The sequence below is a fragment of the Streptosporangium sp. NPDC020072 genome (assembly GCF_040631445.1).
In the GTDB taxonomy this organism is placed as follows: Bacteria; Actinomycetota; Actinomycetes; order Streptosporangiales; family Streptosporangiaceae; genus Streptosporangium.
Map to the genome: position 1 here is coordinate 1 of NZ_JBEYAB010000007.1, position 54734 is coordinate 54734.

The following is a 54734-nucleotide window of genomic DNA, read 5'->3' on the forward strand; positions in this document are numbered from 1 at the left end:
GCGAACGCTTCCAGCCGCTGCCGGGTACGTGTGAGCTGTTCGGGGGTCACATCCGGAGCGAACCATCACACGGTGGCATTGACCAGTCACAACAGGCTGACCTAACAAAGCACTACTAGCGAATGTAGGCAGGAGTGGCGAGATAGCCGCCGACTCAGCGCCTAACCTGTCCGACAACGATGAGCTTCTGCCGGCCTGGAAGCCCCGTGCAGCGACGGACATCAGCGTCCGACGGGACCATCTTTTCATCGGCCGCGTTTCCGCCAAGCTGAACACGGTCTCCATCAAGGAAGCTCCCGACACCCTTGACGTCCACGCCGCGACGACCATCGACGACTATCGGTTCGGTGCCAGGCGGCCAGATGGGAATGTTGATGCCGTCGCCCGCCTGCAGAACCACACATTTGCTCGCTGCGTGGTAGGCGAGCCGACTCTCGATCCCCACCGCGCCAGTGTCTCCGCCGGTGTGCACCAGGATGACCGGATCACTGCCGATTGCCTGGATCCACCCGGAAGTGGCCGAACAGGCGGCGACCGCCGAGCAGAGCAGCAGGGCCACGCCCTTTTTCCAATATATGGAAACCATATTCGAGTCCAGATCATCAATATGGGAGAATGGCCCAGCGGCAAAGCTGGACCATTCAGATTACAGCTTTTTGGTCAGCAGGTGGGACACGTCCATACGTTCCAGGCGGTCCCAAGCCCGTCTGCATCATTGATGCGGTCAGTGGCGACGAACGTAGTCGTCCCTCCAGTTGCCGAGGTAATTCCCCAGGCGGTATTACCGTACCAAAGCGGTCCGCCGCTGTCACCGCCCTGAGCGACCGGGGGAGGGGACCCATCGAATATCACATCGATGCCGCCGAACCAGTCTCCGGGCATACCGGTCATGCGATAGGTGACATCCGAGTCAACGATAGTCCCGCAGTTGTATTCGCCGTCCGTGGTGTGACTCGTCCGGCCGAAGAAGCAAACGCGGGAACCTTCAACGGGACTCGTGCCGTTGGCGGTCACATATCGTGGCCGGTTGAGCGCGGCGTAAAAAGTTCGGGTGAACGTGAGATTCACCGATCCCGACTGGACCAGCCGAGAGAAGTCGTATTGTCGGCTTGCATTCTGAGTGAAGCCGAGAGTAGTTCGGTTTCCGGTATAGTTCGGATGATTGAAATAGAACCAGTACTGATCGCCGGAGAATTCCCAGCAATGCCGCGAGCTGGTGGTGGAGTGGTAGCCGTCGGAACGGATCAGGTTGAAGGCGCTGGTGCAGTTCCAGACCGTTCCGGTGGTGCCGCTCGCGAGAATTCCGCCACCGCGGAGGTAGGGGTCATCGGCTGCGGCACTGGCCTTCTGACCATCGGCTGCGGCACTGGCCTTCTGACCAACGGGCGTGGCGGGACGAAGGTTCAGGTCGTCGCTGACTTTGATCTCGATGCGCATCCGGGGGTTGACCGGAGGCTGGAGCTGCAGGGCGGAGAGCACAGCGCCGCGCTGCCCGGGATCCTTTAGACCCTTCTGTGGCTCGACCTCGAAGTGAATGACGCCGGTTTCGATGTCATATTTACCCACATAGGCAGCCACCTCGGCACGTTTGCCGAGTTCCTTGGAGCTTGACTCGAGCGTCTCTCGCAACTCCTTTTTGGAGAAACCCTTGTCACCTATCAGCTCGACTTCACCCGGCAGCGTCCTGGCTAGCTGGAGCGCCAGTTCTGGAATCTTCCCTTTGAACCCGATTCTCGCCGTACGACCGTCATTGAGAAGGTTGGTGCCGGATGCCTCGTCCGGGAAGGCGCTCTCCAATTTGTTGTGCACCGCCTGCAGAGCGGTCTGCCAGGCATATCTGTTGATGGCCTCGGCATGAGGGATGCCCTCGTCCTCGGCGACTTGGCCGAGATCGATGAGTTCCTCGATTCGAATACCGTCGATCTTGACCGGCGGATAATAGGCCGGGCCGTCCGGCTGGTCGGCTACCTCGGACGGGTTAGCTGCTGCGAGATCGCGCGCGTACTTCTCCAGGGCGGGCCTGAGGTCGGCGCCAGCGCTCTTTGCTTCCGCGACGAGGCGGTTGATAGTGGGTCGCTCGGGCTTCGGCTGGCTCTCACGCGTAAGGGTGACTCGATGGGTTCCGTCCGGGAGTTCAATCGCTTGAATTCCGCCGACCGATGGCACTGGCTCCGTATTTGCTACGGCTAGCTCAGGCGTGAGCGTTAACGCGAGGACGGAGATCATCGCTAGGGCTAATTGTGCTCTCAAGCATCTCTCCATATCGGGACGACATAATCGATTGACACCATAAATTACCGTGAGTCAGCATGATCGTATCATTGGCCTTAATTTCCTGCAATACCAAAATTTTTTCGAGTTGGGTGCAATTCCTGTCCAGCACCCGCGCCGCCAAGCCCAAGTGACTATCTAAACGACATTGGGGTGAACAGGGCCGACACCAAGGCGTCGATTCTGCTGGGGGCCATCGGTATCGCGGTCAGCGGTGTGGTCGGCGACATGGTGAACGGCGTCGTGAACGGGTCGTGGGGGGCCTCCTGGCCGTGGTTGCGCTGGACCGCGGCGGGGGCGGCCTTCCTGTCGGTCACGATGCTGTTGATGGCCCTGTATCCGAGGCGGATCGGGTTGCGCCGCCCGTTCGTCAACGCCTACTTCGGGGACGTGGTCGCGCACTCCGGCCCCGAGGCTCTGCGCGCCTCGCTCGAAGGGCCGTCCCCCGACGAGCTGGGACGGCTCACCGACCAGATCCACACGATCAGCCATATCGTCTCCACGAAGTACCGGTTGATCCAGCTCGCCCTGTGGTGCCTGGCCGTCTCGGTGCTGAGCGGCGTCCTGACCGTCGTCACGGCCACACTTTGAACCCCACACCCCGGGCCGGTAATGGTTAGGATCAGAGGGATATGCCCTGTGCTGGGGGAGACCCGAGGGGGGACGGTGACCGAGCACACGCCTCAGGAACACCGTCCACGTGGCTCCTTCGTGGCCGCCGCGGCGGCGCTGTCCCGGCTGGGGCGGCTGCGTGACCTGCCGGTCATCCTCACACTGGCGTGGGTCGGCTGGCTGGCCATCCCGTGGCCGTCCAGCGGCCTGACCCAGGCCAGGGGCCTGACCACCGGCGTCCAGGACATGGACGCCCCCGCCGCCCCCGCCGTACGGCCCGCGGCCGCGGGGACGGCGTGGACCCTCGCCGCCGCGCCCGCCGCGCCTCCGCCGACGCTGGTCAAACCACCGTCACCGGTCCCGCCCTGCGCCGAGGAACCCTGCGCCGGGGAGGCCGAGGAGCCGGGGGCCGGGAAGCCCGGGGCCGAGGGAGACCTGGCCCGGCTGATCGCCGGGGAGCGGGCACGCATCGCCGGAGAGGTGCACGACGCGGCGGGGCACGGCCTGGCGACCATCGCCATGCAGGCCGGGCTCGCCCTGCTGATGTTCGACGAACACCCCGACCAGGTCCGCGAGTCGCTTGAGGCCATCCGCGCGACCAGCACACGGGCACTCGGACAGCTCCGCTCCGCACTCGACCTCGTCGAGTCGGGGCCCTCCGACGACCTGTCGGAGTTGTTCGCCGGGGTGCGGGCCGCGGGGCTCGCCGTCACGGTCGAGCCCGCCAGGCCGTACGTCCCGCCGCAGCTTGAGGACGTGGTCTACCGGGTGGTGCGTGAGTCGCTGACCAACGTGCTGCGCCACGCCGGTCCCACCCAGGCCGCCGTCAGGATCGCGCACGGCCGGGACGGCCTGCGCGTCGAGGTCCTCGACCGGGGTTCCGGTACGGCGGGCACACCGGCCGGTACGGCGGACACGCCCGTCGAGGGGCGCGGGCTGACCGGGATGCGGGCCAGGGTGGTCCGGGCCGGTGGCTCGTTCGAGGCCGGCCCCCGGGAGGACGGCGGCTTCCACGTCACGGCCCACTTCCCGCAGGGGACGGACGCCACCAAGGCCGACTTCCCGGTGGAGGCGAACACCTCCAAAGCCGACTTCCCATCCGAAGCCGGTCTTCCATCTGGAGTCGGCCTTTCGCCCGAGGGCGATCTCCCGTCCGCGACCGGCCTCCCGCCCAGGGTCGTATGAACGAGCGCGTGGGCACGGCGCCGATCCGGGTGGCGCTCGCCGACGACCAGGCCGTCGTACGGATGGGGCTGCGGGCGCTCATCGAGCGCGAACCCGACCTGGAGTTCGCCGGGGAGGCCGCCGACGGCGCCGGGGCGCTGCGGCTGCTCGGTGAGACACGTCCCGACGTGCTCCTGCTGGACATCCGGATGCCGGGCATGGACGGCCTCGAAACGCTGCGGGCCATCGCCGCCGACCCCGGGCTGGCCGCGACCAGGGTGGTCGTCGTCACGACCTTCGAGGTCGACACCTACGTCTTCGCCGCGCTCCAGGCGGGTGCCAGCGGGTTCGTCCTCAAGGACAGCGCGCCCGAGGAGCTGACCCGCGCCATCAGGGTCGTCGCCTCGGGAGAGGCCCTGCTGTCCCCCTCGGTCACCAGGAAGGTCATCGGCCTGTTCGGCAGGCACGACGCCGCCCCGGTCGAGGGGATCGACACCCTCACCCCGAGGGAACGCGAGATGGTCGCCTGGGTCGCCACCGGCCGGTCGAACGACGAGATCGCCGCCGAACTGGTCATCAGCCCGGAGACCGTCCGCACCCACGTCAGCCGCGCCATGGTCAAGCTGCGCGCCAGGGACCGCGCGCAGCTCGTCGTCTTCGCGGTCAGGTCCGGACTGGCGTCCCCCTGAGGTCCTTGAGGAAGCCCCGGTAGGCGCGCTGTTCGAGCTGCGCCTCGATCTGTTTGACCGTCTCAAGGCCGACACCGACCATGATGAGCAGGGTCGTCCCGCCGAACGGGAAGTTCTGCTGGGTCCCCGGGTCGCGCAGCAGTACGAACGCGACGATCGGGATCAGCGACAGCACGGCCAGGTAGGCGGCGCCGGGCGCGGTCAGCCGTGACAGCACGAACGCCAGATAGTCCGCGGTCGGCCGTCCGGGACGGATGCCGGGCACGAACCCGGAGTAACGCTTCATGTTGTCGGCCACCTCGACCGGGTCGAAGGTGACCGAGACGTAGAAGTAGGTGAAGGCCACGGTCAGCAGCAGGTAGGCCGTCACGTAGACGGGGTGGTCGCCGGAGGTGAGATAGCGCTCGATCCAGGCCGCGACGGGCCCCGTGCCGCCGGTGAACTGCGCCACCAGCTGCGGCAGGAACAGCAGCGACGAGGTGAAGATGACGGGGGTGATCCCGGCCTGGTTGACCTTGAGCGGCAGGTAGGTCGAGGTCCCGCCGTACATCCTGCGGCCGACCGCCCGCTTGGCGTACTGGACCGGGACGCGCCGCTGCGCCTGCTCGACGAACACCACGGCGGCGACCAGGACGATCCCGGCGGCCAGCATCGTGACCAGCGCGAACGGGTTGAGCACGAAGATGTTCGACAGGTAGGACGGGAAGACGGCGACCACCTGCGTGAAGATCAGGATGGACATGCCGTTCCCGATCCCCCGTTCGGTGACCAGCTCACCCAGCCACATGATCATGGACGCCCCCGCGACCAGCGTGACCACGATCACCATCGTCGTCAGCATCCCCTGGTCCCGCAGGAGCTGCCGCCCGCAGGTGGGGAAGATCCGGCCCGTGCGGGCCAGTGAGACGACGGTCGAGGCGTCCAGTACGGCGAGCGCGATCGTCAGATACCGGGTGTACTGGGTGATCTTCGTCTGCCCCTGCTGCCCCTCCTTCTTGAGCGCCTGCAGCCGGGGAACCGTCACCGTGAGCAGCTGGATCACGATCGCGGCGACGATCGACGGCATGATTCCCAGCGCGAAGACCGACAGCTTCAGCATCGCCCCGCCGCTGAACAGCTGCACCGCGTCCAGGATCCCGCCCCGGGCACCGCTCAGGCAGGAGCGCACCGCGTCCACGTCCACCCCCGGCGCCGGGAGGATCTGCCCGAACCGGAACAGCGCGATGATCGCCAGCGTGAACAGGATCTTCTTCCTGAGTTCCGGCACACGGAAGGCTCGGATGAGGAGGGTCGGCATGCGCCGAGTCTTCCTCCGGGGCCGTCGGCCGGGCATCCGCCCACCGGAGGCTTCGCCGTACGCGAATCCGCGTATGCCGGACCGAGAGAGGTCTGAGTGCGGAAATCAGCGGTGGAGACGATCGGGGGAGGCCATCGCAAACAGTGGCCGGTCATCTGCGATGGCATCGGCCGCGACCGGGAGAACACCCGCCGCGCCCGCGAGACCTGACGGTCACAGCCGCACGAGGAACCCGTCCACGACGAGCGTGCGGGCCAACTCGATCTGCTTCGCCTCGGACAGCTCCGGCAGATCGCGCACCTCGAACGGCTCGGTGCTCCTCGACAGGAACAGCATCGCGGCCCGATGGTCCGTGTCGGCGCTCACCAGCGACTGCGCGAACTGTAGCGCGACGCCGTCCGCCATCATCAGTACACGTGAGTAGAGCGGCTGATACCTGACCAAACGGGTCCGTCCGTCGATCCGGGGAGCCTCGACGGCGTTGGGGACCAACTGCCCGACGGGCCGGCATCGGCCACGCCGAACCAGGGCGTCCCCCAGAGCCCCGAAACCTTCGGCCATGACGGCCGGGTCCTCGATGGCCCTGGCCACGTCGCGCAGGAGGTCGTCGAGGCTCGCACGGACGCCCACGTCGTCAACGTGCCGCGGTGGCAACTGGGCGAGGACGCGGTCGTCCCGGTAACTCAGCGCCTCAAGTGCCTCGGTGACGAGCTTCAGCACGGTCGGTGCGTGGATCCCGACGGTCAGGTGGATGGACGGCTCGGCGTTGGCTGTGGCGGCGTGGACGCGGCCGCGCGGGAGGTACAGCGCGTCCCCCGCGTTCAGCCGCAGGACGGCCGGCGCCGGGAGGTCGGACACGACGACCTTCTCCCGGCGTCGCATCTTGTGCGGCGGCACGTCGGCGTCGTCGTGGACGTGCCAGGTTTTGGATCCCTGGACCTGGAGGACCAGCACGTCGTGGTCGTCGTAATGAGGGAGGAAGCCTCGCGATCCGGGCGGCGTGATGTAGGCGTTGACCTGTGTCTCGAAGTTCAGCTCGACCTCAAGGCTGTGGGCCAGTGAGGCGACGGTGGGCACGTGACGCTCGACGCCGTTGATGACGATCGTGTGGCCGTCTGCGAAGTCGTTGCGGATCCGGACGAGGTCAATGGTGCCGTCGGCGAACCTGTAGGAGTCGGGGCTCCTGCGGTCGTTCTCCCGCACGACCGTCACAGTCGACGGTTCCGGCCGGACGATCTCCAGGACGTCCTCGACGGCTGCCGGGTCGAACAGGCTGCCGAAGTAGTCTTCGCGGTCGCGTTCGACGTGGTAGTGCGTGATGCCCCACACCTTCTGCAGGAAGGTCTCCACCGTGAGCGGCTGGAGCAACCGGGCCAGCGTGAATTCGACGGTCATGCGTTCCCAAACTTCGCCGTGATCAGTTCACCGGGATAGCCGTTGCGCACCAGCTCGTCGCACACGTACTGGTACATCACCTTGTAGGCGTCGCAGTACACCGACGGATTGTCGAACCCGTTCCGCTTCGAGAAGCGGTTCTCCAGGTCGCCACCGCGGCAGACATGACGCCACCGGCACCCGGCACATCCTTCGGGCAAGGTGTTGAAGGTCTCCTCGACCTCCAGGAAGACCGGTTCGGCGAGAAATTCGCGCAGGCTGGTTTCTGCGGTGGAGTACACCGGCGTCCCGGTGTACCAGCCCAGTGCCGGGATGAACGTGTCGTCGATCGCGACGGTGCCGTCGCTGCGCGCGATGACGACCTGGTTCTCCTTGCGCGGCCGACAGAACGCCTGGCCGGGGGCCACGTCCGGCCGGAAGTGGTCGAGCAACTGGTCGACGAAGCGGATGTGCACGTCCGTGTTGTCTTCGCTGAACCATTCGTGGAAGAGATCCGAGAGGCACGAACCGTACTGCTTCGCCGCACCCGAGGAGACGAACTCGACGTCATCGGCGTTCCTGTCGGGAAGCAGGAAGGTCATATTCCGCACGCCCAGTGCCCGCAGGTAGCGGTAGACCTCGCGGTAGTCGTTCCCGCTGTGTATGACGCTGACGGTCGACGGCAGCGGACTCCCGGGCCCATGGGCCTCGACGAGCCGCCGGATGGCGTCCTCCGTCCGGCTGAAGCTCGAACGACCATGCCGGTCAAGGCGGAAGCGGTCGTTGACCGTCCGCGGCCCGTCGATGCTGACGCCCACGGCGACGCCGTGCTCGGCGAAGGCCGCGATCCACTGGTCATCGAGCAGCGTGCCGTTCGTCTGGATGCTCAGCAGGACGGTCGCGACCGGTTCGATGACCTCCCGGAGGAGCCGGCACGCCTCAGCGAACCTTCTGACCCCGATGAGGGTCGGTTCGCCGCCGTGGAAGGCGATCTTCGCGCACGGAATGCGCAGCTCCTCACAGCCTTGGGCGATCCAGTGGGCCAGCGCCTCCGTGACGTCGGCGGAGGCGAGTGAAGGCCTGTCGAGCGCCGTCTCCTCGCCCATGTTGAAGTAGTAGCAGTACGTGCAGTTGATGTTGCACCGTTCGGCCACCTTGTAGACGACCTGGAGCGCCCCGATGGAGTCCGGCTCCGTCGGGTTCCATGTCGGCCGGACCACCCTGTCCACCACCGTGCGGGCCTACTTCTGCAGCGGGGCCTGGTCGTAATTCCCGCCGCCGCTCTGGCTGTAGTTGCCGCCGCCACGCTGCGAGTAATTACCGCCGTGCTGGTTGTAGTCGAGGGAGCCCGCGATTACCTCACCCGGTGCGATGATTCCGTTCAGGATGCTTTCTCCGAGGATTTTACGGCCCTCGACGGAAATCGTCGACCGGCCCTCCGATACTTTTTCTTCATTCGCATCCGGCATGACGCGATCTCCTTTCGTGTCAATCAGTGACCGGATCGGCCGTTCTCACGTTTCTTGCGATCAGGGGGCACACCGCACAGGCGCTTGGCCCGGCCTGCGTGAACCAGCGGCATGCCCTCCGGATCGAACAGGCCGGCAGGGGTTCGGCGGCGGTCCCGAGTTCCAGGGCGTCGTCGATCACGAAGCACCGCTCGCCGGTCCAGTTCCTGCAGCCGTCCTCGACGCAGGGCTGGGCGAATCGGAAACGCTCCTCGGGAACCCGCCCTTTGGCGGCGTCGGCCACGAATTCGTCATCGATCCTGAGAGCCGGACGTATGTATCCGAGTCGACCGGTGGCGTCGAAGACCCCCAGCAGGATCGCGTCCCTCTCGCACCGGGCGCTCGGGCAGAGGATCTCCGCCGCCTTCTCCCCGTGGACGCCCACCACGTCAGCTCCCGAAGTCCGGCTTCCTGAGCCCGGTGGCCGCGATCTGCTCGCCGGAGATCTCAACCGCCCAGATTCCCCGTGTCCTCCCGCCGTCGCCCCCTGCCCGCGCGGCCAGGATGGGGTTGTTGATCCATGCCCTTTCGCTGAGGTCGACGCTCGCGAGTTCGATGGCCACCGCTTTCTGCACGGCTTGGTCGATCCTGTCGATCACGCTCTCGTCGAGCTCGAAATCGAGCACCACACGAAATTCGTGTCGCGCCACGGCCGCCTCCTCCACAGTGTTCCCAGGCTTTTATCCCGCTGCGACCCCGGCCGTAATCATGGGAAAACCAAGACAATAACCTCTTTGCGCGATGGATGGCGTCGTCGGGTGTCTTTTTTATCCGGCTTTTCGAGCCGGTCGAGGAAACTGGTTTCAGTGGGGCTTCTCATCCCGCTTCACGGAGTCGGGTGTGCGGATCGCCCTGACGGGTTGACCTGCGCGAAGGACGCTCCAGGCGTTCAGCGGACCACATTTCTGCGACCATGTTCGCGTCCGCACCGAAATGTGGAAGGAACCGGTTCAGCCGAGGTCCCTGGCGCGCAGGCCGGCCTCGAAGCGGGAGTCGGCGCCGAGTGCCTTCATCAGGGCGGCCACCCGGCGACGGTAGGTGCGCAGCGACAGGCCCAGCTCACGCGCCGCGCTCTCGTCCTTGCGCCCGCTGCCGAGCATGGACAGCACCCGCAGGCTCTCCTGGTCGAGTACGGGCGGCGCCGAACGGCGGAACTCGGCCAGGTCGACGGCGGCGTTCCACGCGGTGAGGAACAGCGCGTTGACGTTCGCGACCACGTCGGGGGAGCGGACCACGGTGTAGGAACGCTCGCCGGGGCCGGGCGGCCCGGCCAGGACCGCGAGGAGCCCGTCGACGATGATCGTCTCGTACGGCAGGCCCGTCGTGGAGATCCGTACCAGGGCGCCCCTGCGGGCGGCCTCGTCGAGATGGCGCCGTCCCTCCTCGTCGGCGAGGAGCCGGGCGTCGAAGAGCTTGCGGACGGTCAGGGGACGGTCCTTCACGATCCGGGCGCGCATGCCGGGCATGCTCCAGGTTTCCAGGTCACCGGCCGCGCAGGAGAACTCCCGCCGCGCGCCGAGCAGCAGGTGCCCCACCCGCGCGGTCAGCTCCCGCTCTCCGCGCAGGGTCACGTTCCGATCCTGGTCCACGCCCCAAGTCTGCGGTGCCGCGCCGTACGGGACAAACCCATACAGGTCAGGGCGGGTGGCAGCTTGCTGCCATCGCCTCGCGTGGGGCGGGGCGGAGGCGGCAGGGTCGGAGACATGACGAAACACGTGACGCTCGGTGGTGACAGGCGGATCTCACGTCTCGGGTTCGGGGCGATGCGGTTGCCCGCACGCAGCTGGGACGGCCCCAGAGGCGACAGGGAGGCCGCGCTCGCGGTGCTGCGCCGGGCGGTCGAACTCGGCGTGGACCACATCGACACCGCCGCGTTCTACTCCTACGAGGACCTCTCGTCCAACGAGCTGATCAGGACGGCGCTGCGTCCCTACCCCGAGGACCTGGTGATCGCCACCAAGGTCGGTCCCCGGCGTGGTCCCGGCGGGTGGCTGCCCGAGGCCGGTCCCGGTGACCTGCGCGCCGCCGTCGAGGAGAACCTCACCGGGCTGGGGCGGGACCACCTCGACCTGGTGTATCTGCGGGTCGGCCTGATGGGGACGTCGGAGGAGCCGATCGGGGAGCGCTTCGCCGTACTGGCCGCGCTGCGGGAGGAGGGGCTCATCCGGCACCTCGGGCTCAGCAACGTGACGGCGAAGCAGTTCGCGGAGGCACGGGACATCGCGCCGGTCGTCGCGGTGCAGAACCACTTCCACCTGACGCGACAGGACGACCTTGACCTGCTCGCCGAGTGCGAGCGGGAGGGGATCGCGTACGTGCCGTTCTTCCCGCTCGGCGGGTTCGGGCTGCCGGACGACGGGCGGATCAGGCGGATCGCCGACCGGCACGGGGCCACGGTCGCGCAGGTCATGCTGGCCTGGCTGCTCGCCCGTTCCCCGGTGACGCTGGCCATCCCGGGGACCTCCTCGCTCGCGCACCTCGCCGAGAACATGGCCGCCGCCGACCTCGTGCTGGACGAGCGGGAGGTCACGGAGCTGAACACCCTCGGCCTTCAGCAAGGCTGACATTTTGTTGTGAGATTTGCTGGGGAAGCCTTCTGATCGTTCCCGTGGACGCGTAGGGTCGCGGCCATGACGGCACGGAGATCCATGTGATCGTGACGGAGCTGAACGTCTATCCGCTCAAGAGCTGCGCGGGCACCGCGCTGCGGGAGGCGGAGATCACGCCCAGGGGGATACGGCACGACCGCGAGCTGATGCTCGTCTCGCCGGACGGCACGCACCTGTCCCAGCGGGAGGTGCCGGGGATGGCGCTGTTGCGGCCGGTCTACGACGGCGACAAGCTCAGGGTCGAGCCCCCCGACCCGTCCGCGACGGCCCCGCTCACCCACGAGGTACGGCGTGACCTGCCCGCGCGGGACATCACCCTCTTCAACGCCCCGCACCGGGGCGTTGACCAGGGGGAGGAGGCGGCCGACTGGTTCTCCACGGTGCTCGGCGTCCCCTGCCGCCTGGTGTGTTTCCCCGACGACCACGTCCGCAGGATCAACCTGAAGCACGCCGTCGGGGAGCTCCGCTACGCCGACGCCCTCCCGCTGCTGGTCACCTCGGCCGAGTCGCTGGCCGAGCTGAACACGCGGCTGGCGGAGCCGGTGCCGATGAACCGCTTCCGCCCGAACATCGTCGTCTCCGGCTGGCGCGAGCCGTTCGAGGAGGACGGGGTGCGGCGGCTGCGGATCGGCGAGATCGAGGTCGAACTGGTCAAACCCTGCGGGCGCTGCGTGATCGTCAACGTGGACCAGGCGACGGGGGCCAGGGGCCGGGAGCCGCTGCGCACACTCGCCGGATACCGGACCGTCAGGACGGACAAGCCACGCGTCGTCTTCGGCAAGTCCGGCCTGCCCCACACCCCGGGCACGATCCGCGTCGGCGACCCGGTCGTCCTCCTGGAGTGACAATCTGTCATTGGATTGTCACTTTATCCTGACCGGCTGGCGATGGCCGTTCGAGTCCGGTCGTTCCTGTGGGGCTTGGTGCCGGTCCGGCCGACGCCCCCGCCCCGGTGAGGGGCGTCGGCCGGCGGCCGGTCACAGGTAGGCGCCGTCGAAGGGGACGCCGTCCCACAGGGCGCGCTCGTGCCCCCTGGGGTCGTCGGCCACCCTGGGGGAGAGGTCCCAGATCATCGTGGCGCGCCGCGGCACCCGGTAGGCGGGCCAGGCGGGACGCGGGACCGTACGGCGCGCGTCCGGGTCGCCCGTGCGGGCGAAGGAGGCCCAGGCGTCGACCATCTGGGCCGACAGGGTCGTCAGCCGCGCCCGGTCGGTCCGCAGGGCCTCGGGACCGCCCTGGACGCCGACGAAGCGCAGCGTGCCGAACATGAACGGCAGCTCGATCGTGTGCACCGCCCCGACGCCCTTCGGCGGCGCCCAGTCGAACTGGTACACGTAGGTCGGCCGCCAGCGGCTCTGCGCCTCGGCGAGCCTCAGGGCGGGCACCCGCATGCCCTGGTCGGTGAACATCGCCAGGGCCGCGGCCTGCTTCGTCCTGTCCCTGCGGTAGACCTCGGTCATCCGGGCGCGCCGGGCGGCCAGCTCCTTCGGGAAGAACGCGTCGTACTGCTCGGCGAGGGTTCCCAGCCCGTCCTTGGAGTACTGGCCGAAGAAGTTCATCTCGTCCCGGTCGGTGCCGATCAGCAGGTCGATCCCCCGGGCGTTGCCCGCCTTCACCCGTTTGGTCACCGTGTCGCGGACCAGCGTCCCGTCGATGTACGGGCCGAAGTAGAGCGCGTGCCCGGCCGCGCCGGGAAAGGCGGCCACGGCCTTCTCCTGGACCCTGAGAAGCTCGGCCACGGGCATCGTCCGCAGCGCGGCGAGGTCGCGCACCGGCAGGGTCGAGGCCAGCTTCCGTTCGAACGCCGCGGTGTGCACCAGGGCCCCGCTGCCGCTCTGCAGTACGGCCCTGCGGAACAACCGCTCGGGGTGGTCGGTGGCGAGCATCGCGCTGATCGAGAACGCGCCCGCGGACTCCCCGACCACGGTGACGTTGGCCGGGTCGCCGCCGAAGTCGGCCACGTGGTCGCGCACCCAGCCCAGCGCCGCGATCTGGTCGCGCAGCCCGTTGTTGCCCGAGCCCCGATAGGCAGGGTCGAGGCCGCCGAGTTCGGCCCAGCCGAGCAGCCCGAGCCGGTAGTTGAGCGAGACGACCACCGCGTCCCCCTTGGTGGCCAGGTTCGTCCCGTCGTAGCGGGGCTCGTTGCCGGTGCCGTACGCGGCGGCGCCGCCGTGGATGAAGACGATCACCGGTCGTTTCGAGCGGTCAGGCTTCGGCGTCCACACGTTCAGGTGGAGGCAGTCCTCGTCGGTGTAGACCTTCCTGTCGTCGGGATAGTCCTCCGACATCTGGTCGCGGCCCTGGGGGCAGACCCTGGTGCCGTCGACGGCCTTGAGCGTGCCCCGCCACGGGGACACCGGGCGCGGTGGCCTGAACCGGAGCCTCCCGACGGGTGGTTGCGCGTACGGGATGCCGCGGAAGGCGCACAGGCCGTCCGTGGCCGTCCCCGAGACGACGCCGAGCGCGGTCCGGGTCACGCAGGCCGTACCCCCGGCTGCGCCGGCGGTGGAAGCGCCGGACGCGGTGGCGGGTACGGCCAGCGTCATGGCCGCCCCCGCGACGGCCAGGGCGGCGGGCAGGGAGATGGGCAGGCGGAGCGAACGGAGCATCGAGACCTCCTCGGCTGTGCGGATCGAGGAGAGCCTCGCGGCTGAGGGCACCGTCGCGGATCGGCCTGCCGAGCGAACCCGGAATCACCCGCGAGAACCAGGAACCAGAGAGCGGGGAACCACTCCGAGGCGAAAGGCCGACAGGGCCGGGAACCGCGCAGGGACCAAAAGTGCCTGCCGGGCGGGGGCTGGGGCACCACACGGGGCCAAGAGGACCTACGGGAGCCGTACGGAGACAGGGGACCGGGGCTACGCGGAGCCGGGGACGGTCAGGCCTGACTCGTAGGCGAACACGACGGCCTGGGCCCGGTCCCGCAGGCCGAGTTTGGTCAGCAGGTTGCTCACGTGCGTCTTGACCGTGTGCTCGCTGACCACCAGTTCGGCGGCGATCTCGGTGTTGGACAGCCCCCGGGCGATCAGCCGCAACGTGTCGGTCTCCCGGTCGGTCAGCTCGCCGAGCCGTCTGCGCAGCTCCGGCCTGGCGGTGCCGCGCCGTACGACGTCCTCGATCAGCCTGCGGGTCACGGCCGGGGCGAGCAGCGCCTCCCCCGAGGCGACGAGCAGGACCGCGCGCACGAGTTCCTCCCGCCGCGCGTCCTTGAGCAGGAAGCCCCCGGCCCCGGCGCGCAGCGCGTCGTAGACGTACTCGTCGACGTCGTACATCGTCAGGACCAGCACCTTCGCCGAGGTGCGGCGGCAGATCTCCACCGTGGCCGCGACGCCGTCCATCCGGGGCATGCGGATGTCCATGAGGACCAGGTCGGGCTGGAGTTCGACGGTCTTGGCGACGGCCTCGGCCCCGTCGGCGGCCTCCCCGACGACCGTGATGTCGGGGTGGGCGTTGAGGATCAGCGAGAAACCGGCGCGGAACAGGTCCTGGTCGTCGGCGACGAGCACACGCATGGGAGCCCCTGTCAGAGAGAGCCGAGGGGGAGGACGGCGGTGACGGTGAACCCCCGGGGATCGACGGTGAGGCCGCCCCCGCAGGAGGCCGCGCGTTCGCGCATCCCGACGACACCGTGTCCCTCGCGGAACTCGGCCGTGCCGCCGCCCCCGTCGGTGACCTCGATCGTCAGCGCCCGTCCCGACCAGGTCAGGCGCAGCCGCGCGGTGCGTACGGCCGCGTGCCGCAGGACGTTCGTCAGGCACTCCTGGACGATCCGGTAGGCGGCGATGTCCACCGCCGCCGGGACCGGCGACCGGGTCCCGTGCTCCTCGACGACCACGTCGAGACCGGCCCCACGGGTGCGTTCGACCAGGTCGGCCAGGGTTTCGAGGCCGGGCTGCGGTTCGCGGACCGGGCCGTCCCGCAGTGTCCCGAGGATCAGGCGGAGCTGGCCGACGGCGTCCCGCCCGGCCGTCGCGATCGCCTCGAACACCATCTCCGCCCGCGCCGGGTCGTCCCGCACGACCAGGGGCCCCGCCTCGGCCTGCACGACCATGAGCCCGACCGAGTGGGTCACGATGTCGTGCATGTCGCGGGCGATGCGGGTGCGTTCCTCGGCGACCGCCGCCGCCCGTTCCTCACGCAGCCGCCGCGCGCGTTCCTCGACCATCCCGCGCTGCGCGCGTCTGGCCCTGGCGCCGACCCCCAGCGCGTAGGCGGCGACGTAGGCCGTCACCACGTAGCGGAAGGTGTCGAAGTCCTCGTGCGGCAGGATCAGGGAGGTCAGCACCCCGACGGCCAGCAGCCCGACGCCGATCATCCGCAGCGTCGGCGGGGCGAGGGCCGCGATGGTGTAGGTGCACACCAGCGGGCCGTACGGCATGAGCAGGAACGGCGGATGCGTGAGCGCGTCCTGCATCAGCACCAGCGCCGTCATCGCCAGGCCCGCGACCAGGCTCGCCGCGATCAGCAGCGTCCGCCGCCACAGGACCGGCGCCGAGGACAGCAGGGCCAGGACCACGACCCACCACGGCTGGAGGCGAGGCAGCAGGACCGGTACCACCGTCGCGGCCGTGACGACGGCGGCGATCGCGACGTCGGCCCGGGGCACGCGCAGGAGGTTCGGCGCGCGTAGGGAGTCCACTGGTGTCACCGTCCGGGTCGAAAGCCCCATTGAGGAGCCCTGTAAGGCTATGCGCCGTTGGACTCCCGCCCCGTTCGACGGCCAGGCCGCCGACCATTGAGGAGTCCTGTAAGGCTATGCGCCCCCCACCGGGACACGCCTCCCTCGCCCGACCGAGGCCGCCCTCCCTCCCGGGAGGGAACTCTCTGGGCCTGCTCCCATAGGGGAACCTCCAGTGCCAACTCCCGGGGGCGGGATCCAGGCGGCGAGGTCCACGTGCAAGGGCTCACGCCCGGGGATTCACGACGTGACGCCCATGTCCCGAGGCCCGTGCCCAGAGGGCTCACGCCGGGATTCACGATGTGACGCCCGCATCCCGAGGCCCATGCCGGAGGACTCACGGCCCGAGGTCGGTGAGGAACTCGCGCAGGGCCCTGCGGTAGGGCTCGATCGTGGTGATGTCGGCGTACTCCTCGGGGCCGTGCTGCCCGTCCCCGCCGATGCCGAAGATGACGGCGTCGATGCCCCGGCGGTAGTAGAAGCGGCCGTCGGCGGCGCCGTGCTTGCGCAGCAGGGCGCCGTCGTAGCCCTGGTTGCGCGCCGCCCGCCGCAGCCCGAGCACCTCGGGCCGTTCGGGGTCGGCGTGGTGCGGCGGGGCGACGTGGGTGACGACGGGCACGACGCCCGGCGCGCAGAAGGCCGCCAGGTGCGCGGTGACCTCCTCCTCGGTCCTGCCGTCCAGGTCGGGGTCACCGGCGGGGAAGCGGATGTCCAGCCACGCCTCCGCCTGGTCGGGCACCTGGTTGCGGGCCGTGTTGGAGGTCTCGATCCTGGCGACGTTCACCGTGGTCCGCCAGGCCTCCTCGGTCGCCACGGGGTAGCGCTCAAGCAGGGCCCCCAGGCTGCGGTTCAGCTTGAGCAGCGCGTTGTCGCCGAGCCACTGGTAGGCGCTGTGCGCGCCGAGTCCGTTCGCCCGCAGGTTCGCGGACACCATGCCCTTGGAGTCGGTCACGACCCGCAGCCCGCTCTGTTCGCCGATGACGACGAAGTCGGCGGTCACGCCCTGGTCGATCTGGTGGGCCGTGCCGTCCAGGCCGCCGACCTCCTCGTCGGTGACGAGCTGCAGCCCGATCGGGTACGGCAGCGCCCCGGCGAGTTCGCGGAAGACGAGTGTCTCGACCAGCGCGGAAACCTTCATGTCGTGGGCGCCCCTGCCGTACAGGCGGGTGCCTTCGAGGCGGGGCCTGAACTGGTGCGGCGGCGCGGGCACCACGTCGAGGTGGGCGTTGAGGATGACCCGGAACCGGGGCCTGCGGGGACCGGGGTAGACGAGCGCGCTCGGCTTGCCGTTCGAGACGAACCGTTCGACCGTGAACGAGTCGTCGGCGAGGAGGCCGAGCACGAGTTCGAGCGCCTCACGCAGGTCGCCGGGGCGGTCGGCGGTCGACGGCACGGCGAGCAGCCGCCGTGCCGTCACGAGGAGGGAGTCCAGATCCACCGCCTCATCGTCCCCCGCCCCGGCGCTTCCGTCACCCGTCACGGGCGGAGGAAGCACATGATGACGAACCTGGTCACGTGCGAAAGAAACCACACGCGAACGAACCATGCGTGAACAGGCCACGGGCAGGTGAATCCACCACGAGCGGACGAATCACACGATTGACTCCGTCACGGTGGACGAACCGCACGATGACGAACCCGGTCGCGTGTGGACGGACCACGGCAGGTGAATCCGTCACGCGTGGGCGAGGACGAGGGTGAAGTCCCCCGTCGGGTCGGTGTAGGTCCGGCTCGGGGTGAATCCGGCCGCGACCAGTTCCCGGCGGAGTCCCTCCTGACGGAACTTGGCGCTGATCTCGGTGCGGGTCTCCTCTCCCGCCTCGAAGGAGACCGACAGGTCGAGGGCGGCGATCCGCACGGTCATGGCGCGGCTCGCGCGCAGTCGCATCTCGATCCAGTCGTTGCGCTGGTCGTACAGCGCGACGTGTTCGAAGGCGTCCGGTTCGAAGTCGGCGTCGAGCCGGTGGTTGAGCACGTGCAGGACGTTCCTGTTGAAGGCCGCCGTCACCCCGGCCGCGTCGTCGTAGGCCGCGACCAGCCGCCCGGTGTCCTTCACCAGGTCGGCTCCCAGCAGGAAGGAGTCGCCGGGGGAGAGGGTGGCGCGCAGCTCCTTGAGGAACACGGCCCTGGCCTCGGGGTCGAGGTTGCCGATGGTGCCGCCGAGGAAGGCCACCATCCGCCGTCCCCGCTTGGGCAACAGCGCCAGGTGGCGTTCGAAGTCGGCGCAGACCGCGTGCACCGCCATCCCCGGGTAGCGGGCGGCGAGGCGCCGCGCGGCGTCGCCGAGGGTGACGGCGTCCACGTCGACCGGGGTGTAGGCGCGCAGCGTCCCGGCCGAGGCCAGGGCGTCGAGCAGCAGCACGGTCTTCTCGCTGGTCCCCGAGCCCAGTTCGACCAGCGTGTCCGCCCCGCTGTCGGCGGCGATGTCGGTCGAGTGCCTGCGCAGGATGGACAGCTCCCTGCGGGTCGGGTAGTACTCGGGCAGCCGGGTGATCTGGGAGAACAGCTCACTGCCCGTCTCGTCGTAGAACCACTTGGGCGGCAGCCACTTGGGGTCGGACGTCAGCCCGGCGCGGACGTCGTGCTCAAGGGCCTGGCTGAGGTAGTCGTCACCGAGATGGTTGGTCAGGCGTACGTCGGACTGGCTGACGGGCATGATGACTCCTTGGATGTCGCAGGTCACAGCGGCTGGACGCGCACGCCGTCGATGGACGCGAGGACCAGACTCCGATCCGGTACGGCCTGCCAGCCGGACCGGTCGTCGAGCGGTTCGCTCGCCACGAGCACGCCGTCTTCGAGGTTGAGGAAGAGCGTGTCCCCCCAGGTGGTCGCGGCGAGGGAGGAGCCGTCGCAGGCGAGGAGGTTCAGCCGCCCGGCGGGGTCCTTGGCCCCGGCGGTGACGACGACCTCGGACAGGGCGTCGCCGAGGGTGAGTCCGGCGCGGCGCCGTACGAAGACGGCGGCGGCGACCCAGGCGGCGTCGCAGGTGCTCTCCGCTCCCGCGTCGCCCGCCAGCTCCCTGACGGGGCCTCGGGCGACGCGGCCGTTGTGGCTGAGCAGCCACGCCCCATCGGCGAAGGGCGCGGTGGCGCTCTCCTCGATCGGCATGCCCTCGCTGGCCGACCGTACGGCCGCCAGCAGGCAGCTTGAGCGGGCGACCTCGGCCAGGGCGGGCAGGTTGGCGTCGGCCCACATGGGGACCGAACGGCGGTAACGGACCGGTTCCGCGCGGCCGGCGTCGTACCAGCCGATGCCGAAGCCGTCGGCGTTGATGAGGCCGTGGCGTTGCATGCGCGGGGCGTAGGACTGCCGCAGCAGGCCGTGCTCCGGTTCACTGACCAGTGAGGCGACGGACCGGGGAGCGCCGAGCCAGGCGGCGTGGCGGCACATCTAGCGGTGCTCCGGACGCTCGGCGGACACGGACCGGGCACAGCGGAAGCCCGTGAAGATCTGCCTGCGGATGGGGTGGTCCCAGTTCCTGAACGTCGTGCGGACCGCGGCCGGGTCGGCCGCCCACGAGCCGCCGCGCAGCACCCGGTAGTCGCCGCCGAAGAAGACCTCGCTGTACTCGCGGTAGGGGAAGCTGCGGAAGCCCGGGTAGGGCAGGAACTCCGAGGAGGTCCACTCCCACACGTCCCCGATCATCTGCTCGACGCCGTAGAAGCTCGCCCCGGCGGGGTAGGCGCCGAGGGGGGCGGGACGTGCCGCGCGGTGCCCGAGGTTGGCCAGCCCGGGGTCCGGGTCGTCGTCCCCCCACGGGTACTTCCTGGCCCGTTCGGCCTCCGGGTTCCAGCCGCAGGCCTTCTCCCACTCGGCCTCGGTCGGCAGCCGTTTGCCCGCCCAGCGGGCGTAGGCGTCGGCCTCGTGCCAGCTCACGTGCTGTACGGGCTCGTCCATGGGCACCGGTTCCGGCCTGCCGAACCGGGTCCGCCACCAGGTGTCGCCGTCCCTGGTCCAGAACAGCGGGGCGAAGGCGCCCGTCTCCCGCCGCCAGGCCCATCCCTGGGGGTTCCACCAGCGCGGGTCGTCGTAGCCGCCGTCCTCGACGAAGTCGGCGTAGGCGCGGTTGCCGACCGGCAGCCGGTCGATCCAGTAGGCGGGCAGGTCGACCCGGTGCGCGGAACGCTCGTTGTCGTAGGCCCACGGCAACGTGTCCGTCCCCATCGTGAACGGCCCGGCGGGCACGAACACCTCCTCGGGGCCGTACGGCTTGCCGGACGGCAGCTCGCCGTCGCGGATCAGGCCCGCGGTCCCGGACAGCTGCCAGGTGGCGAGCATGGTCTCGTCGTGCTGGTGCTCGTGCTGGATCACCAGGCCGAAGACGAAGGCGTCCCGGTGCAGCGGGTCGGGGCTCTCCGGGTCGAGCCGGTCAAGGACGTCGAGCACCCGTCCCCGTACCCCCTCGATGTAGCGCCGCGCCTCGGCGGGTCCCAGGATGGGCAGGCTCGGCCGGTTCTTCCTGGGGTGTTTGAACGCGTCGTACAGGTCGTCGATCTCGGGGCGCAGCGGGGTGATGCCCCCGGCCTCCCGCAGCACCCACAGCTCCTCGTAGTTGCCGACGTGCGCCAGGTCCCACACCAGCGGCGACATCAGCGGTGAGTGCTGCCTGACCAGCAGGTCGTCCTCGGCGTCGGTGTAGGCCAGCGACCGGCCGCGCACCGCGGTCAGTTCGGCGGCGATGCGCTCCTTGAAGTCGTTCATGCCTGTCCTTCCTCGGTCAACCAGGCCGACAGGCGCGGTCCCGGTTCTGCGGCCATGTCCAGCAGGTCGAGGGCGGGGGGCCGCCCGGTCGTCACGTGGCGGTCGGTGTAGGCGGCCACCTGAGCGGCCAGCGCGCCGTCCACACCGAGCCTGGGCAGCGCCTCGCAGGCGGCGCGGAAGCACTCCTCGGCGGCCTGGCGCAGCCGGGGGTCGGTGAGGCCGCAGCGGGCCGCCTCACGCCACATCCCCGCGTACGGCTCCGCCGCCGCCAGCGCCGTGTCGGCCGCCCGGTCGTCCATCACCAGGGCGTGGGTGACGGCCACGCACACCGGCCAGTTCGCCGGGTGCTGGGCGTCGAGGTAGCGGATCTCCAGCCAGCCGCGGGGCCGTACCGGAGGGAAGATCGTCGTGGCGTGGTAGGCCAGGTCGGCCAGGGTCGGCGGGGGCACGGGCGCGTCGAGCCAGTCGCGGAAGGTCGAGCCGTCGCGGATCGTGCGGTAGTGGTCGTCGTCCTCGCGCACCAGCATCAGCCGGGCGTCGAGGAGGTAGGCGGCCCAGTCGGCGACGGGGTCGCCGGTGGTCTGGACGGGGGCGGTCCTGGTGCGGTCGAGGTTCTCCCACACCTCCTGGCGGCCGGACATCCACCCGCACGGCCGTCCCTCGCGCAGCGAGGAGTTGGCGAAGGCGGCCAGGAGGACGGGGCCGAGCCGGTGGGCGCGTTCCCAGCGCGCCGAGGGTCTGTCGCCCAGGTCGAGGTTGACCTGGATCGACGCGGTCGAGCACATCATCAACGCCCCGTACGGCAGGCCGAGGAACTCGGCCATCGCGTCGTAGCGGGGCAGGTGTAACTGCCGTCTGGCGGGCCGTACGGGGTCGAGACCGACCCCGGCCAGGGCCAGACCGGTCCTGTTCAGCGCCCGGCGGGTCGCGTCGACGTCGGCGCGCATCCGGGCGATCGCCTCGGGCAGCGGGCCCGCGGGTCCCGACAGTTCGAGCTGCCCGCCGGGCTCGAACGTCACCCGGCTTCCGCCGTCCATCGACGGCAGAACGTCGGCTGTCCTGTCCAGTGGAACCTGGTCGCCGGTGGCCGTACGGTCGAAGACCAGGAACTCCAGCTCGACCCCCACCTCGTCCCCGGCGGCGCCGAGGAAGCAGTCCTGCGCGAAGGCCTCCACATCGGAGGCATTCCGGATCGGCGTTTCCTCGGCCACAAGACTGGCCATCGTCCCCCCTTTTCGCCTGATGTGTACGGTCTATAGACCCGTGAGGCGTGCAGGCGTTACAGGGGGACTTTCGGGGTGTGTGTAACGGTTCGACGGCCCCGGGGGACTGTCCCGTATGGAACGGGGGGCTGCGATGAGACGGGCGAGCCTGGGCTGCCGGGAGGCCGGGGGCCTCGTCACGGCCTATCTGGAGGAGGCCCTGCCCGCCGGGACGCGGCGGCGCTTCGAGGAGCACCTGGCCGGATGCGCTCTGTGCCCGGACCTTCTTGAGCGGGTCCGGGTGACGGTCGAGGTGCTGCGGGCCTTCGGCGGGGAGGACATCCCGCAGGAGGTGCTCACCCGGTTGTGCGACGTCTTCGGCCCGCCCGAAGGCCCGTCGCGGGGCTTGTCGCAGGGCCCGTCGCGGGGGCGGCTCTTCCCGGTGCCGTCCTCAGGAGCTCCGCGGCTCCTCGACCCTGGAGTCCCGCCGGTCGCGGAAGGCGGCCAGTAGCCGCTCACGCGCCTGACCTGGCAGCGGCTCGGGTCGCAGGGCGCCCAGAGCGGTGACCGTCACGCGGAACTGGTGCAGGTAGTGTCCGCAACACTCGCAGGCGGCGAGGTGCTCCTCGAACACGTGCCGGGTGGACTCGTCGAGGCCGCCCTCCAGGTAGGAGGTGACGAGCTCGACCCACTCGTCGCAACTGAACCGCTTCACGACGTGAAACGCCTTACCGTCTCTGAACCGAACCGATTTCACTACGCCGACCGCCTCGCCGTCTCGAAATAATCCTCCAGGCGTCCGCGCACCGCCACGCGGGCGCGGTGCAGCAGAACCCGCTGGTTGGCCGCGGAGATCTCCAGGATCTCGCAGACCTCCTCCGAGGTGCACCCCTCGACGTCGCGAAGTGTGATGACGGCGCGCTGTCGTGGGGGAAGCTCAGCCAGGGCCGCCGCGATCAGGTCGCGCACCTCGGCGGCCAGCACCTCGCCCTCGGGGGTGGACCAGGCCGAGGGGACGTTCTTCCAGTGCCCGGGGAACGGGTCGTCGGGCCCCTGGAAGAGCGACCGGTCGGCGACCGGCTCCTCCCGATGTTCGAAGGCGCTGCTCCACGGTACCGTGCGGTTCTCGCGCAGCCCTCGTTTCCTGGCGGTGTTGACCAGGATGCGGTAGACCCAGGTCTTCACGGAGGAGCGACCCTCGAAGCCGTCGATGCCCCTGATCACCGCCAGCCAGGTGTCCTGCACGACCTCCTCCGCGGAGTCGTTGGTCGACACGTGGGAGCGGGCGAGCCAGAGCATGCCCCTCGACCAGGTGTCCAGCAGGGCCGCGAACATCGCCTCGTCCCCGGCGCGCAGCGCCGCGACGACGACGTCATCCGGGGGGAGCCTGCTGCCCGTGAAGGACTCCACGATCGCCTCCTTGCGGTCGGGCGTCTGGGACGCCGCTCTCGTGCCCGTGGACACGAGAAGGTGCCTGGACCGTCCGGCGCCCCCGAGGCGCCACCGACTGCGAGGATGAGGGTTCCCGTCCACGGCCGGTCCGACACCTCCCCGCGGGGGCCGCGGGGGAGCGCCGGAGGAACGCGCAAGAAGGCACCGAAGAGGGTGCGGTCCAGGCTGTACGGTTCCCCGGCACGCCCAGGTGTTACACCGTTATTTCGGGACGTTCCTGAAATTTCCCGTCCGTTGGTGAAACGTTCTCAGGATTCGGGGAGCCGCAGCATGCGGTCGACCAACTGGTGGAGATGGGCCCGCAGGCGGGGCTTCGTCCTGGGGTTGTCCGGATCGGGTGGATCGGGCGGGGCCAGGGCCTCGCCGTGCAGGAAGCCGTACATGCTCCAGGCCAGCGTCCGCACCAGCAGGTCCAGGTCGGTGTCCCCCTCGATGAGCCCGTCCCTGACGGCGGCGCGCAGCGCGTCCCGGGTGAGGTTGATGATCGGGATGGCGTACCGCTGTTCCAGGTCGGGGATGTCGGCGGCGTCGCCGAGCCAGCGGTGCATCCACAGCGCCGGGATCTGCGGGTTGGACAGGCACAGCTCCAGGTAGTCGTCCACGAGGGCGTGCATGGCCTCGGCGACCCCGGCGGCGTCGCGGGCGGGCAACGACGCCAGCGCCCCCTCGACGACGGTCCGCTGGGCCCGGCTCGTCCGCTCGATGACGGCGAGGTAGAGCGCGCGTTTGTCGCCGAACGTCTCGTGCAGCCATTCGAGGTCGAAGCCCATGGCCTCTGCCAGTCCCTGCAGGGTGGTGCCGTCATACCCGAACGCGGCGAAAAGCCGGGTCGCGAACTCTATGACCGCCTCGCTCTGCTGCTCATCCGCAGAAGTCATGGTTCGATTCAAGTCGTTGTCGCAGGTGGACGTAGCTAAGCGCCGGTTTTGGGGTGGTCAAACCTGTGTGCGCAATGGTCAGGCGTCCCACCGGTCCCGGGGCGGGCGACGCCGGGTGAAAAAATACTGCATCGAACGCTTATCTTCATGGGTTGCAATTTTTCTCTCAGTGAGGTTTTGTGGAGGCGAACATGCGCGTCCCACTTCGAAGGAGCACGCTGTGCACAAAGCCGATCTCGGCCCCGTGACCCTCTCCGTGGCTCGTCACGACACCTTCGATCCACCTCCTGAGCTGGCTGTCTGGCGCCAGGAGGCCCCGATCCGCCGCATGACCTACGCCGACGGCCACATCGGCTGGCTGGCGACGAGCCACTCGGCCGTCCGCGCGATCCTGGCCGACAACCGCTTCAGCAGCCGGGTCGAGGCCCAGCACCCGGCGCTGCCGCACATGGTCGAACAGCGGCAGCTTCCGATGCCCGCCGGTTTCTTCCTGCGGATGGACCCGCCGGACCACACCCGCCTGCGGCGGCTGCTGACCGGCCAGTTCACCGTGCGCAGGATGCGGCAGCTCGAACCGAGGATCGAGAAGATCGTCGCCGCGCGGCTGGACGAGATGGAGCGTCAGGGGGCGCCCGCCGACCTGGTGAGCGCGTTCGCGCTGCCCATCCCCTCGCTGGTGATCTGCGAGCTGCTCGGTGTCCCCTACACCGACCACGACCGCTTCCAGCACGACTCGGCGGTGATCGTCAGCCGGGAGGAGTCGAAGGAGAGCAAGCTGGCGGCGGTGACCGACCTGCTGACCTTCCTGCACGAACTGGTGCTCAGCAAGCGCGCGAAGCCGACCGACGACCTGCTCGGCGGCCTGGCGGAGAGCGACGAGCTGACGGACGACGAGATCACCGGGATCGCCCTGCTCCTGCTGGTCGCCGGGCACGAGACGACGGCGAACATGATCGCGCTCGGTACCTACACGCTGCTGTGCAACCCCCCGCAGCTGGCGGCGCTGCGTGCCGACCCCTCCCTGGCGGCGGGGGCCGCCGAGGAGCTGCTGCGCTATCTGAGCATCATCGACTTCACGGTCAGGGGCGCCGTCGAGGACGTGGAGATCGAGGGGCAGACGATCAGGGCCGGTGAGACGGTGACGGTCTCGCTGCCCGCGGCCAACCGCGACCCCGAGCGCTTCGAGCGGCCGGACGACTTCGACGTCTTCCGGCAGTCGGGCGGACACCTGTCCTTCGGCCACGGCATCCACCAGTGCCTGGGCCAGCAGCTCGCCCGCAACGAGATGCGCATCGCCATCCCGGCCCTGCTCGAACGGCTGCCCGGCCTGCGCCTCGCCGTACCGGCCGAGGAGGTGCCGATGCGCTCCGACATGGCCATCTACGGCGTGCACCGGCTGCCGGTCGCCTGGTAGAAACCGAATGACCCCATAGATAACCCCATATGGGGTTATCTATGGGCTATAAAGGCTGTGGACAGTTCGGAGAACCGAAGGGACCGTGCGGTGGGGCGTGTGCTGCTGCTGGCGACCGGCGACACCATCGCCTACTCGACCGATCCCCGCAGCCCAGGGGTGGCCTCGGGCGCGCGGCTCCTCGAAACACTGCCGCCCGGCACGCTCACGGCCGAGGTGGTGGCCGAGGACGTCCAGGCGGAGCCGAGCTGGGACATGTCCCCCTCGACCATGCTGCTGCTCGCCCGCAAGGCCCGGGAGGCCGTTCTCGACCGGGGCTTCGACGGTGTCGTGATCACCCACGGTCTCGACACCGTCGAGGAGACGGCCTTCCTCACCGACCTGCTCGCCGGGCGGGCCGCGCACCACGGCGCGATCGTCCTGACCGGCGCGACGCGACCCTTCGACGCCCTGTCGCCGGACGGCCCGCGCAACCTGGCCTCCTCCCTGGCCGCCGCGGCCGACCCGGCGTTGTGCGGCGTGGGCGCCGTCGTGTGCGTCAACGACGAACTGCACGCCGCCCGCTGGGTCACCATGACCGACGCGACGGGCGTGTGCGCCATGTCCTCCGCCCCCGAACCGGTGCTCGGCCACGTGCACGGGGGACAGGCCGTGATCTCCACGCTCCCACCGGGCAGGCCGCCGACGGTCGCGGGCGACCCGGAGACGGACGTCGCCCTGGTCAAGACCTACCCGGGCATGGACACCGCGGCGCTCACCGCCCTCGTGGACGCGGGCGTCAGGGGCGTCGTGATCGAGGGAACCGGTGCGGGGAACATACCGGTCAGCCTGCTCACCGCGATCGACGAGCTGACCGGGTGGGGCATCCCGGTGGTCGTCACCTCCCGCGCCCGCACCCGCAGGGCGCCCCTCGACGAACTGGGCCTGGGCGCCGTCCTGGCCGCCAAGGTGGGCGCGGTCGGCGCGTACGGCCTCAGCCCGGCCAAGGCGCGCGTCGCGCTGATGGTCGCCCTCGGAACGGGCGGCGTTGACGCGGTGCGCGACTGGTTCGCCAGACTTTGAGCAGGGAAACTTAGATGTGGAGTGAAATGTCCACATCCTAGGGTTCGGGTATGGAACAGACCGCTGGTTCGGGTACGGGGCAGATCACTACATCGGACGACCGGATCGACCGCCGGGCACTGGCCGCGGCGGGGGTCACCGTACTGCTGTGGGCCTCCGCCTTCGTCGCCATCCGCGACGCCGCCCAGTACTTCGGCCCCGGAGCCCTGGCCCTCGGTCGCCTGCTCGCGGGCTCGGCCGTACTCCTCGTCATCTGGCTTGCGCGCGGCGGGGGACTGCCGTCCCGGGGTGCCTGGCCCGGCATCCTGGGCTCGGGCGTGCTGTGGTTCGGCCTCTACATGGTCGCCCTGAACTGGGGCGAGCACGAGGTGGACGCCGGAACCGCGGCCATGCTCGTCAACATCGGCCCCATCCTGATCGCGCTCCTCGGCGGCTGGATGCTGCGGGAGGGCTTCCCGCGCCGTCTGCTGGCCGGGATGGCGGTCTCCTTCGCGGGGGCCGCCGTGGTCGGGGTCTCCATGTCGGGCGCGGGCCGCGCCTCGATCCTGGGCGTCCTGCTGTGCCTGCTCGCCGCCGTGACGTACGCCGCCGGGGTGGTCTGCCAGAAGCCGGCCCTCAGGCACGGCTCCGCCATTCAGGTCACCACCTTCGGCTGTCTCGTCGGCACCGTGGTCTGCCTGCCGTTCGCCGGGCAGCTGGTCGAGCAGGTCGCCGCCGCCCCACCGGCCGCCACGCTGAACGTCGTCTACCTGGGCGTCTTCCCGACGGCCCTGGCCTTCACCACCTGGGCCTACGCGCTGGCCCGCACCACCGCGGGGAAGATGGGCGCGACCACCTACATCGTCCCCGCCCTGGTGGTCCTGATGGCCTGGGCGGTGCTCGGCGAGGTACCTGGCTGGCTGACCCTGGCCGGCGGCCTGCTGTGCCTGGCGGGCGTCGCCGTCTCCCGAGGCGGCCCGCGTGCCACCACCCCGTCCTCGGTGCGGGCGGTACGGTCCCGGTAACGTGTCAGCCCGTTGCGTGATCCACGGGGACGGGGGGCGCACCCGCCCCGGGTGACTCGGGAGGCGCGGATGCGAGACCAGACGATCGGTGACTTTCTGCGGAGCCTGGCGGCCCGGGTACCCGCCCCCGGCGGGGGAGCCGGCGCGGCCCTGCACGCCGCGCAGGCCGCCGCGCTGCTGGGCATGGTCGCCCGCTACAGCGACGGCCCCAAGCAGGCCGGGCACGAGCGGCTGATCGGGCGGATCCTGACGGAGGCCGACACGCTGCGGGAACGCGCGCTCGAACTCGCCGAGGAGGACGCGGCGGCGTTCACCGCGGTCACCGACGCCTACCGGCTGCCGAAGGAGACCGACCAGGAGCGTACGGCCCGCTCGGCGGCGATCGCCGGAGCGCTGGCCGCTGCGGCCGGGCCACCCGCGGAGACCGTGGACGTCGCGCGCCGCCTGGTCGAGCTGGCCGGGGAACTGCTGCCCGTCGGCAACCGCAACGTCATCACCGACGTGGCCGCCGCCGCCGAGGCGGCCAGGGCCGCCGCGACCACGGCCAGGGTCAACGTCGAGATCAACCTCGGGGGCATCCGGGACGAGGCGGTCCGCGCCGAACTGGCCGGAAGGATCGCCGGGGTCGACGCCCTGGCCGCCGACGCCGACCGGGTCACCGCGACCGTCCGCGAGGAGATCAGCCGATGAGTACTGAGGGTCTGTCGGGTGCGGGGAGTTCGGCGGGTTCGGCGCGGGAGCTGTCCGGGCGGGGGCTCGCCACGGCCATCCGGACCGACGCGACGGAGCGGGCGGCGGCCCTCGCCGCCCGGGGACGCCCGGCGCGCCTGGCCGTCGTCACGGCCACCGACGACGAGGCCAGCGCCTGGTACGTGCGCTCCATCGTGAACGCCGCACGCAAGGTGGGCATCGAGTGCGAGGTCGCCGATCTCGGTCCGAGGGCCGGGGCGGGCGAGATCCGCGACCGTCTTGAGGCGCTGAGCGCCGACGAGTGGGTGAGCGGGATCATCCTGCAGACCCCGCTGCCGAAGGGGACGAAACTGGAGGACCTGGCCTCGGCCATCGTCCCCGCCAAGGACGTCGACGGCGCCAACCCGCTCTCCCTCGGTCGCCTGGCCGCCGGACTGCCCGCCTTCGCGCCCGCGACCGCCGAGGCGGTGGTCAGGCTCCTCGACCACCACGGCGTCCCGCTCGCGGGCCGGCACGCGGTCGTGGTCGGCCGCTCGACGGTGGTCGGCAAGCCCGCCGCCCACCTGCTGCTCGACCGCGACGCCACGGTGACCGTGTGCCACTCGCGGACCGCCGACCTGGCCGCGGTCACCTCGGCGGCCGACGTCCTGGTCGCGGCCGTCGGCCGGATCGGGCTCGTCACCCCCGACCACGTACGGCCCGGCGCGGTGGTCGTGGACGTGGGCACGAACCAGACCGAGGACGGCGGCCTCGCGGGCGACGTCGATCCCGCCGTGGCGACCAGGGCCTCGGCGCTGACACCCGTGCCGGGAGGCGTGGGACCGGTGACCACCGCCCTCCTGCTGGCCCACACGGTCCAGGCCGCGGAGACGCTGACCGAAGGCCGGTGACTCCTTCGGCCCTCACACCAAGTGACGGCCGTCGACGCGCGTGCCCCCGTTCAGGCCGGAACCGGGTGACGATCCCGGGCCCGGTGGAATGGGCCGACTCCGCGCCCGTCAGTACCGCGATTGGTTTTGTCCAGGTGGCGAATCGGGGTTCCAGACAATCCGTCGGCCGCTGACACTGGCCCCTGCCTGCCGTTATCCGCCCGGCGGGCCGACCTTTCCAGGCGACCGACAGGAGACATCCTGATGAGAAAACCAACCATCGTGGACGCGCCGACGACGGGCGCCGCGGCCGTGAACGTCGAATCCGGAATCCGGTCGGGGCGCAGGTCCTTCGGTGCCGGACCTTTCCGCGTCGCGTTCGTCACCCTCGTGGCGGGAGTACTCGCGCTCACGGTCACGCAGGGCACCGCACTGGCCGGAGACAACCTGGCTCGATGCCTTTCCGGGCAGGTCTGCCTCTATGAGGGCAGCCTGGCGGACAACGACATGGTCGACTCGTCCTACGGCACGCTGAGCCACTACGGATTGAAAGCGAACACGTCCTACTACGTCGTCAACAACGGAAACGCGAAGCGCGGACTCGACCACTACTACTTCGAACACGCGGGGAAGACCAAGTGCCTGCACTTCAACGTGGGGACGACCCTCAACCAGGGGTCGTGGGTGTATTTGCGCTCATCCCTCTACCAAATCCTGTCCGACCAGCGGTGGGGCGGCGAATGCCCCTAGACCTGCCGGTCTCCTCGCAGGGCGGAAGCGGCCGGACGCAAGATAGTCCGACGCGGCGGTCGTGACCGTCTGTGTTCTCGGAGTGGCGGTGCGGGCGGAGTTCACCAGGGCGGTGGACTCCGCCCGCACCGTCAGGATCCTCATGGCGCGTGAACGGTGCGTGAGACGAGACGCCCGGTGCGCGGCGCGGCCGAACCGCTGACCACCCGATGTCCCGCCGGAGCCCCTCGCGTTCTTCGCCGGGATGAGCCCGTACGGCCGGCGGGTCATGAGGCCGTACGGGTTCGCAGGAGGTCGAGGATCTCGGCCTGGCCGGTGCCCGTGCGTGACTCCGAGCGCGGGGCGCCGGTGGCGTCGTGCACCTCGACCACGAGCAGCGCGTCCCCTCCCTCGGCCTCCTCCCGGCGGACGGTGATCCGCGCCCCGGGAGGGGCGTGTTCCGTGGCCCGCGCGAGGGCCTCGGCCTCGACGTCGTGCCCGGCGCGCAGTTCGGCGAGTTCGGCCGGGCGCCGCCCCTGACCGTCGGGCAGCTCCGGATCGGCGCCGCCGTCGAGCAGCGCCCTGACGACGGCCGCCGCGCCGTACGTCACGGCACGGCAGAGGGCGGTGCCGCCCGCGGAGTCGCGGACGCCGGAATCGGCGCCCCGGGCGAGCAGGGCCTCGACGACGGCCAGGTGCCCACCGGCCACGGCCCAGTGCAGGGCCGTCATCGCGTTCTCCTCGGCGTGCTCCCGCTGGTCGGGGTCGGCGCCGCCGTCGAGCAGCGCGGTCACCGTCTCGGCGTGTCCCCAGGACGCGGCGGCGCACAGCGGGAGCCCCTCGTGCTCGCCCCCGCTCTCAAGGCCGGGGTCGGCTCCGGCCGCCAGGAGCCGCCGCGTGATGCCCGCGTCCCCGTGCACGGCGGCGCGGTAGAGGGCCGTGGAGCCGTACGGATCGGGTGTGTCCGGGGCCAGGCCGTCGTCGAGTAGCCGCCCGACCGTCTCGGCGTCCCCGGTCGCCGCGGCCGTCACCAGTCGCTCCCCTGTCATGCGGTTCATTGTGCGTGGCGAAGTGTCCGTGATCTATGGGTTTTCCCGGTGATGATCTCCATTTCTGACTGTGGCGATAATTCATGGTTAACCCATAGAGATAGTAGATTTATTGAGCCCCGCCCAGAGGTCGCCGATCATCGGTTCACGTCATCGGGAGGATCTTCGGATGCATGTCACGGCCCGCAGTGACTACGCCATACGCGCGATGCTGGTGATCGCGGCCCATGACCCGGCCTCGGTCACCGCGGAGACGCTGGCCCGGGCTCAGAAGATCCCGCCGAGCTTCCTGAGGGGCATCCTGACCGACCTGCGGCGGGCCAACCTCGTCTTCGCCCAGCGGGGCAACGAGGGTGGGTTCACGCTGGCCAGGAGGGCGGAGGCCGTCTTCGTCGGCGACATCCTGCGGGCGGTCGGCGGCGGCTTCACCTCGGTGCGGGGCTTCTCGACGGCCGACATCGTCTACTTCGGCGAGGCGGTGCCGCTGCGCGCCGTCTGGCTGGACGTCGAGGCCTCCATCGGGGCCGTGGTGGACAGCGTCAGCCTCGCCACCCTCCTGGAGTCCCAGGGGGCCGAGGTCCCGCGGCGGCAGACGGCCTGAGGGACGGGTGCCGGGCGCGCCGTCACCGCGCTTTCCGTGCCGGGTTCCCTGACGGACCGGGGCATGCCGGCAGCGCCGGAACCCGACCCTGGACGTCGGCCGGGCCCTCCGTGTCTCAGACGGGGATGGAGACTCCGAGGCCGCCCTGGGTCTGCGCGCCGTAGCGCTCCTTCTCCCTGGCGAGGTCGAGGGGCCTGATGCGGCTGCGGCCCTGCATCGTCTCCTCGGTGATCAGGTCGGCGGGCACGAGCCAGGACACCTCGAACTCGATCCCGTCGGGGTCCTTGGCGTACAGGGCCTTGGTGGTCGAGTGGTCGGAGGCGCCCACGAGGGAGTTCATCTCGGTGAGCTTGACCGCGATGCGCTCAAGCTCCTGGAGGGTGTCGACCTCCCAGGCGAGGTGGTAGAGCCCGACGGTCGTCCGCCCGGCGCCGGAGGGGCCCGCCTGGGCGCCGATCTCGAACAGGCCGAGGTCGTGGTCGTTGCTCGATCCGGGGGCCTGCAGGAACGCCGAGCCCTGGCCGCCCATGACGACCCGGAAGTCGAGGGCCTCCCGGTAGAAGGCGACGCTGCGCTCGACGTCGCGAACGAACAGGACGGCGTGGTTGAGCCGCTGGACCGGCATGTTTCCTCCCCGAAAAACTTTAACTCTCAAGTACACTATCCCCGTATGCTTGAAAGTTCAAGTAAAGTGGGCCTCGTGACCAGATGGCTTGACGACGAAGAGCAACGCGCGTGGCGCGCTTTCATGGGGGCCTCACAGTTCATCCACGAGGAACTGGACCGCCAGCTGCAACGCGACTCAAGTATGCCGCACACCTACTACATCATCCTGGTGAAGTTGTCCGAGGCGAAGGATCGCAGGATGCGGATGAGCGATCTGGCCACCGAGCTCAACTCCTCGCAGAGCAGGCTCTCACACGCGGTGTCCCGTCTTGAGGAGAGGGGCTGGGTACGGCGCGTGCCCTGCGCCGCCGACCGCCGCGTCAGCTGGGCCGAGCTCACCGACGAGGGGTTCGCCGCGCTCACCGCCGCCGCCCCCGGCCACGTCGAGGCCGTGCGGCGCGTGCTGTTCGACCGGGTCGACTCCGAGCAGGTCAAGCGGCTCATGGAGATCTGCTCCGCGGTGCTCGACGACCGGGGGTGAACCTCCTCGCCGGTCCGGCGACACGCCCGCCGTGCCGTACGGCCCGGTCCGGTCGAGGCGCTGGAAGGGGCGGGGAACAGAAGGAGAATCCAGCCGGGTCCGTCCCCGTCCCGGGGCCGTCCGTCGTACCGTTTCCCCCGACCGATCGGCTCAACAGGGGGATGCGGAGATGGCGGAGAGTTCTCTGAGGCGGGCGAACGGTGAGCACGAGGCGAACCGCGCGCTCTTCGGAACCGTCCACGAGGTGGCGGTCCGGTACGCGGGGGCCGACGTCTCCCAGGTGATCGCCGTCCTGCGCGGCAGGCTCGCCGGGGTGCCGGGAATGGACGACCACGGCATCCGCAGGATCGCGGAGGAGATCAGCGTCGGCCGGGACCCGTCCGGGCTGTAGACCAGGGTGGGCCGTCCCGCCTCCGCCCACAGGCGGCACGGGGCGGCCCTTTCCGTCCACAGGCCTGTGGATGACTTTCCCCAGCTGGTATGGGGTTTCCACAGGGTGTGCGGAGTGGTTGTCCACAGCCTGTGCACAACGAGCCGGGATCAGGGGCGGCTCAGGGTCGGATCAGGGGCGGCGCCGGATGTGTCAGGGGCCCCTTCCGGGACAGTCTTGGGGCATGCTCGCGTTGAGAAGGCTCTACCCGCTGGTCGCCTGCGCCGGAATCGCGGTGGCCGTCGGGTCCATGGTCGTGGGACAGGTCGTCGCGACCACCCACTCCGACCCGTTCGCCCTGACGATCGGCGAGTACGCCGCGGTCGAGGGCAACGGGACGACCGAGCTGGCCATGATCTCACTGGCGGTCGCCTCCCTCGCGCTGGTCGCGGGACTGCGGGCGGCCAGGGCCCCGCTGGGGACGGCGGTCGAACGTCTGCTCGCGGTGTGGAGCGGCGCCCTGACCGTCATGGCGTTCGTGCCCGCGGGCGTTCCCGGCTCGGCGGGCGCCCTGGACGACTGGATGCGGGACCAGGTGCACGGCTACGCCTCGGCGGTGGCGTTCGTCGCGCTGCCCGTCGCGGGCGCGCTGATGGTCACGCGCCTCGGGGAGGACGAGCGGTGGAAGGCGGTGGCCAGGCCGGTCGAGTGGCTGGCGCTGGCCTGCGGCTTCGGGCTGGTCGCGGTCACCTACGTGGCGCTCCCCGGCGACCGCGTCTTCATCGGGCTGGCCGAGTGGGTGCTGCTCGCCGCCGAGATCGCCCTGGTCGCGGTGCTCGCCGTACGGCTGGCGCACCTGAGCCGGGCCGGGAGGACCGCCCGCGCGTCCCAGGCCGCCCTCGGCTGACTTGTCACTTTGCTTTACTAATTCATGACATGTCACAAATAGGATACGAATACACAGGCTTGTCAGTGCTATCCTCGTCGGCGATCTAGAGGTCGTCCGGAGCCCCCCACTTCGGCGCTCCGGGACCGAACCGATGAGGTGACATGGCATCGAGCAGACCCATCAGGTTCAAGATCTCGGCACTCCTGGCGATCCCGATCATCTCGCTGCTCGCCCTGTGGGGATTCGCGGCCACCGTGACGGTCGGCGACTCGATGAGCCTGCTCACGGTCTCCACGCTGTACGACACGGTCGGCAAACCCGGTGACGAGCTGAACAACGCCCTGCAGCACGAACACCTGCTCTCGGCCGAGTACCTCGCCTCCCGCACGGACTCGGCCAGGTCGGCCCTGGCCGTACAGCGGAACATCACCAACCAGGCACGCCAGCGCTTCCGCGAGCGGACGAACACCGAGTCGGCCAAGTCCGCGATGACCCCCGACATGCGCATCCGGTTCAACGAGGTGATGACCCGGATCAACGCCCTCGACGGGACCCGCGTCAAGGTGGACGGCGGCAGGATCGGCCTCGTCGGCCTCTCCAGGGACTTCTCCCTGGTGCCCGACGCGCTGAACCGGCTGTCGAGCATCATGAGCCTCAACAACGACCTGCCGCTCTTCCAGCAGTCACGAAGCCTCGGCATGGTCAGCTACGCCAAGGACCTGATGAGCCGCGAGCGGGCGCTGGCCGCCGGGGTGCTGGGCCTGGGCCGCCCGATGTCGCCGAGTGAGCTGCAGCTGTTCAACCAGCTCGCCACCAACCGGGTCTTCCTTCTCGAACAGGCCCTGCCCGACCTGGAGCCGAGGCTGCGCCTGCCGTTCGCCGGGATGATGACCTCGACGATCTACACCAGGTACACCGGCTTCGAGGAGACCATCCAGGAGGGGGAGCTCATCCCCGCCACCGAGTGGCGCTCGGCGGGTGACGACCTGGAGGCCGTCTACGAGCGGGCGCTGACCGCCGTCACCCTCTCCCTGGCCGACCGGGCGGCCCCGTCCGCCGCGACGACGTTCACCAGGGCGGGAATCGCGGGCGCGCTCGGCCTCGTCGCCGTCGTCGCCTCGCTGCTGGTCTCCTACCGGGTCGGCAGCGGGCTCACCCGTGAGCTCGCCGGGGTGCGCAGGGCCGCCATGGAGGTGGCCGAGGTGCGCCTGCCCCGCGTCATGGAGAAGCTCCGCAGGGGCGAGCCGGTGGACGTCGGTGTCGAGGCGCCGCCGCTCGAACCGCTGGGCAGCACGGCGGAGGTCCACGACGTGGCCGCCGCCTTCGACAGCGTCCAGCAGCGCGCCATGCAGTCGGCCGTCGACCAGGCCAAGCTGCGCGAGGGCGTCGCCCAGTCCTTCCGCAACCTCGCCAGGCGCAGCCAGTCCCTGCTGCAGCGTCAGCTCAAACTGCTCGACGGGATGCAGAAGCAGGCCGAGGACCCCGCCGCCCTGGAGAACCTCTTCCTGCTCGACCACCTGACCACCCGCATGCGCCGCCACGCCGAGGGCCTGGTCATCCTGTCCGGCGGGGCCTCCGGCCGTAAGTGGCGCTCCTCCGTCCTGATGGAGGACGTGCTGCGCGGCGCCGCCGCCCAGGTCGAGGACTACGCCCGGGTGCGGGTCTACCCCATGTCGGGCACCACCCTGATCGGCAGCGCGGTCGCGGACATGATGCACCTGTTCGCCGAGATCATCGAGAACGCCACCGTCTTCTCCCCTCCCGGAGGGGAGGTGTCGATCCGCGGTGAGCTGGTCGGCCGCGGGTTCGCGATCGAGATCGAGGACCGGGGCCTGGGCATGACCGCCGAGAAGCGGGCCTCCATCAACGAGCGCCTGGCCAGCCCGCCCGAGTTCGACCCGTCGGAGACCGACCGCCTCGGGTTCGCGGTCGTCGGCCTGCTCGCCGCCCGCTACGGGGTCAACGTGACGCTGCGGCCCTCGCCGTACGGCGGGACCGGGGTGGTCATCCTGCTTCCCGAGCACCTCCTGGGAGACCCGGAGCCCGTCGAGCCGGTCGTGCCGCTCAGGGCCGAGCACATGCCGCCGGTCGCCGCGCTGCCCCCGGTGTCCGCGGAGCCCCGGTTCACCGAACCGGTGCTGCCGGTCCCCGCGGACCTGTGGAAGTCGTCGGTACGGCGCGGCACCGGGTTGCCCCGCAGGGTCCGCCAGGCGAACCTCTCACCGGGCCTGCGCCAGGACGACCAGCGCCAGGAGAACGACCAGACCTCAGGCGCCACCGAGCGCTCGCCCGAGGAGGCTCGGGCGCTGCTGAACTCCTTCCAGTCGGGATGGCGGCGCGGACGCGCCGAGAGCGAGGACGGCGGTGCCGAATGATGAGCTGGGGTAGTGAACCGAGGATCGCACCGAGTGTGATCGTCACAGGGGAAGGGGTTTGAGCACGTGCCGGGTGAGCTTTATTGGCTTCTGGATGACTTCGTCACGAGTGTGGCGGACGTCTCCCACGCGCTGATCCTGTCGAACGACGGGTTGATGATGGCCTCCTCCCGAGGTCTGAGCAAGGAGGACGCCGACCACCTGTCGGCCGTCGCCTCCGGCTTCCAGAGCCTCGCCAAGGGGACAAGCATGCAGTTCGGCGGCGGCGCCGTACGGCAGACCATGGTGGAGATGGACTCGGCGTTCCTCTTCGTCACCTCGGCGGGCCAGGGCAGCTGTCTCGCCGTCATGACCAGCGGCGCCGCGGACGTGGGCCTCATCGCCTACGAGATGGCCCGCCTCGTGACCCGTGTCGGCCAGCATCTGGCCACCGCACCCCGGGTGGCGGGCCAATGAGCGACGACGTCGAGTGGGTCGACGAGGAGGCCGGGCCCGTCGTCCGTCCCTACGCGCTGACCGGCGGCCGGACCGCGACCTCGACGTCCTCGTCCGCGTTCGACCTGCTGTCCATGGTGGTCGCCAACGGCTCGGTGATCTCTGCGGGCTCACACCTGGGCTCGGAGCACCGGCGGTTGCTCGGCCTGATGAAGCGCACCAGGCCCATCGTCGAGGTCGCCTCTGAGTCGGGCCTGCCGATCGGCGTGATCAAGGTCCTCCTCGGCGACCTGCTCGACCAGGGGTTGATCCTCGTGCGCTCCCCGCTTCCCGCCAACACCTCTCCCGCGGAGGGGCTGCTGCGAGAGGTGATCAGCGGCCTGCGGGCCTTGTAACGTCCTTCCCGTACGGCCCGGCGGGGGTGGGGTGGCCGGCCGTACGACCCAGGACGACTTCGGAGGCCCCGTGCACCGTCGGAGGGCACGGGGAAAGCTCCTCCCGGCTTCTCAGGTCTTTTCGGGCTACGCCCTGAACGCGCAGACCAGGGTGGTCAGCCCACCCCGTCGATAAAGATGGTCACACCGGGACGACTAACGCGCCCTGAGTGACAGGCTTCCTCCGGTCACAGTCCGCCTCCTCGAAGAGCGGGACTCCTTGAGAACGCGACGGCCTCAGCCCCGGGTTCCCGCCTCCTCGGGTGACCTGACGCCCTTCGCGAAACCGCCACGGTGGGCGCGGTAGGCCAGGTAACCGGCGACCAGCAGGTCGTACAGCACGCAGGCCGTCGGAAGGTCGGTCAGCGGTGGCTCAAGATGACGGGGCACCACGACGTCCCACACCGGGTGCAGCACCCAGGCGGCCACCAGGAACCACGGCGACCGGAACACCCCCAGCAGGGCCAGTGCCACCACCACCCCGGACGCCGCGTACTCCACCCCGCCGCCGGCCAGGTAGGTCGGCGCGAGAATCCCCATGGTGACGGCGCTCCAGGCCGCCAGTTCGGTCCTGCCGGGCAACCGGCACAGCGCCAGGACGAGCACCACCCCCAACGGCGCCGCCGCCACCACGAGCAACCCGGCCCGCGCCACGGCCCCGATGGCGTACGACATCGCCACCATGACCACCACGACGTAGAGCGCCCACCCGGCCTTCACCCACACCCGTCCGCCCATACTCGGCCCTCCTGTCTTTACCTCAGGAGTCGTCGGCGACCGGGCCGGAGTTCCGGGAAGGTCTCACGCGTTTGGCCGGGTGCGCCGTACGCGGGCCGTACGGCCCTGAAAGGCCGGGCAGAATGATTCGCGGAGGAGGCTGAATCCGTGACGGCAGACGACCTGTATCAATTGCTCCGCTCGTACGATCCCAGTGACGTTTCGATGCAGCAGTTCCACGCCGTCTGGGTGGAGTCCATCCCTGTCGAGGAAGCGGTCGTCATTTTGAACGGCGATCCGGCCTCCGGGACGCGGGACGGTTTTCTCGGGTGGGGGACGGGTTCCGACGGAGGAGGCGAAGAGGCGGCAGGTCTGCTGGCAGGGCAGGTCGGTGACTGGATTCTGGTCATCGGTGACCACCGTTCCACGGAGGATGAAGCGCTGCTCGCGCTGTCACGATGTGGCAGGCGCGCTCTGGCCATCAGCTGGGATCTTCATGGTGAGAGCACCTTGAAATACGCCGAAGACGGGAAGCTGATCACGGTCATTGACATCTTCGACACCGGCGAACGGTCCGGTACCGATCCGAACGCCCTCGACCCGTACCTCTACGGTCTCCGTTTCAACATCGACGATGACATCCCAGGAGAACCCGCCGTCGAGCCCGGTGAAAGCCTCACATCCGCCCTGACCGCGATCGGCCGAATGGTCGGCCACCGCATCGACAGAGAATGGCTGGAGGCCACACACACCACGTATGTCGTGCCGACCGGCGACCCTGATTGACGGCCCCCTGGAGGGTTCCCCGACCCACCGGACGTCGGCCCCACCGTACTGGTGACCGTCCTGGCGATGGCCCTGAACGCCTTCCTCCTGTACACCCTGGCCTGGAGAGAACCCACCACCCCCTTCTTCGACCCCGGCTGGTGACCGTCCACAAGGCGGGGCGTTGTGGACCCTTCAGAGTGATGAGCGACGGGACCTGCGGGAGTGGTTGGCGTTCTGCAACGGCCGGTGGCGAACCCTTCAGGGTGATGAGCGACCCGAGGGTAAAGTCCCAGGTCGGGCCGGACGCTATGGAAGTGGGATGCGCGATTTCTGCAGCAGTCCGGCGGTAGTGCAGCGGTGCAGGTCAGAGCGTTGATCATCTTGAGGCCTGATCGGATCCACCAGTGCTTCCGGAGCGTACCTCTACAGAGCGGAAAACCGCGATCTCGGCCGGTCGGATCTGGTTGGTGCCGATGTCGACGGTCATTCATCGTCCTCAGGTGAGAGAGGGAGGATGAGCACGTCCATGAGGGGGGCGCCGGGCCAGCCGGGGCGGAGTCGGGCGACCTGCCGCCAGCCCCATCGGGTGTAGGCGCCGTAGGCGGTGGTGTTGTCCGGCCGTACCAGGAGCGTGGCACGCCGTTCGGTACGGGCAGCCAGGAGAGTGTCGTGCAGGGCACGGGCGATGCCCTGGCCGGTCCACGAACGCCGCACCATGATCTCCGACAGGGCGAAGGTGCGGGTGCCGTCCTCGTCGGCGAAGCCGGGCTCCGGTTCGGCCTCCAGGTTGTTCCACCACGCGCTCCCGGAGGTGAGCGCCCACCCCCACGCCTGCCCGACCGCCACACCGTCAACGTAAGCGAAGACGAGGTCGAACCCGTCACGGCTGGTGTAGGCGTCGAACCGGCGCAGGAACGCCTCATCGCTGGCGAACCCGTCTCCGGTGGCGATCTCCTCGGCGTAGGCGTCAAGGTGAATGTCGGCGACGAGATCGCGATACTGCCGGGCTCCGGCGGCATCCACCCGCTGGAAGGTCACGTTGGTCATGCTTCTCCTTGAGGTAGGACGAACTGCTGTCGGTAATCGAGCACCGCTGTACGGTTTTGCGCTTCAGCGGGAGCCACCTCGGCGACATGGGTTGCGATTCGCCTCACGAAGAGATTGGTGTTGGGGCCAAGCTCGGCCAAAATCCGGCGGGCATGTTCCAGTCCATCATCGACGTCGCCGTCCCGCGTCGCGAAGATCGCCTCATGCAGTCGCACTTGAATCCTTTGGCGAGGCCTCCTGGCAGGCTGTGCGGCGAATGCTTCCTGTTGTGCCTGTATGGCGCGAGGGTGACCGGACAGGGAGTAGACCAGGGATCGAGTATGCAATACCCGGAACAAGGGCCAGCCGTTCATGGACAACTGGTCCCGAGTGATGTGATCGGGCAAGGCGTCGTAAACATCGGCCTCCTGATTCAGAGCAGTGCAGGCCGAGGTGTGGTCACCGGCGAGAGCCAGGGCGTAAGCGCGGGCGGCAAGCGCTTGGGCGGTGGCCTGGCACGGTCGCCCCTTTGTCAGTTCCAGCGCGGTGTCCACCCTGGACAGCATCAGCGCCAGGGGGCGTTCCTCGTACAGGCCCTGAAGGGCTTCGGACGTATGCACCATCGCCGTCAACTGGTGATCGTCGGCCTGCTCGGCAGCGCGTCGCGCTGATGCCCACCAGAGGCGGGACTCCCGGCCGTACCCGGCTGAGCCGAGCGTGGCGGCCAGCAGGACCATGAAGCGCGCGTTGAGGCGCCTCCACTGACGGACCTCGTGGCTCAAGGCGCGCTCCATGGCCTGTTGGAAGGCCAGAAGATCCAGCGATAGGTCACGGATCATCATCGACGGTGACCGGGAAGCCCTTTGCAGGTCGTACTCCCACGCGGTCTCCTCCCACTCCGCCAGTTTGAAGGCTCCAGCGTCGCGATCTACGACCGTACGTAGCTGTTCCAGTCCTTCGAGGGGGACGACCGCGGAAACGCCTGCTCCTGCGATGCCTGCGAGAAGTGTGCGGCGTAGCAATTCACTCTCCTGTCCCGAGTCGCTGCTCGGGCCAGGATACGAAGCGGTCGTGTCTTTTCTGGACGGTGCTCTCTCCAGGATTTCCAGATCTACGCCGAGGACTTCCGCGAGGGCGGGAAGCCATGCGCCCGGCCTGACGCGGCCCTGTTCCCATCTGCCGACCTCATGCCGGGTGAGGGTGCAGGTGCCGGTGTGTGCGCACAGCCTTTCCGCCTCCTCCGCCTGCGTCATTCTGGCGGAGTTGCGGAGGTATTTCAGCAGGTCCGGAAGTGGCAGATCGGGTATTTCCACCAGGAGGTCCTTTTCGGTCAGCGTGTGGGCACGCTGTGGGCACGCGTGAGTGCCCCTCCATAGTGCCGTCAAATGGCAGATGCTGCTTGAGCCCGGCAACAAGTGAACGCGAACGGCGGAAGTCTCAGAGTATTCAGGCGCCAAATGACCCATTTAGCGTAGTAAAAGCCGGGTGGGCACTTCCTCAAAAAGAGTCCCAAAACGACCTTCCCAAGACCGCCCCGGCGACCCTCAGGGAGGTCGCCGCGTCGAAAACGCCCCCTGGGGCCACCTCACCCAAGGAGTCCGCTGTGTTCCCACTCGGTACGCCCATGGCCGACGCTCTGCGTCGGAAGGTCAGTGAGGGTTTCTACGACCCGAAGGCGCCGCAGTTGCGTCGGCTTCAGGGGTTGCTTGGCCGGTCGCGGGTGGAGGTGGTGTTCCGGTGTGATGACGGGGCTCCGTTGCTGGAGGTGCCCTCGATGGAGTTCGTGATCTGGACCGACCTTCGGGAGAAGGACTTCTTCTGGAAGTACCGGAACGAGCGGGCCCACCAGGTCCCGGTCGCGCAGGTGGAGGAGGCCGCCCGTCAGATCGTCGAGCATCTGGCCCGTCTCCCGGCCCCTGGGTTGAAGGGTGCCGCGTCGGCTGAGGGGGCGTCCTCGTGATCGGGTCATCTCGGCCGGGTGGACGGCATCGTGACGGGCGGCCGTACAGCCTGGTGCATCGGCGGGTGTGGGACGGCCCGGCCCGCGCGGAGGCCGAGAGCCTGGACCAGGCGTGGGCCGGGTGGACGGTGCTCTACAGCCTGGGGACGCGCCGGTTCTACGGGTTGTGTTCGTGGCCCTCCCCGCAGCCGGTGATCGTCAGCGACACCACCTCCGAGGGGTTGGAGCGGCGGATGCGTGAGGCCGAGGCGCTTCTGACCCTGCGGATGCCGACCGCTGAGGGGCGGCGACCGGCCGGGAGACGACGGTTGCGGTCGGCGAGGAGGGCGGCATGATGCCGGGGGTCGCGGATCCCAGCTGTGACAGTCTGCAGCGGGCTCATCCGGACTGGCTGGTCTTCCACAGTTCGCATTCCGGCCTGTGGAGCGCCTACCGAGGTGTCCTGCCCGGCAGGCCGTACGCCGGGGACGTGCTGTTGGTGCGGGCCGGGTCCGCCGAAGAACTGGATCGCAAGCTGGCCGCTCAGGTGTTCCCGGTGGTGCCGCCGAGCATTCAGGCCGTCGCCGTCGCCCGTGCTCTGCAGACCCGGGCCGCCCGGATCTCCCGGGCCGTTCAGGCCGTGTGTCCTGGCCAGGCCGTCGGGCCGGGTCGGTCTACGGCGTTGCGCAGACTGTTGCGCTCTTAAAGCTGGTACGGCGGGCGGAGGAAGTCATCCCACCCGCCGCCCCGCCGTACCCGTGAACGTGCGGCTCAGGTGGGAGGGACCTGGGCCGCACACCCTCGCAGGACGGCTCCCGCACACGCCGAGTGTGCTGGGGAAGAGGGAGCCGTCTGGCGCACCGGTCTTCCTATAAGGAAGGCCGGTCCTCCTCCAGGGTGCCCGGCCGCATGCTCCCCGGCTCGGGGCCGGGCACCCGCCCCCACCGCAGCCGCTACTGACCCCCATGGAGCCCTCCATGTCCCCACTCAAGGCCGTCGCCCCCGATGGCACCTTCATCACCGAGGCCGGAACGACCGAACGGCTTCTCACGCCCGGCGAGGTCGCCCGGATCTTCGGCGTGGACCCCAAGACCGTCAACCGGTGGGCGTTGACCGGCCGCATCCCCTCGGTGCGGACCCCCAGCAGGCAGCGACGCTACCGGGAGAACGACATCAGGGCTTTGCTGGACGGTTCCCAGGGCTCCTGACCGGCTGTCTCCACGAAATCACCCTCTCAATTCGGTTTGGTGATAAATCACATTTAGGAGGATAAAAAGCTATAAATCTCATGACGCGAGGTCCATACATCGTGTGCCGGTGTGGCCGTGGTGTACCGAGGATGTGATCCGGCTCGTATTGTTGCCCCGAGGAAAGTCGTCATGCGCGTCGGATTTGTCGGTCAAGTGTGTCTTTCGCAGATCATGATCGACGCGTTGTGAGGTTCCCGGCTGCGCGGCCGGATGGCTCCGTCGGGCGCCCGTTGGGCATCCGGCGGGAAAGGACGGTAGCGGTGCCCGACGCAGGACCGTTGAAGGCGACCGACCCCCGGCGCATCGGCGTCCACGACCTGCTCGGAGTGCTGGGCAGCGGCGGCCAGGGCACCGTCTACCTGGGCAGGGGCCCCTCCGGGCAGCAGGTGGCGGTGAAGGTCCTGCACGCGCGCGTGGTCGAGAACACCACCGAGATGCGGCGCTTCGAGCGCGAGGTCGCGCTGGCGCGGCAGGTGGCGGCCTTCTGCACCGCCACGGTCCTTGAGGCCGGGTTCAGCGAGGGACGGCCCTATCTGGTCAGCGAGTACGTGCCCGGCCCCTCCCTCCAGGAGCTGGTCGCCACCGACGGCCCCCGCACGGGAAGCGGCCTGGAACGGCTGGCGATCGCCACCGCGACCGCCCTCGACGCCATCCACCGGGCCGGGATCGTGCACCGCGACTTCAAGCCCACCAACGTGATCATGGGTCCCGAGGGGCCGGTCGTCATCGACTTCGGCATCGCCCGCATCCTGGAGGGCACCGACGCGACCACGGTCTCCGCGCTGGTCGGCACCCCCGCCTACCTGGCCCCGGAGCAACTGGCCAACCAGCCCGCCAGCGCGGCCTCCGACCTGTTCGCCTGGGCGGCGACCATGGTCTACGCGGCGACCGGCCGCCGGGCCTTCGCCGGTGAGCACGCCGCGGCGATCATGGGCACCATCCTCAACAGCGAACCCGACCTGGACGGGGTGCCCGAGCCGCTGCGCGCGCTGCTGGCCGCCTGCCTGGCCAAGGACCCCAGGGACCGCCCCGGGATCGGTGAGGTGCTGGCGATGCTGACCGGCCGCATTCCGGCGGAGCCGTACGAGATGGAGACCGTCACCGAGAGCCCCGCCCTCGCCCCGGACGGATCGGCGGTCTCCGGCGCGGTGACGCCGAATCCGGCGGCCGAGCGGGACATGATCTCCACCGGGGACCGGCCGGTACGGCGCTCCTTTCCGCGTGGCCGTGCCGGGTGGATCACCGCGGCGGCCGGTGTCGTGGCCGTCGTGCTCGGGGTGGTCTTCTGGCCCTTCTCAAGGGAGCCGGTGACGAGCGCGGCCCCGGCGACGGCGGCGGCGGTGGTGCCGGGTGTGGTCGGCACCCAGAGCGACGACATCTGGGCGGTCGCCGCCGCGCAGGTGGACGGGCGTCCGGTGGCGGTGACCGGCAGCGCGGACGACACGGCCCAGGTGTGGGACCTGACGACGCGCACGCCGGTCGGCGATCCGCTGCGCGGGCACACGGAGGACGTCAGCGCGGTCGCGATCGGGCAGGTGGACGGGCGTCCGGTGGCGGTGACCGGCAGCGCGGACGACACGGTCAGGGTCTGGGACCTGGTGACGCGCCAGCCGGTCGGCGACCCGATGAGGGGGCACACCGAGGACGTCTACGCGGTGGCGGTCACCCAGGTGGACGGACGTCCCGTGGCCGTCACGGGCAGCGGCGACGACACGGTCAGGGTGTGGGACCTGACCACCCGCCAACCCGTCGGCGAGCCGATGAAGGGGCACACCGAGGACATCTGGGCGGTCGCCGTCGGGCAGCTGAACGGACGCCCGGTCGCGGTGACCGGTGGGGTGGACGACACGATCCGGGTCTGGGACCTGACCACGCGCCGTCCCGTCGGGGAGCCGATCACAGGGCACACCGGTGACGTGTACGGCGTGGCGGTCACCCGGCTCGACGGCCGTCCCGTGGTGGTGAGCAGCAGCGAGGACGACACGGTCCGGGTGTGGGACCTGGCCACGCACCAGCCCGTGGGGCAGCCGATGGTCGGTCACACGGGCAACGTCACGTCGGTGGCGGTCGGGCAGGTGGGCGGCCGTACCGTCGCCGTCACCGGGAGCTGGGACAGGAGCGTCCGCCTGTGGGACCTGACCTCGCGCAGGCCCGTCGGCGAGCCGTTCACCGGGCACACCAGCACCGTCTACGGAGTGGCGGTCACGCGGATCGGAGGACGGGCCGTCGCGGTCAGCGGCAGCAGGGACACGGCCGTGCGGGTGTGGGACCTGGGACCCGCGTCCTGAAATTCCGCGCCATTTTTTCGATGTCCGAAAATGGAATTACCGGGAGCCCGAAACAAAGTTCGCAGGAGGCGCCGTAGGTGGGATGTGTCGGGTTTTTGTGGCTTTTCCTGTGTGGCGAAGCGTGACACGATAAACGATCAAAACGGTTTCTGCTGGAGATTCTTGACGGAGGGGAGTACGGCCCCATGCCGTATGCGATCGTCGGGCACGAAGGTCCTCTCACCGGACAGCGGTTCCTGATCGGCGAAGAGCCGGTGACCTTCGGCCGCCGGGGCGACAACAACGTGGTGATCACCAGCGAGCGGGCCTCGCGCTTCCACGCCGAGGTGCGCGCCCAGGGTGACGACTACGTGCTGCAGGACCGTGGAAGCCGCAACGGGACGCTGGTCAACGGCAGGAAGATCACCTCCCACGTGCTCCAGCCCGGCGACACGATCTCCATCGGGGGCGAGACGTTCCGTTTCGAGACGTTCGACGACCTGGAGACCGTCGTCGACGCCTCCATGCTCCCGACGGTCGTCAGGGCCGTGCCCGGCGTCGGGATGGGACAGGTCCTGCACGTCACGATCTCCGGCGGCGGGCCCGTCGGGCTGAGCCTCGCCCTGCTGCTCGAACACCTCATGGGACACCGGGTGTCCATCACGATGTACGACGGCCGCTGGACCCGGGACGGGGCGCGGATCGTGTGGCGGAACGCGGCCCAGGGCAACAACCGGCGCCAGCAGGTGGTGACCGTACAGAGCCGCCAGTATCTCAACCTGCCCGAGGACGTCCAGGAACGGCTGTTCACCACCGGCTCCTACAGCGAGATGTGGCCGGCGGGTCCCGACTCGATCCGCGGCTACAGCCCGCGCAACATCCGGATCGCCCACGTCGAGGACGTGCTCCTCGACATGGTGAACGAGAAGGCCGACCGCATCCGGCTGATCCCCGAGAACCTCGACCCGGTCGCACACCGCGACGGCATCGCGCAGGACCACGTGCTGGCCATCTGCGAAGGCGGGCGTTCCCGGACCCGCGAACACTTCGGCGACAGGTTCGGACAGGCCGACAAGTCGATCTACTCGCTGGACGGTCACCACGTCCAGGACGTGGTGCTCGGCATCCGCGTGAAGTCCGACCTGCCCGACCCCATGATCGTCCTGCTGACCGTGGCCCAGAACCGCTTCCTGCTCAACTCGCTGCGCGGCGAGGGGTTCCTGAACGTTCGCCTCACCGACGCCGAGGCCAAGGAGGTCATCGGCATCGACCCCATCCGGCAGGTGTTCGAGGAGTGCATCGCCTCCAACCCCTGCCTGATGGAGCGGACGGAGAGCGGTGACTTCCACTGCTCGACGCACCAGACGCTGTTCCTGCCCGCCCTGATCAGGGGCTCGGCGCTGTGGAGGCGGGTGCAGGAGGGGCTGACCCTCTTCGGCATCACCGAGGACAACGTGAGCGCCGTCACCGGTTTCCGGCTGGACATGGTGCAGCGGCCCCGCTTCACCTCCCGGCTGTTCTTCCCGACCTCGACCACCCCGGGCACGTACGGCTTCCTCCTGGGGGACGCGGCCAACGCGATCCACTTCTGGCCGGGACGCGGGCTCAACAGCGGACTGGCCTCGGCCATCTCGCTGGCGCGCTCGCTCAACCGCAACTGGCGGGGCAGGCCGTTCCGCGACGCCGACTTCGTCCGCCACGAGGCCGCGATGTCGATGCTGCAGTACCGGCACAAGAGCCGCGCCTGGAACGCGATGGTGGCCGCCGACGAGCAGGGGGTCACCCGGGCCATCAAGGACAAGATCGCCCAGGGCCTCGAAGAGGGCGCCGCCGGGGTGGACAGGAACGCCGACATCGACGTCCTGATGGACCGGCTGCGCCAGATCCGGTCCCGCCTGGCCCCGAGAATCCCCGGTATGCCCGACGACGCGGCCCTGCTGGAGCGGCTGAGCGAGCTGCGGAGCGAGACCGTACGGTCCCTGGTGGTCAGCGGCGCCTGGGACACGCTGACGGTCGGGGGTGAGGAGGTGGACATCGACATCTTCGACACCCCGGTCCCGGCGGAGCCGTCCCCCGCCGACGCGACCCTGTTCGTGAGGCCCACCACGACGGCACCGCACGACCTCTCGGGAACCACGGGCCCCCAACCGGTCCACAACGAGGCGGAGTGAGAGGCCACCCCCCGCGCGTGGGGGGTGGCCCCACGCATGAGGAACGAGGGCGGAGGTCACGTCGGTGCCCTTCCCCGTGAGATCGTCAACCGGTCCGGGCGCTACTCCGTACCGTCCGCAGGAAGGCGCTCCGGCAGCCCGAGTCGTGGGAACCGGTCGTCGTGGAACGTGAAGATCTCGGTGATCGCCCCGCCGGTGACGCGCAGGACGTCGATCGTCAGCGGCAGGTACGCGCCCTCCCGCTCCCGCCAGAGGTAGAAGGCGACGGCGGGCTGCCGGTTCACGGAGGTGGGGACGGCACGTAGGCGCCCCATGCCCTCGAAGCCGCTCTCGGCCCAGCCGTTCACCACCGTTTCGCGGCCGACGTACAGGCCCGGCGTGGGCGGCATCGAGTAGCGGACGTCGTCCCGCAGCAGTGCGGCGAGCCCGTCGATGTCCGTGGCCACGCTGGCGTCGGTGTAGCGGCGCACCAGCTCGCGGGTCCCGGCGTCCTCCTCCTCACCGCCGGTCCAGTCCTGCCGCTCGGCGGGCAGGTGCTCCCGCATTCCGGCGCGGGCCCGCTGTAGTGCGCTGTTCACGGAGTTGACGGAGTCCCCGAGGAGTGCCGCGACGTCCTTCGCCGGCCAGCCGAGCACGTCCCGAAGGATCAGCGCGGCCCGAGGGCGCGGCGCGAGGTGCTGGATCGCGACCAGGTACGCCAGTTCGATCGTCTCCCGTGCGACGGCGGCGGTCTCCGGCTCGTCCGCGTCGCCCGCGGGCAACTCGTCGAGCAGCCGGTCCGGGTAGGGCTGAAGCCACAACGCCTCGCCACCGGTCGCGGGCTCCGGGCGGCACCTGGCGAGCAGGTCCAGGCAGGCGTTGGTGGCGATCCGGTACAGCCAGGCCCGGAACGTCGACCGTCCCTCGAAGGTCTCCCGCCGCCGCCAGGCACGCAGGAACGTCTCCTGCACGGTGTCCTCGGCGTCCTCGAACGACCCGAGCATCCGGTAGCAGTGCACATGCAGCTCCCGCCGGTGCCGCTCCGCCAGTCCCGAGAACGCGGGCTCGTCGACCTCGCCCAGACCGCTCACGCCCAGCTCCTCCAGCAGCGTTCCCACACTCATCACGTCATCCTTCCGCCTCGTCGTGTCCCGTCGTAGGTATGACGGGTTCGGGCGCGACAACTCATCACCGCGGACACGGCGAGGAGGACGTGGGCGGCCATGAAGACTGGAACTCGCGGCCGTACGCGCCGGGACGTCTGAGGGGAACAGAGGATGAATGAACGATGTCCATTCGGTGTCCGAAAGCGCGGTGCCGTACGGGGTGGAATGGGATGATTGTTCGCTGAAGGAGGGAAATTCCAGAAGGGGGCAATCTGGCCTGGAAGTGGGTTATTTGATGATCTAGATATGTGGTGAATGCTCCACAAAGCGCTCAAGTCGGGACATCGTGCTATCCCTTTTTTGTGGGGTGGTTCGGTGGAAGAATCTGATTTATCGTGGCAAGTGATAATAAGGCGCAATAGGAGCGACACATGGATCCGCTTGTGCTGGCCGCGGGGACGGCGTTGGTGACGGCCATGGCCACCGACGCCTGGCAGGACGCCCGCGCCGGGGTGGTCGCGCTGTGGCGGCGCTTCCGCCCCGAACAGGCCGAGGTCGTCGAGGGTGAACTGGTCGAGGCCCACGCCGAACTGCTGACGGCGCGACAGGCGGGGGACGTCGAGACCGAGCGGGCACTGGCCGGTCTCTGGCAGGTACGGCTGGCGCACCTGCTGAGAGAGGCCCCCGAGTCGGCCGCCGAACTGAGACGCCTCCTCGACGAGGAACTGACCCCGCTGTTGTCGGTCACGGAGCAGACCCGGATCGGTTCGATCGTCATGAAGGCGATCGCCCGCGACCGGGAACGCCTTTATCAGACGGCCCGGAACCAGCACGTCAACGAGTGCTGAACGGAATTCCCTTGGGGCGGCACGCCCGGCCGCACGACCATCTCCCCGAAACGCCGCTTGGACCGCTGGTATCCGACGGAACGAGACCACTACATTCACGTCGGCTCCGACCGGAATGGCACATGGTGGTACGGCGCAGGGAAACCCTGTGGAACGACCGATCGGCTGACGGCCGCACCGCCGCGCGGGTCGAACGGGTCGGTGTGACGGTATGGCATCCCAGATAGGCTGTGTCGGCCGTACCGCTTTTCCTCATAGGAGAGAATTGAAGAGACGTCCGGCCGTCGTCGTCGTATGCGTCACGACATTTCTAGGCGCCATGTCCGCCTGCGGTGCGTCGAGCCGGTCCGGCGCGCCGCCGTCCCACCCCGTGCGGGATGAGTCCGACCTGGTCCTGCCGCTGGACGCCTACGATCTGACGTCCGAACAACGCTCTGCGGTGCAGACCGCCCGATATCTCTTGGTAGGACGATGTGTGGCGGGTTTCGGACTGAAGTTCAAACCACACAACACCCAGCCGGTCACCTATCCGAAGAACGCGTCCTACCTCGGCTGGCTGGGGGCGAAGAAAGTCGCCGAATACGGCTACAGCGGCCCTCCCGGGCAATGGGAGGAAGTCGGTGCCGCCGTTTCCGGCATTCGTGGATACGTCATTCCACGGGAGCAGGACGCCGTTCACGTCGGCACCGTGAGAACGTACAGGGGCCGTGCCGTTCCTCAGGGAGGGTGTGACGGCTGGGCGCAGCGCGAACTCAATGGAAACGCTCCCGGCCCGGACGGCAAGGTGCCCGCCAAACCGCACATCTACAAGAACTTCTACGTCCTGATGGACGACGCCGCGATAGCCGCGTACAGCGACCCCCAAGTGCGGGCCGCAGGCTCGGCATGGAGCGAGTGCATGCGCGCGTCGGGCTTCACCTACCCGGACCCACCGGCCGCCGAGAGCGACAGGCGATGGGCCGGGCGCGGCGGGGAAGACAGGGTGTGGCAGCCGCCCGGCAAGGACGAGATCGCCGTGGCGGTCGCCGATGAGGCGTGCCGGTTGAAGGTGGACTACAGCGGTGCCCGTAAGCGCGCCTACGCGTCGGCCCAGGAAAAGATCATCGCGGCCGACCAACTCACCGTCGACCGCCTGTCCAACCTTCTGAAGGCGCGCTACGCGAACGCCGTCAAGATCCTCTCCTGAACTGACTCCGAAGCCGCTGGAGACCGCTGAACGCTCCGGGGCATGGTCCGGGCACGGGGCGGCCTGCTCGTCGAGCACCGGATCCTCGGCGATCCGCTGCGGGACGCCCGGCGAGCGACACGGTATAGGCTGCCGAGCCGTGAGTGGATCTATGGCGTTTGTGAAGGATGTCGAGGTCGCGGCGCGGGTGAGCCGTATCGGTGGGCTGCCGTTGGCGCCGGAGGGCTTCGACTGGCCGCGCTGCGCCGTGTGCGACGGGCCGTTGCGGTTCCTGCTGCAGTTCATCACGGACGACCTCGGTGACCACGCCGAGGCCCTGCGGCCCGGGGCACTCCTGTCGTTCTTCATGTGCGACAACGATCCCGGCCAGTGCGAGGCCTGGAACCCCGAGGCGGGCGGCAACCGCGCCTACCTGTTCGCCGAAGACGCCACGGTGCCCCTGCCGTCCCCCGGGGAGGCGTTCGTTCTCCCGCAGTGCTTCGAGATCGGCATCTGCGAGGTCGAGCCGGAGACGGCGGACGAGGTCGCGGAGTTCAAGGTGGTCGGCTGGCTGGGTGGCGAGGCGGAGTGGTGGGAGACGGACATGACGCCCACGTGTTCCACCTGCGGCACCCCCATGGGCTTCGTCGCGCAGATGAGGGAGGGCTACAGCAGGAACTGGCTGATGAACTTCGGCGGCGGTGAGGCGTTCGTCTTCGCCTGCCCTCCCTGCGACGCGGCGTCCGTGGTCCTGCAGGGCTGACACCCCGGTCCGTACGGCGTGGCCGCCGGGCCGCGCGGCCGACAAGAGCGGGCCGTACGACCGACAAGAGCGGGCCGTACGACCGACAAGAGCGGACCGCGCGGCCGACAAGGGCAGGCCGTACGACCAACGAGAGCGGGCCGCGTGACCGACAAGGGCGGGCCGTAAGGCCAGGGGTTCAGGGCCTGGCGAGCCGTAGTCCGGCGGTGAGGGATCCGGCCAGCAGTACGGCACCGGAGGCCACCCCGCTGACGATCGGCACCCAGGGCAGGGAACCCGCCCAGGCCACGAGGAATCCGGCGATCCCGAGCAGGGTCAGGGCCACGCCGGGCACCGCGATGGTCCAGTCCTTCCACACCGGGGCCAAGGCGACGAAGTGGACGCCCACGATGATCGCCACCCACGCCACGTTGACCTCCGCGGGCGCGCCCAGGGCGGCCAGCAGCCGGAGGCCGCCGAACAGCGCGAGCACCTCGACGGCCACCACGATCAGGTAACCGCGCCCGAACATCGTCCTCGCGGTCCCTCCGGAGGCGGCGGTCCCTCCGGAGGCGGCGGTCCCACCGGAGGCGGCGGTCCCTCCCGAGACGGCGGCGGCCGGTCGTCGCACACCGGTGAACCACAGCGCCAGCACGGCCGCGACGGCCAGGCCCGCGAGCACCCGCAGGACCGTGACCACGACGTCGCCCAGCGGACTCCGCGCGTTGACGAAGACGAAGACCGCACCGAAGACGGCGCCGACCAGTAATCCGCTCATACGTTGCATGCGTTTCATCCAAGCCCGCCGGACGCCGGCCGGACACGGGTGCCAGACCTACCCTGACGTAGTGCCGCCCCTACCTGGCGGCCCCGCGCTGGTAGGCCAGCACCGCCAGCACCCGCCGGTTGACGTCGTCGCCCGAGGGCAGGTCGAGTTTGGCGAACACACCGGCCACGTGTTTGCCGACCGCCGCCTCACTGATCGACAGGGCCCGCGCCACGGCCGCGTTGGAGCGTCCCTCCGCGATCAGCGCCAGCACCTCCCGCTCCCGAGGACTCAGCCGCGCCGTCGGCTCGGTGACCTCCCTGGCCCTGTCCCAGGTCTGTTCGAACAGGTCGATCAGGACGCTGATCAGGCTCTGCTGCCGGATCAGCAGCGCGCCCGGCGAGCGGAGCACGGGAGTGATCCTGACGAAGGCCGCCTCCCGGTCGAAGACGAGCAGTTGCTGGATCGGCTCGTCCACGACCCGGTGCAGGTCACCCGCGGCGTGCAGTTCCCTGAGCCGGGCGAGCTTGCGTTCGTCGTCCAGCACGCTCGCGTGGACGACCGTCCGCATCCGCATCCCGCGTGCCAGGGCGTCCAGGACCTGGCGGCGGCTGCGCTGCTCCTCGCGCCCCCGCTCAGGAGAGCCCAGCGGCTGCATGGCGCGTAGTTCGCGCGAGGTGGCGACCAGCCGGGTGATCTCCTGCCTGACCCGCTCCCCGTCCTCCAGCCGCGCGACGTCCACGGGGACACCGCGCAGCTCGCCGACGACCTCTTCGAGCCGCCGGGCCAGTTGGTCAAGAGACGCTTCCATCAGGAGAAGTTTCCCATGACCCACCAGACCCGACGACTCTCACCAAAACGGACGGCGGGGTCAGGGCTGGCTGGCGGTGAGAACCCGCAGGGAGTGCTCCACGAGGGTCACCAGGACGGTCTTGGCCGAGCTGCGGCGCCGTACGTCGCAGAGCAGGACCGGGACGTCCGGGTCCAGGTCGAGGGCGACGCGCACCTCCTCCGCCTCGTACTGCTCGGCCCCGTCGAAGCAGTTGACCGCCACGATGAACGGCGTGCCACGCTGCTCGAAATAGTCGATCGACGGGAAGCAGTCGGTCAGCCTGCGGGTGTCGGCGAGCACGACGGCGCCGAGCGCGCCGTAGGACAGCTCGTCCCACATGAACCAGAACCGTTCCTGACCCGGGGTGCCGAACAGGTAGACGACCAGCCCCTCCCGGATCGTGATGCGTCCGAAGTCCATGGCCACGGTGGTCGTGGTCTTGTTCTCCACGCCTTCGACGTCGTCGATGCCGATACCGCGGTCGGAGAGCACCTCCTCCGTGCGCAGTGGGCGGATCTCACTGATCGAGCCGACGAGCGTGGTCTTGCCGACACCGAATCCGCCCGCGATGAGGATCTTGAGCGCTACAGGTTCGTCAGAGGGCCCGAAGTCCATTGATCACTTCCTTGAGAATGCGCTCGCTCGCCGACGCGCGCCCGATCGAAATGAGCTTGTGGTCCTTGAGGTCACCGAGGAGCACCCGGACGACGCCGAGTGGCAGGTCCAGGTCGGAGGCGATGTCGGCGACCGAGGTGGCCTCGACGGTGACCAGGGAGAGAATGCGTTCGTGCTCGGGTCCCGGGACGAACCCGCCGGACGGGGCCGAACCGGTCGCCTTGACCATCGCGACCAGGTCCAGCGTGTCACCGGACGATCTGGTACGGCCTCCGATCAGCGCGAACGGCCGGACGACCGGTCCCGCCTCCTCGTCCATCCACCGGGTCATCCGTCCGCTCCGCCCTCGGCCCCGGGGTGGGAGAACCCGGGGGACGAGAACCAGGACGACGGAAGCCCGGTCATGTGAGGCCCTGTCTCGGCCGGGCGGAGATGTGCTGGCCGACCCGCTTGACCAGCATCGCCATCTCGTAGGCGATGTGGCCGACGTCGGCGTCCGCGGCGCTCAGCACGGCCAGGCAGGTGCCCTGCCCGGCGGCCGTGACGAACAGGAACGCCGACTCCATCTCCACGATGGTCTGGCGCACCTCACCACCGTTGAAGTGACGGCCCGCTCCGCGCGCCAGGCTCTGGAACCCGGAGGCGATGGCGGACAGGTGTTCGGCCTCCTCCCGGTTGAGCCCCTTGGAGAAGCCGACGGCGAGCCCGTCGGTCGACAGGATCACCGCCTGACGTACCGCGCCCACCCGGTTGGTCAGGTCGTCGAGGAGCCAGTTGAGCTCGCCAGTACTGGACGCTTTTCCAGTCATTAGTCCTCCTTGTCGCCTGTCCTGTGGTGTGCGAGATCGGGTTTCTCTTCCTCCCGGCCGCGTCGCGCGCCCGCCTGGAAGGCGGAGAACAACGCCCGCGCCTCGTCCGGTGAGCGCTCCGGCGCCTCGGCGGGGCCGGGCTCGGGGCCCTCTGGAGGCTCCTGGCGGAGCTGCGGGGCCAGGTTGGCCTGCCGTACCCGGCGGGGCAGGGCCCGTGGCCGTGGCGCCCCC

General features: G+C 69.5%; 61 protein-coding genes (1 of these 61 running past the window's edge). 29 read left to right on the forward strand and 32 right to left on the reverse strand.

All coding sequences use genetic code 11. The features are described 5' to 3' along the window. Nucleotides 1–154 precede the first annotated feature (154 nt). Both ABZ470_RS17500 and ABZ470_RS17505 read right to left on the reverse strand, forming a co-directional pair. Nucleotides 155–559 carry a hypothetical protein gene (locus ABZ470_RS17500; RefSeq protein ID WP_110698817.1) on the reverse strand — a complete coding sequence of 135 codons (405 nt, stop codon included), beginning with the start codon at nt 557–559 and terminating at the stop codon, nt 155–157. A gap of 101 nt (nt 560–660) precedes the next feature. Then, nucleotides 661–2166 (reverse strand): hypothetical protein, encoded by a 1506-nt coding sequence (locus ABZ470_RS17505; RefSeq protein ID WP_362912159.1) that lies wholly within the window; start codon nt 2164–2166, stop codon nt 661–663. A gap of 258 nt (nt 2167–2424) precedes the next feature. Here ABZ470_RS17505 and ABZ470_RS17510 point away from each other — a divergent pair, with 258 nt between their 5' ends. From ABZ470_RS17510 to ABZ470_RS17520, 3 genes are all read left to right on the forward strand, one after another. Then, nucleotides 2425–2862, forward strand: coding sequence for a Pycsar system effector family protein (locus ABZ470_RS17510; protein ID WP_362912161.1), 438 nt, complete (start codon nt 2425–2427; stop codon nt 2860–2862). A gap of 75 nt (nt 2863–2937) precedes the next feature. After that, the gene (locus ABZ470_RS17515) at nt 2938–4068 is read left to right on the forward strand and encodes a sensor histidine kinase (protein ID WP_362912163.1); all 1131 of its coding nucleotides are present in this window, start codon (nt 2938–2940) and stop codon (nt 4066–4068) included. Beyond that, nucleotides 4065–4736: a response regulator transcription factor gene (locus ABZ470_RS17520; protein ID WP_362912165.1), complete on the forward strand. Its 672-nt coding sequence runs from the start codon at nt 4065–4067 to the stop codon at nt 4734–4736. The genes ABZ470_RS17515 and ABZ470_RS17520 overlap by 4 nt, the downstream gene beginning before the upstream one ends. Here ABZ470_RS17520 and secY read toward each other — a convergent pair. The 7 genes from secY to ABZ470_RS17555 all read right to left on the reverse strand — a co-directional run bounded on the left by secY (nt 4711) and on the right by ABZ470_RS17555 (nt 10504). Continuing rightward, the gene (secY, locus tag ABZ470_RS17525) at nt 4711–6033 is read right to left on the reverse strand and encodes a preprotein translocase subunit SecY (protein ID WP_352011219.1); all 1323 of its coding nucleotides are present in this window, start codon (nt 6031–6033) and stop codon (nt 4711–4713) included. The genes ABZ470_RS17520 and secY overlap by 26 nt on opposite strands. A gap of 213 nt (nt 6034–6246) precedes the next feature. Continuing rightward, nucleotides 6247–7428: a cupin domain-containing protein gene (locus ABZ470_RS17530; protein WP_362912168.1), complete on the reverse strand. Its 1182-nt coding sequence runs from the start codon at nt 7426–7428 to the stop codon at nt 6247–6249. Beyond that, the gene (locus ABZ470_RS17535; protein WP_362912171.1) at nt 7425–8627 is read right to left on the reverse strand and encodes a radical SAM protein; all 1203 of its coding nucleotides are present in this window, start codon (nt 8625–8627) and stop codon (nt 7425–7427) included. Before ABZ470_RS17535 ends, ABZ470_RS17530 begins: the two co-directional genes overlap by 4 nt. A gap of 21 nt (nt 8628–8648) precedes the next feature. Then, on the reverse strand, nt 8649–8876 hold the full coding sequence (locus ABZ470_RS17540) for a hypothetical protein (protein WP_362912173.1): 228 nt from the start codon (nt 8874–8876) through the stop codon (nt 8649–8651). A 19-nt stretch (nt 8877–8895) separates the two neighbouring features. Beyond that, on the reverse strand, nt 8896–9303 hold the full coding sequence (locus ABZ470_RS17545; protein WP_362912175.1) for a hypothetical protein: 408 nt from the start codon (nt 9301–9303) through the stop codon (nt 8896–8898). Nucleotide 9304: 1 nt separating this feature from the next. Then, on the reverse strand, nt 9305–9565 hold the full coding sequence (locus ABZ470_RS17550; protein ID WP_362912177.1) for a hypothetical protein: 261 nt from the start codon (nt 9563–9565) through the stop codon (nt 9305–9307). Between the two features lie 300 nt (nt 9566–9865). Further along, nucleotides 9866–10504, reverse strand: coding sequence for a DNA-binding response regulator (locus tag ABZ470_RS17555; RefSeq protein ID WP_362912179.1), 639 nt, complete (start codon nt 10502–10504; stop codon nt 9866–9868). A gap of 114 nt (nt 10505–10618) precedes the next feature. Between ABZ470_RS17555 and ABZ470_RS17560 the strand changes: the two genes are divergently transcribed. Both ABZ470_RS17560 and ABZ470_RS17565 read left to right on the forward strand, forming a co-directional pair. Next, entirely contained in the window at nt 10619–11479 is an 861-nt protein-coding gene (locus ABZ470_RS17560) for an oxidoreductase (protein WP_362912181.1), read from the forward strand. A gap of 86 nt (nt 11480–11565) precedes the next feature. After that, entirely contained in the window at nt 11566–12369 is an 804-nt protein-coding gene (locus ABZ470_RS17565; RefSeq protein WP_362912183.1) for an MOSC N-terminal beta barrel domain-containing protein, read from the forward strand. 132 nt (nt 12370–12501) lie between these two features. Here the strand turns inward: ABZ470_RS17565 and ABZ470_RS17570 are convergent, their stop codons facing one another. The 8 genes from ABZ470_RS17570 to egtA all read right to left on the reverse strand — a co-directional run bounded on the left by ABZ470_RS17570 (nt 12502) and on the right by egtA (nt 22126). Beyond that, the gene (locus tag ABZ470_RS17570; RefSeq protein ID WP_362912185.1) at nt 12502–14133 is read right to left on the reverse strand and encodes a carboxylesterase/lipase family protein; all 1632 of its coding nucleotides are present in this window, start codon (nt 14131–14133) and stop codon (nt 12502–12504) included. Nucleotides 14134–14382: 249 nt separating this feature from the next. Continuing rightward, the gene (locus ABZ470_RS17575) at nt 14383–15036 is read right to left on the reverse strand and encodes a response regulator transcription factor (protein ID WP_362912188.1); all 654 of its coding nucleotides are present in this window, start codon (nt 15034–15036) and stop codon (nt 14383–14385) included. An 11-nt stretch (nt 15037–15047) separates the two neighbouring features. Beyond that, nucleotides 15048–16163 (reverse strand): histidine kinase, encoded by a 1116-nt coding sequence (locus ABZ470_RS17580; RefSeq protein WP_362781603.1) that lies wholly within the window; start codon nt 16161–16163, stop codon nt 15048–15050. Between the two features lie 376 nt (nt 16164–16539). Continuing rightward, nucleotides 16540–17640, reverse strand: a complete 1101-nt coding sequence (locus ABZ470_RS17585; RefSeq protein ID WP_362912190.1) for a M20/M25/M40 family metallo-hydrolase — start codon at nt 17638–17640, stop codon at nt 16540–16542. A gap of 237 nt (nt 17641–17877) precedes the next feature. Then, a complete protein-coding gene (gene egtD / locus ABZ470_RS17590) occupies nt 17878–18858 on the reverse strand; it encodes an L-histidine N(alpha)-methyltransferase (RefSeq protein WP_352011206.1) in 981 nt (326 codons plus the stop codon). A gap of 23 nt (nt 18859–18881) precedes the next feature. Then, the gene (gene egtC, locus ABZ470_RS17595) at nt 18882–19592 is read right to left on the reverse strand and encodes an ergothioneine biosynthesis protein EgtC (RefSeq protein ID WP_362912193.1); all 711 of its coding nucleotides are present in this window, start codon (nt 19590–19592) and stop codon (nt 18882–18884) included. Further along, nucleotides 19593–20903 (reverse strand): ergothioneine biosynthesis protein EgtB, encoded by a 1311-nt coding sequence (gene egtB / locus ABZ470_RS17600; RefSeq protein ID WP_362912195.1) that lies wholly within the window; start codon nt 20901–20903, stop codon nt 19593–19595. After that, nucleotides 20900–22126 (reverse strand): ergothioneine biosynthesis glutamate--cysteine ligase EgtA, encoded by a 1227-nt coding sequence (gene egtA, locus ABZ470_RS17605; RefSeq protein ID WP_362912197.1) that lies wholly within the window; start codon nt 22124–22126, stop codon nt 20900–20902. The genes egtB and egtA overlap by 4 nt, the downstream gene beginning before the upstream one ends. 133 nt (nt 22127–22259) lie before the next feature. On the opposite strand from egtA, the gene ABZ470_RS17610 reads away from it, so the two are divergent. After that, nucleotides 22260–22616: a zf-HC2 domain-containing protein gene (locus tag ABZ470_RS17610; RefSeq protein WP_362912199.1), complete on the forward strand. Its 357-nt coding sequence runs from the start codon at nt 22260–22262 to the stop codon at nt 22614–22616. On the opposite strand, the gene ABZ470_RS17615 is transcribed toward ABZ470_RS17610, so the two are convergent. From ABZ470_RS17615 to ABZ470_RS17625, 3 genes are all read right to left on the reverse strand, one after another. Continuing rightward, nucleotides 22557–22820 carry a zf-HC2 domain-containing protein gene (locus ABZ470_RS17615; RefSeq protein ID WP_352011201.1) on the reverse strand — a complete coding sequence of 88 codons (264 nt, stop codon included), beginning with the start codon at nt 22818–22820 and terminating at the stop codon, nt 22557–22559. The genes ABZ470_RS17610 and ABZ470_RS17615 overlap by 60 nt on opposite strands. Nucleotides 22821–22861: 41 nt before the next feature. Then, nucleotides 22862–23515, reverse strand: a complete 654-nt coding sequence (locus tag ABZ470_RS17620) for a sigma-70 family RNA polymerase sigma factor (RefSeq protein ID WP_352011200.1) — start codon at nt 23513–23515, stop codon at nt 22862–22864. A 290-nt stretch (nt 23516–23805) separates the two neighbouring features. Next, a complete protein-coding gene (locus ABZ470_RS17625; RefSeq protein WP_362912201.1) occupies nt 23806–24435 on the reverse strand; it encodes a TetR/AcrR family transcriptional regulator in 630 nt (209 codons plus the stop codon). Between the two features lie 220 nt (nt 24436–24655). On the opposite strand from ABZ470_RS17625, the gene ABZ470_RS17630 reads away from it, so the two are divergent. From ABZ470_RS17630 to ABZ470_RS17655, 6 genes are all read left to right on the forward strand, one after another. Further along, nucleotides 24656–25849, forward strand: coding sequence for a cytochrome P450 (locus ABZ470_RS17630; RefSeq protein ID WP_352011198.1), 1194 nt, complete (start codon nt 24656–24658; stop codon nt 25847–25849). A 90-nt stretch (nt 25850–25939) separates the two neighbouring features. Then, a complete protein-coding gene (locus ABZ470_RS17635; protein ID WP_362912203.1) occupies nt 25940–26911 on the forward strand; it encodes an asparaginase in 972 nt (323 codons plus the stop codon). A gap of 50 nt (nt 26912–26961) precedes the next feature. Next, nucleotides 26962–27915, forward strand: coding sequence for a DMT family transporter (locus ABZ470_RS17640; RefSeq protein ID WP_362912205.1), 954 nt, complete (start codon nt 26962–26964; stop codon nt 27913–27915). Nucleotides 27916–27984: 69 nt separating this feature from the next. Continuing rightward, nucleotides 27985–28605 (forward strand): cyclodeaminase/cyclohydrolase family protein, encoded by a 621-nt coding sequence (locus ABZ470_RS17645; protein ID WP_362912207.1) that lies wholly within the window; start codon nt 27985–27987, stop codon nt 28603–28605. Then, nucleotides 28602–29495, forward strand: coding sequence for a bifunctional 5,10-methylenetetrahydrofolate dehydrogenase/5,10-methenyltetrahydrofolate cyclohydrolase (locus tag ABZ470_RS17650; protein ID WP_352011194.1), 894 nt, complete (start codon nt 28602–28604; stop codon nt 29493–29495). The genes ABZ470_RS17645 and ABZ470_RS17650 overlap by 4 nt, the downstream gene beginning before the upstream one ends. A gap of 243 nt (nt 29496–29738) precedes the next feature. Beyond that, on the forward strand, nt 29739–30224 hold the full coding sequence (locus ABZ470_RS17655; RefSeq protein ID WP_362912209.1) for a hypothetical protein: 486 nt from the start codon (nt 29739–29741) through the stop codon (nt 30222–30224). A 266-nt stretch (nt 30225–30490) separates the two neighbouring features. On the opposite strand, the gene ABZ470_RS17660 is transcribed toward ABZ470_RS17655, so the two are convergent. Continuing rightward, nucleotides 30491–31252, reverse strand: coding sequence for an ankyrin repeat domain-containing protein (locus ABZ470_RS17660; protein ID WP_362912211.1), 762 nt, complete (start codon nt 31250–31252; stop codon nt 30491–30493). A 169-nt stretch (nt 31253–31421) separates the two neighbouring features. Between ABZ470_RS17660 and ABZ470_RS17665 the strand changes: the two genes are divergently transcribed. Beyond that, nucleotides 31422–31853: an Rrf2 family transcriptional regulator gene (locus ABZ470_RS17665; RefSeq protein WP_362912213.1), complete on the forward strand. Its 432-nt coding sequence runs from the start codon at nt 31422–31424 to the stop codon at nt 31851–31853. 115 nt (nt 31854–31968) lie between these two features. On the opposite strand, the gene ABZ470_RS17670 is transcribed toward ABZ470_RS17665, so the two are convergent. After that, nucleotides 31969–32478, reverse strand: a complete 510-nt coding sequence (locus ABZ470_RS17670) for a VOC family protein (RefSeq protein WP_362912215.1) — start codon at nt 32476–32478, stop codon at nt 31969–31971. Nucleotides 32479–32553: 75 nt separating this feature from the next. Between ABZ470_RS17670 and ABZ470_RS17675 the strand changes: the two genes are divergently transcribed. The 6 genes from ABZ470_RS17675 (at nt 32554) to ABZ470_RS17700 (ending at nt 37464) form a co-directional block, all read left to right on the forward strand. Continuing rightward, entirely contained in the window at nt 32554–33000 is a 447-nt protein-coding gene (locus tag ABZ470_RS17675) for a MarR family transcriptional regulator (protein ID WP_352011189.1), read from the forward strand. A 169-nt stretch (nt 33001–33169) separates the two neighbouring features. Continuing rightward, nucleotides 33170–33391 (forward strand): hypothetical protein, encoded by a 222-nt coding sequence (locus tag ABZ470_RS17680; protein WP_352011188.1) that lies wholly within the window; start codon nt 33170–33172, stop codon nt 33389–33391. Nucleotides 33392–33614: 223 nt separating this feature from the next. Then, the gene (locus ABZ470_RS17685) at nt 33615–34277 is read left to right on the forward strand and encodes a DUF998 domain-containing protein (RefSeq protein ID WP_362781636.1); all 663 of its coding nucleotides are present in this window, start codon (nt 33615–33617) and stop codon (nt 34275–34277) included. Between the two features lie 143 nt (nt 34278–34420). Then, nucleotides 34421–36634 (forward strand): nitrate- and nitrite sensing domain-containing protein, encoded by a 2214-nt coding sequence (locus tag ABZ470_RS17690; protein WP_352011186.1) that lies wholly within the window; start codon nt 34421–34423, stop codon nt 36632–36634. 66 nt (nt 36635–36700) lie between these two features. Beyond that, nucleotides 36701–37090: a roadblock/LC7 domain-containing protein gene (locus tag ABZ470_RS17695; protein WP_184725372.1), complete on the forward strand. Its 390-nt coding sequence runs from the start codon at nt 36701–36703 to the stop codon at nt 37088–37090. Further along, nucleotides 37087–37464 carry a DUF742 domain-containing protein gene (locus ABZ470_RS17700; RefSeq protein WP_352011185.1) on the forward strand — a complete coding sequence of 126 codons (378 nt, stop codon included), beginning with the start codon at nt 37087–37089 and terminating at the stop codon, nt 37462–37464. Before ABZ470_RS17695 ends, ABZ470_RS17700 begins: the two co-directional genes overlap by 4 nt. Nucleotides 37465–37740: 276 nt before the next feature. Here ABZ470_RS17700 and ABZ470_RS17705 read toward each other — a convergent pair whose 3' ends face one another. After that, nucleotides 37741–38241: a DUF6010 family protein gene (locus tag ABZ470_RS17705; protein ID WP_362912218.1), complete on the reverse strand. Its 501-nt coding sequence runs from the start codon at nt 38239–38241 to the stop codon at nt 37741–37743. Nucleotides 38242–38388: 147 nt separating this feature from the next. On the opposite strand from ABZ470_RS17705, the gene ABZ470_RS17710 reads away from it, so the two are divergent. Then, entirely contained in the window at nt 38389–39006 is a 618-nt protein-coding gene (locus ABZ470_RS17710) for a DUF6461 domain-containing protein (RefSeq protein ID WP_362912220.1), read from the forward strand. A 465-nt stretch (nt 39007–39471) separates the two neighbouring features. Here the strand turns inward: ABZ470_RS17710 and ABZ470_RS17715 are convergent, their stop codons facing one another. Continuing rightward, on the reverse strand, nt 39472–40035 hold the full coding sequence (locus ABZ470_RS17715) for a GNAT family N-acetyltransferase (protein WP_362912222.1): 564 nt from the start codon (nt 40033–40035) through the stop codon (nt 39472–39474). Continuing rightward, nucleotides 40032–41327 (reverse strand): helix-turn-helix transcriptional regulator, encoded by a 1296-nt coding sequence (locus ABZ470_RS17720; protein WP_362912224.1) that lies wholly within the window; start codon nt 41325–41327, stop codon nt 40032–40034. Before ABZ470_RS17720 ends, ABZ470_RS17715 begins: the two co-directional genes overlap by 4 nt. 290 nt (nt 41328–41617) lie before the next feature. Between ABZ470_RS17720 and ABZ470_RS17725 the strand changes: the two genes are divergently transcribed. From ABZ470_RS17725 to ABZ470_RS17750, 6 genes are all read left to right on the forward strand, one after another. Next, a complete protein-coding gene (locus tag ABZ470_RS17725) occupies nt 41618–41974 on the forward strand; it encodes a hypothetical protein (protein ID WP_362912226.1) in 357 nt (118 codons plus the stop codon). Continuing rightward, nucleotides 41971–42309 (forward strand): hypothetical protein, encoded by a 339-nt coding sequence (locus ABZ470_RS17730; RefSeq protein ID WP_362912228.1) that lies wholly within the window; start codon nt 41971–41973, stop codon nt 42307–42309. The genes ABZ470_RS17725 and ABZ470_RS17730 overlap by 4 nt, the downstream gene beginning before the upstream one ends. Next, a complete protein-coding gene (locus ABZ470_RS17735) occupies nt 42306–42659 on the forward strand; it encodes a hypothetical protein (protein WP_362912230.1) in 354 nt (117 codons plus the stop codon). The genes ABZ470_RS17730 and ABZ470_RS17735 overlap by 4 nt, the downstream gene beginning before the upstream one ends. A 271-nt stretch (nt 42660–42930) precedes the next feature. Further along, entirely contained in the window at nt 42931–43161 is a 231-nt protein-coding gene (locus tag ABZ470_RS17740; protein WP_352011176.1) for a BldC family transcriptional regulator, read from the forward strand. Between the two features lie 302 nt (nt 43162–43463). Next, nucleotides 43464–45491 (forward strand): serine/threonine-protein kinase, encoded by a 2028-nt coding sequence (locus tag ABZ470_RS17745; protein WP_362912232.1) that lies wholly within the window; start codon nt 43464–43466, stop codon nt 45489–45491. Between the two features lie 185 nt (nt 45492–45676). Continuing rightward, nucleotides 45677–47641, forward strand: a complete 1965-nt coding sequence (locus tag ABZ470_RS17750; protein WP_362912234.1) for an FHA domain-containing protein — start codon at nt 45677–45679, stop codon at nt 47639–47641. A 101-nt stretch (nt 47642–47742) separates the two neighbouring features. On the opposite strand, the gene ABZ470_RS17755 is transcribed toward ABZ470_RS17750, so the two are convergent. Beyond that, nucleotides 47743–48744: an RNA polymerase subunit sigma-70 gene (locus ABZ470_RS17755; protein WP_362912236.1), complete on the reverse strand. Its 1002-nt coding sequence runs from the start codon at nt 48742–48744 to the stop codon at nt 47743–47745. A gap of 413 nt (nt 48745–49157) precedes the next feature. Between ABZ470_RS17755 and ABZ470_RS17760 the strand changes: the two genes are divergently transcribed. The 3 genes from ABZ470_RS17760 to ABZ470_RS17770 all read left to right on the forward strand — a co-directional run bounded on the left by ABZ470_RS17760 (nt 49158) and on the right by ABZ470_RS17770 (nt 51502). Continuing rightward, on the forward strand, nt 49158–49574 hold the full coding sequence (locus tag ABZ470_RS17760) for a hypothetical protein (RefSeq protein WP_362912238.1): 417 nt from the start codon (nt 49158–49160) through the stop codon (nt 49572–49574). 370 nt (nt 49575–49944) lie between these two features. Then, on the forward strand, nt 49945–50760 hold the full coding sequence (locus tag ABZ470_RS17765; protein ID WP_362912240.1) for a hypothetical protein: 816 nt from the start codon (nt 49945–49947) through the stop codon (nt 50758–50760). Nucleotides 50761–50911: 151 nt separating this feature from the next. After that, nucleotides 50912–51502 carry a DUF1963 domain-containing protein gene (locus ABZ470_RS17770; RefSeq protein ID WP_362912242.1) on the forward strand — a complete coding sequence of 197 codons (591 nt, stop codon included), beginning with the start codon at nt 50912–50914 and terminating at the stop codon, nt 51500–51502. A gap of 178 nt (nt 51503–51680) precedes the next feature. Here ABZ470_RS17770 and ABZ470_RS17775 read toward each other — a convergent pair whose 3' ends face one another. From ABZ470_RS17775 to ABZ470_RS17800, 6 genes are all read right to left on the reverse strand, one after another. Beyond that, nucleotides 51681–52259 carry a hypothetical protein gene (locus tag ABZ470_RS17775; RefSeq protein WP_362912244.1) on the reverse strand — a complete coding sequence of 193 codons (579 nt, stop codon included), beginning with the start codon at nt 52257–52259 and terminating at the stop codon, nt 51681–51683. A 79-nt stretch (nt 52260–52338) separates the two neighbouring features. Next, nucleotides 52339–53058, reverse strand: coding sequence for a helix-turn-helix transcriptional regulator (locus ABZ470_RS17780; RefSeq protein WP_362781665.1), 720 nt, complete (start codon nt 53056–53058; stop codon nt 52339–52341). Between the two features lie 60 nt (nt 53059–53118). Then, nucleotides 53119–53694 carry an ATP/GTP-binding protein gene (locus ABZ470_RS17785; protein WP_352011167.1) on the reverse strand — a complete coding sequence of 192 codons (576 nt, stop codon included), beginning with the start codon at nt 53692–53694 and terminating at the stop codon, nt 53119–53121. Beyond that, nucleotides 53675–54025 (reverse strand): DUF742 domain-containing protein, encoded by a 351-nt coding sequence (locus ABZ470_RS17790; RefSeq protein ID WP_352011166.1) that lies wholly within the window; start codon nt 54023–54025, stop codon nt 53675–53677. The genes ABZ470_RS17785 and ABZ470_RS17790 overlap by 20 nt, the downstream gene beginning before the upstream one ends. A gap of 70 nt (nt 54026–54095) precedes the next feature. Continuing rightward, on the reverse strand, nt 54096–54503 hold the full coding sequence (locus tag ABZ470_RS17795) for a roadblock/LC7 domain-containing protein (RefSeq protein ID WP_352011165.1): 408 nt from the start codon (nt 54501–54503) through the stop codon (nt 54096–54098). Then, a protein-coding gene (locus tag ABZ470_RS17800) for a nitrate- and nitrite sensing domain-containing protein (RefSeq protein WP_362912246.1) crosses the window boundary here: on the reverse strand, nt 54503–54734 show its 3' end. 2069 nt of this gene lie beyond the right edge of the window; 232 of the gene's 2301 nt are visible here — the last part of the coding sequence; its start codon lies beyond the right edge, outside the window; the stop codon is at nt 54503–54505. Before ABZ470_RS17800 ends, ABZ470_RS17795 begins: the two co-directional genes overlap by 1 nt.

Excerpts from the sequence above, each read along its gene's own strand:
- egtD (WP_352011206.1), bottom strand. The coding sequence starts at position 18,858 with ATGCCCGTCAGCCAGTCCGACGTACGCCTGACCAACCATCTCGGTGAC.
- ABZ470_RS17780 (WP_362781665.1), bottom strand. The coding sequence starts at position 53,058 with ATGGAAGCGTCTCTTGACCAACTGGCCCGGCGGCTCGAAGAGGTCGTC.
- ABZ470_RS17625 (WP_362912201.1), bottom strand. The coding sequence starts at position 24,435 with ATGACTTCTGCGGATGAGCAGCAGAGCGAGGCGGTCATAGAGTTCGCG.
- ABZ470_RS17690 (WP_352011186.1), top strand. The coding sequence starts at position 34,421 with ATGGCATCGAGCAGACCCATCAGGTTCAAGATCTCGGCACTCCTGGCG.
- ABZ470_RS17610 (WP_362912199.1), top strand. The coding sequence starts at position 22,260 with ATGAGACGGGCGAGCCTGGGCTGCCGGGAGGCCGGGGGCCTCGTCACG.
- ABZ470_RS17755 (WP_362912236.1), bottom strand. The coding sequence starts at position 48,744 with ATGAGTGTGGGAACGCTGCTGGAGGAGCTGGGCGTGAGCGGTCTGGGC.
- ABZ470_RS17540 (WP_362912173.1), bottom strand. The coding sequence starts at position 8,876 with ATGCCGGATGCGAATGAAGAAAAAGTATCGGAGGGCCGGTCGACGATT.
- ABZ470_RS17700 (WP_352011185.1), top strand. The coding sequence starts at position 37,087 with ATGAGCGACGACGTCGAGTGGGTCGACGAGGAGGCCGGGCCCGTCGTC.
- ABZ470_RS17715 (WP_362912222.1), bottom strand. The coding sequence starts at position 40,035 with ATGACCAACGTGACCTTCCAGCGGGTGGATGCCGCCGGAGCCCGGCAG.
- ABZ470_RS17785 (WP_352011167.1), bottom strand. The coding sequence starts at position 53,694 with ATGGACTTCGGGCCCTCTGACGAACCTGTAGCGCTCAAGATCCTCATC.
- egtC (WP_362912193.1), bottom strand. The coding sequence starts at position 19,592 with ATGTGCCGCCACGCCGCCTGGCTCGGCGCTCCCCGGTCCGTCGCCTCA.
- ABZ470_RS17685 (WP_362781636.1), top strand. The coding sequence starts at position 33,615 with ATGCTCGCGTTGAGAAGGCTCTACCCGCTGGTCGCCTGCGCCGGAATC.
- ABZ470_RS17760 (WP_362912238.1), top strand. The coding sequence starts at position 49,158 with ATGGATCCGCTTGTGCTGGCCGCGGGGACGGCGTTGGTGACGGCCATG.
- ABZ470_RS17650 (WP_352011194.1), top strand. The coding sequence starts at position 28,602 with ATGAGTACTGAGGGTCTGTCGGGTGCGGGGAGTTCGGCGGGTTCGGCG.
- ABZ470_RS17520 (WP_362912165.1), top strand. The coding sequence starts at position 4,065 with ATGAACGAGCGCGTGGGCACGGCGCCGATCCGGGTGGCGCTCGCCGAC.
- secY (WP_352011219.1), bottom strand. The coding sequence starts at position 6,033 with ATGCCGACCCTCCTCATCCGAGCCTTCCGTGTGCCGGAACTCAGGAAG.
- ABZ470_RS17670 (WP_362912215.1), bottom strand. The coding sequence starts at position 32,478 with ATGCCGGTCCAGCGGCTCAACCACGCCGTCCTGTTCGTTCGCGACGTC.
- ABZ470_RS17655 (WP_362912209.1), top strand. The coding sequence starts at position 29,739 with ATGAGAAAACCAACCATCGTGGACGCGCCGACGACGGGCGCCGCGGCC.
- ABZ470_RS17735 (WP_362912230.1), top strand. The coding sequence starts at position 42,306 with ATGATGCCGGGGGTCGCGGATCCCAGCTGTGACAGTCTGCAGCGGGCT.
- ABZ470_RS17705 (WP_362912218.1), bottom strand. The coding sequence starts at position 38,241 with ATGGGCGGACGGGTGTGGGTGAAGGCCGGGTGGGCGCTCTACGTCGTG.
- ABZ470_RS17575 (WP_362912188.1), bottom strand. The coding sequence starts at position 15,036 with ATGCGTGTGCTCGTCGCCGACGACCAGGACCTGTTCCGCGCCGGTTTC.
- ABZ470_RS17660 (WP_362912211.1), bottom strand. The coding sequence starts at position 31,252 with ATGACAGGGGAGCGACTGGTGACGGCCGCGGCGACCGGGGACGCCGAG.
- ABZ470_RS17645 (WP_362912207.1), top strand. The coding sequence starts at position 27,985 with ATGCGAGACCAGACGATCGGTGACTTTCTGCGGAGCCTGGCGGCCCGG.
- ABZ470_RS17770 (WP_362912242.1), top strand. The coding sequence starts at position 50,912 with ATGGCGTTTGTGAAGGATGTCGAGGTCGCGGCGCGGGTGAGCCGTATC.
- ABZ470_RS17795 (WP_352011165.1), bottom strand. The coding sequence starts at position 54,503 with ATGACTGGAAAAGCGTCCAGTACTGGCGAGCTCAACTGGCTCCTCGAC.
- egtA (WP_362912197.1), bottom strand. The coding sequence starts at position 22,126 with ATGGCCAGTCTTGTGGCCGAGGAAACGCCGATCCGGAATGCCTCCGAT.
- egtB (WP_362912195.1), bottom strand. The coding sequence starts at position 20,903 with ATGAACGACTTCAAGGAGCGCATCGCCGCCGAACTGACCGCGGTGCGC.
- ABZ470_RS17560 (WP_362912181.1), top strand. The coding sequence starts at position 10,619 with ATGACGAAACACGTGACGCTCGGTGGTGACAGGCGGATCTCACGTCTC.
- ABZ470_RS17775 (WP_362912244.1), bottom strand. The coding sequence starts at position 52,259 with ATGAGCGGATTACTGGTCGGCGCCGTCTTCGGTGCGGTCTTCGTCTTC.
- ABZ470_RS17790 (WP_352011166.1), bottom strand. The coding sequence starts at position 54,025 with ATGACCCGGTGGATGGACGAGGAGGCGGGACCGGTCGTCCGGCCGTTC.
- ABZ470_RS17740 (WP_352011176.1), top strand. The coding sequence starts at position 42,931 with ATGTCCCCACTCAAGGCCGTCGCCCCCGATGGCACCTTCATCACCGAG.
- ABZ470_RS17640 (WP_362912205.1), top strand. The coding sequence starts at position 26,962 with ATGGAACAGACCGCTGGTTCGGGTACGGGGCAGATCACTACATCGGAC.
- ABZ470_RS17680 (WP_352011188.1), top strand. The coding sequence starts at position 33,170 with ATGGCGGAGAGTTCTCTGAGGCGGGCGAACGGTGAGCACGAGGCGAAC.
- ABZ470_RS17530 (WP_362912168.1), bottom strand. The coding sequence starts at position 7,428 with ATGACCGTCGAATTCACGCTGGCCCGGTTGCTCCAGCCGCTCACGGTG.
- ABZ470_RS17665 (WP_362912213.1), top strand. The coding sequence starts at position 31,422 with ATGCATGTCACGGCCCGCAGTGACTACGCCATACGCGCGATGCTGGTG.
- ABZ470_RS17570 (WP_362912185.1), bottom strand. The coding sequence starts at position 14,133 with ATGCTCCGTTCGCTCCGCCTGCCCATCTCCCTGCCCGCCGCCCTGGCC.
- ABZ470_RS17750 (WP_362912234.1), top strand. The coding sequence starts at position 45,677 with ATGCCGTATGCGATCGTCGGGCACGAAGGTCCTCTCACCGGACAGCGG.